The organism is Pseudacidovorax sp. RU35E, assembly GCF_900156165.1.
Lineage (GTDB): Bacteria > Pseudomonadota > Gammaproteobacteria > Burkholderiales > Burkholderiaceae_C > Xenophilus.
Map to the genome: position 1 here is coordinate 113300 of NZ_FTMY01000011.1, position 54273 is coordinate 167572.

A 54273-nucleotide genomic window follows, 5' to 3' on the forward strand; every position below is an offset into this window, starting at 1 on the left:
CGAGGACACGCGCCAGGCCCCGCGCGGCTTCGGCGAGATCGCCCGCGCCTGGTAAGGCGCACGCCCCCCTTCGCATGCTGCTCTTCCGCTGGGTCATCCTTCTGTTGCTGCTGGTGGCGGGCGTGTGCTTCGCCTTCTATGCGGCCACCGGCCAGATGCGCTACCGGCGCCTGGGCTGGATCGTCTTCAAGTGGACCTTCCTCGCGGCGCTCGGCTTCTTCGCCGTGCTGATCGCCGAGCGACTGGCCTGACCCGCGCAGGCCGCGCACGCCGTCACGCTGCGGGCGGCACGCCGTCGTAGGCGTTCTGCAGCAACCGGCGTAGCGCCACGGCTTCCAGCGGGCGAGGGTTCGGGTACTGGTTCTGCATCGCCAGCGCGCAGGCGCGGTCCAGGTCCTCTTCGCGCAAACCGATCTGCTTCAGGGCCACCGGCGCACCGTGGCGACGGGCGAGCTCGTACAGCGCCAGCGGGGCATCTTCCGCATCGAGGGCACGGGCGATGCGTGTCATGGCCGCGGGTGCGGCCGGCGCGTTGTAGGCCAGCGCATGCGGCAGCACGATGGTGTGCGTCTCGGCATGCGGCAGGTTGAAGCTGCCGCCCAGCGTGTGGCACAGCTTGTGGTGCAGGGCCATGGCGACGCTGCCCAGCACCGTGCCACAGAGCCAGGCGCCGTAGAGCGCATCGGCGCGGGCCTGCTGATCGCCGCTGTCGGCATGGATGGCCGGCAGGGCGCGGCCGAGCGCGGCCAGGCCTTCCTCGGCCATCAACTGGGTGACAGGGTTGGCGTCGTCGGCATACAGGCCCTCGGCCGCATGGGCCATGGCGTTGATGCCGCTGACCACCGACAGGCCCACGGGCAGGCCCAGGCTGAGTTGCGGGTCGTAGATCACCGTGCGCGGCAGCACGCGCGGGTCGCGGCCGGTGCGCTTCACGCCCTCGTCGGTGAGGCCGTAGATGGGCGTCATCTCCGAGCCGGCATAGGTGGTGGGCACGGCCAGGATCGGCAGGCCCGAGTCCAGCGCGATGGCCTTGCCCAGGCCGATGGTGGAACCGCCGCCCACCGCCACCGCGCAGTCGGCGCCCAGGCGCTGCGCCACGGCCCGCGCCTCTCGCGCGGCCGCTATGGGCACATGCATGACCGCGCCGTCGAACACACCCGCCGCCCGTTCACCAAGCAGGTCGGCCACCTGTTCGGCCTGGGCCCGCTGCGGCGGCGTGCACAGCACCAGCGCCTTGCGTGCGCCCAGGGCATCGACTTCCGCTGCAACCTTCGCGAGCGTGCCGTTGCCGAACAGCACGCGCTGCGCCCGGCTTTCGTAGACGAAGGGCTTCATTCGGCGACGATGTTGCGGGCCTTGATCAGGCGGCCCCAGCGGGCGCTTTCGCTGCGAACGAGCTGGTTCATCGCCTCGCGCGAGCCGGCCACCACCTCGAAGCCGCCCTCGGCCAGGCGCTTGGCCACCTCGGGCTGGCGCAGCGTCGCGGTCACGTCGGCCGCCAGGCGGTCGAGCACCGGCGCCGGCACCTTGGCGGGCGCCACCATGCCGACCCAGGAATAGACCTCGAAGCCCTTGTAGCGCTCGGCCACGGCCGGCACGTCGGGCAGGGCCGCGCTTCGCTGCGGCGAGGTCACGGCCAGGGCGCGCAGCTTGCCGCTCTGCACCTGCGGCAGCACCAGCGGCAGGCTGGCGATCATCGAATCCACATGGCCGCCCATCAGGTCGGTCATGGCTGGGCCGCCGCCCTTGAAGGGGACATGCGTGCCCTTGCCGCCGGCGGTCTCCAGGAAGAGCTCGGCCGCCAGGTGGTTGGAGCTGCCGGCGCCCACCGAGGCATAGGAGACGCCGTTGCCAGCCTTGGCGGCCGCCACATAGTCCTGCAGCGTCCGGTAGGGCGAGGCGGCCGGCACCACCAGCACCATGGGCGAACGGGCGATGTACGACACGCCGGTGAGGTCGCGCTCGGTGGAGTACGTCAGCCGGGGATAGATGTGCTGCTCGGTCGCGTAGGAGTCGAACACCATCGCCACCGTGTGGCCATCGGGCACGGCCTTGGCCACCAGCGCCATGCCGATGGTGCCGCCGGCACCGCCGCGGTTGTCGACGATCACCTGCTGGCCCAGGCGGGCGGCCAGCGGTTCCTGGATCTGGCGCGCCACCTTGTCGACCGTGCCGCCGGCCGCGAAGGGCACGACGATGGTCACGAGGCGCGAGGGATAGGCCGGCTGTGCCAGCGCCGCGCCGGCCGCGAACAGGCCGAGGCCGAGTGCGAGGCCCTGGCCGATGAGGCTGCGGCGGGAGGCGCCGCCGCGCCTTGTCTCTGCGTGGAACATGAGCGATTCCTGGTTCTTGTGGAGTGGACCGGATGCTATTCTTTGCGTGGCATCTGCAGAATCCGCTGCGTCTGCCAAACGCCTTTGCGAGGTCTGCACAGATGGAATCGATCCGCTTCGCCGAATCCCTGGCCGTCTTCGTCGACGTGGCCGAGGCCGGCAGCTTCTCGGCGGTGGCGCGCCGACGCGGCATGGTGGCCTCATCGGTGGCACGCCAGATCGATGCGCTGGAGCAGGACCTGAAGGTGCCGCTCTTCACCCGCTCCACCCGCGCGCTGGTGCCCACCGAGGCGGGCGTGCTGCTGCTGGAGCGGGCCCGAAAGATCCTGCGCGACATGACCGACGCACGCAGCGAGGTCGTCTCACTCGACCGCAGCGTGCAGGGCCTGCTGCGCGTGAGCTGCGTGCCGGCCTTCGGCCGCCGGCATGTGGTGCCGCACCTGGGCTCACTGTTCGAGCGCCACCCCGCACTGCGGGTGGAACTGGAGCTGACCGAGCGCCTGGTCGACCCGGTGCTGGAGCGCTTCGACCTCGTGATCCGCATCGGGCCGCAGCCCGACAGCAGCCTGGTGGGCCAGCGCATCGGCAGCCAGCGCTACATCATGGGCGCCTCGCCCGCCTACCTGGCGCGCCACGGGCGGCCCGAACGCTTCGAGGACCTGACCCATCACCGGCTGATCGACCGCCAGCACAGCACCAGCGCCCGGGGCTGGCGCGAGCTCGACGGCTTCGACTGGAGCCAGCCGCCACACTTCGTGCTGGAAAGCGACGACTGCGACTCGCGCCGCCACTGCGCGGCGCAGGGCCTGGGCATCGCGCTGATGCCGAACTGGGCCATCGGCGAGGACCTGGCTGCCGGCCGCATCGTCGAGCTCCAGCTCGAAGGCGCGCCGCGCCAGCCGGCCAGCGGCATCTACATGCTGCGGGCGGCGCCGCAGGCCAGCCTCAAGGTGCGGGCCTTCACGGAGCACCTGCTGGAGAGCATCGGGCGCTCTGCCAGCTGGGTGAGCGATACGGCCACGGCGCGGCAGTAGGAAGCGTTGCGACGCCGGGGCCGAGGCTGTTCTGACTCGGTCATGCCCTCCACGCAAGCGACCGGCTTGTCGGGGCAGGCGCCCGTCCCTCAGCGCGAGCGACCGCCCTTGTAGAGCCCACTGGCGCGCGGCTGCAGCGTGGTGGCCGCACCGAGCCGGGCCCGCACCCGACCCACCTGCGCATGGGTGATGGCCAGCCCCAGCGCATCGGCCGCGTCGCTGCCGGGCAGGCCGGGCAGCTCCAGCAGCCGGCGCACCATCTCCTGCACCTGCGCCTTGGCGGCACGGCCATGGCCGGCCACCGCCTGCTTCATCTGTGTGGCGGTGTACTCCGCCACCGGCAGGCCGTGGGTCACCAGGGCTGTCAGGCAGGCGCCGCGGGCCTGGCCCAGCAGCAGCGTGGACTGCGGGTTGACGTTGACGAACACGATCTCCACCGACGCCGCATCCGGCTGGTAGCGCTGGCTGAGCTCGCCGATGCCATCGAACAGCACCTTGAGCCGCGCCGGCAGCGCCGTGGTCGCCAAGTGCCGTGTGCTGATGGTGCCGCTGGCCACGTAGCGCAGCGCATGGCCGTCCACGTCGACCACGCCGAAGCCGGTGGTCTGCAGCCCTGGATCGATGCCGAGTACGCGCATCGCCGTCATGCGTTGAAGTACCAGCGGACCGAGTGAAAAAAGATGGGTGCGGCGAAACACAGCGCATCCACCCGGTCCAGCAGGCCGTTGGCGCCGGTGATGCCCACGCCCTTTCGGCCCCAGTGCGGCACGCCGCGGTCGCGCTTGAGGGCCTTCATCACCAGGTGGCCCATGGAGCCCGCCACGCAGGCCACCAGCGCGGCCACGAAGGCCTGCCAGAAATGGAAGGGCGTGATGAAGGACAGCAGCGCCCCCACGAAGCTGGCCACGCCCATGCCCACGCCCCAGCTGGCCCAGTTGAAGCTGCGGCTGACATGCGGTGCGATGGGTGCGCGGGGCCGCAGGATCTGGCGCAGCAGACCGCCACGGCCGGGCGGGGCCGGTGGGCCGGCCTGACTGTCGCTGCCGGAGGCGGCCAGGTGCCGGTAGATCAGGTGCTGCACCAGCATGCAGGTCTGCACTGTCGCAACCAGGAAGAACACCAGGAAGGCGTTCTTGCCGGCGTAGCCGGGGAACTGCAGCAACAGCAGCGCTGGCACATGCGACAGCCCGTAGACGCAGACCATGATGCCCCACTGCAGCTTGGCATTGCGCTCCAGAAAGTGGTCCGGGTCGTCCGCCAGCGCGGCGGCCGTGGGCAGCGCCAGGAAGGCATAGACCGGGATGAACACCGTGAACAGGTCGAAGCGGGCCGTGCCCACCAGCACGAACTGGATCGGCAGGACCACGAAGAAGGCCAGCAGCAGGCTGCGATGGTCACCGCGCCGTGTGGGCGAAAGGGTGATGAACTCGCGCAGCGCCAGGAAGGCGATGAGGCCGAAGAGCACCGTGGCCACCGTCTCGCCCAGTGCCCAGCCGATCCAGAAGACGATGACCATGACCCAGGTGGTGCGCAGCAGCGCACGCAGGTGGGCGAGTTCTTCTTCCCAGGCCTCGCCGTGCACGGGGTTGCGACGCTCGCGCAGGCCGACGAAGAAGAGGGCCGCGCTGACCAGGGCCAGGATGCCGAAGACCAGCACGAAGAGGGCGGCCACCTGCTGTGAGGGGCCGAGGTTGCGCAGGAAGTTTTCCATGGAGCGGTGTCCTTCCTACACGTCCCGCAGGGCGACCACGGCGTCGCGCGCACGGTCCAGGAAGGCGCGCCGCTCCTCGCCCGGCTCCACGCGCACCGGCGCGCCGAAGGTCACCGAGCACAGGATGGGCACGGGCACCACCTCACCCTTGGGCATCACGCGCTGGACGTTGTCGATCCAGGCCGGCACCAGCACCACCTCCGGGAACATCTGCGCCAGCGTGTAGAGGCCCGACTTGAACTTCTGCGGCACGCCCGTGTGGCCGCGCGTGCCTTCGGGAAAGATGATGATCGAGTCGCCGCTTCGGAGCGCATCGATCAGCGGCTGCAGCGGCGCCATCGGGTCGGGCGGCGCGGCGCCGTCCTCGGCCGGGGCGGGCGTCCCGCCACGTTCCACGTAGATGGCGTTGAAGACTTCGGTGGTGATCCAGCGCTTGACGGGCGAATTGGCCCAGTAGTCGCGGGCCGCGATGGGCCGGGTGATGCTGCGCAGTTCGCCAGGCAGGGCGGCCCAGATCATGACCAGGTCGATGTGGCTCTGGTGGTTGGCGAAGTAGATGCGCTGCTCGGCCTTGGGCGGGCAGCCCCACCAGCGCGCCTGGGCCCCGGTGAGCAGGCGCGTGACGCCCAGCAGCAGGGCGCCCGTCAGCTTGGCAAGGTACATCGGTCGATGATACGGGCGGGGGTCAGGGCAGCTCGACCGCGCCCATGCGCGCGACGATGGTGGCGGCCCGGCCGTTGAGGTAGGGCGAATAGGGCCGCTTCTCGTAGAACTTGGGGCTGGGCAGCATGACGGCCAGCCGCGCGGCCTCGCTGGCCGTCAGGCGGTCGGCGCCCTTGCCGAAGTAGTGGCGCGCCGCGGCCTCGGCACCGAAGACGCCCTCGCCCCATTCCACGCTGTTGAGGTAAATCTCGAGGATGCGGCGCTTGCCCAGAAAGAGCTCCAGCAGTTGCGTCAGCACCAGCTCCTGGCCCTTGCGCAGCAGCGTGCGCTCGCCCGAGAGCAGCAGGTTCTTGGCCAGCTGCTGGCTGATGGTGGAGCCACCGCGCAGCTGCGGCGGGCGGCTGGGCCGGCCCTGCGCCGTGGCGCGCGCGGCCCGGCGCGCGGCCAGTTCCTCGGCACGGGCGTTGCGTTGCCGGGCACGTTCGATGGCTTCCCATTCCACACCGCCATGCTCGGTGAAGGCCGCATCCTCGCTGGCGATGACGGCGCGCTTGAGCGGATCGGCAATGCGTTCGTAGGGCACCCAGCTCTGGCTCCATTGCGCGCGCGGCCCGTCCTGCCGCGCGAGGCGCCACATCTCCGAGCGCTGGAAGCTGGTGGACTGCGGATCGAGCACGAGCATGAGCGCGATGCGCAGCAGGAAGAACAGCTGCAGCGCCATGCCCGCCAACAGCAGGCAGACCAGCCAGCGTGCGAACGCACGCATCATGCGGTGCCGGCGTCGACGAGGGCGCGCAGCTCGGCCAGCACCGGCGCGGCGTCGGGCCGCACCCCACGCCACAGGGCGAAGGACTCGGCCGCCTGGCCGACCAGCATGCCCAGGCCGTCACGCCCCACCGCCCCATGCGCGCGCGCCCAGGCCAGGAAGCCCGCGGCGGCCGGGCCGTACATCATGTCCAGCGCCAGCGCGCCTTCGGCGAGCACGCGGGCTGGCACGGGCACGCCGGCGCCGGCCAGGCTGGCGGCGGTGCCGTTGACGACGATGTCGAAGCGCTCACCGTCACCCAGCACGTCGAGGCTGCAGGCCTGCAAGGCGCAGCCGGCGCGTGCCGCCACGGCGTTGTGCTGGGTGACCAGCACCTCGGCCTTGGGCAGGGTGCGGTTGGCCAGCACGAGGCGCGCCGGCCGGGCATCGAGCAGCGGCCCCAGCACGCCTGCCGCCGCGCCGCCGGCACCGATCAGCAGCACGCGCGCCCCGGCAAGGCTGCGGCCGGCATGGACCTGGATGTCCGTCACGAGACCAGCGCCGTCGGTGTTGTCGCCGAAGACGCCGCCGTCGGCATCGAAGCGCAGCGTGTTGACCGCGCCGGCCAGGCGCGCGCGGTCGCTCAGGCGGTCGCCCGCCAGGGTGGCGGCGTCGAACTTGCAGGGCACCGTGACATTGCAGCCACCAGCCCGGTGACCCGCCTCCTGGGCCTCTCGGCGGAAGTCGGCGACGGATTGCGCAAAGGCGCCGGGCGCCACTTCGCGGCGTCCATAGTCCAGCGTCTGGCCGGTGAGTTGGGCGAAGCGGGCGTGGATCCACGGCGAGCGGCTGTGCGCCACCGGGTTGCCCATCACGCAGTAGCGGTCCATGGGTTTCTGATGCGGTCGAAGAAAGAAGCGGGGTGGTGGCTCACTGCGGCGTGGCGGACACCTGGGTCTCCAGCGTCTCGTCACGGGTGAAGCGGAAGCGCGAGGGCAGCACGATCTGGTCGGCCTGGCGGCGCATGGCGTCGGTGAAGGGACCGAAGTTGCCCAGGCTGCGCACGATGGCCTGGGCGCGGCGGTCCAGGTCGGCATTGCCGGAGCTTTCCACCAGCTCGGTCGCCAGCAGGCGGCCGTCGTGGTTGACGGTGATCAGCAGCGTGAGCTGGCCGTAGAGCTTCTGGCCGCGCGCCTCGGGAAAGTTCTGCGTGCCGCGCGCCTCGATGCGCCGGCGCAGGGCGTCCACGTAGCCGGCGTAGGCCACCTCGCGCGTGGAGGGGCTGATGTAGCGGCGCTTGGGGCGGGCGTTCTCTTCGTTGACGCGGCGCTCGATCTCGGCGAGCAGGTCCAGCAACTGGCGCCGGCGCTCCTCCTGCGCGGTGCTGTCGGCCGTCTGGCCGACGCGGGTGGGATCGGGCGCAGGCAGGGCGGCCAGCTGCTTGCGCACGCGGGCCAGCAGCATCTGCTGCTGCTCCTGCAGTGCGTCGATGCGGCGCTGCGCATCCTGGTCCGAATCGCCGACGGCGCTGAAGGCCGAGGGCGGCAGCGGGCTGGTGGCGCGGCCGCGCTCGAGGTGGCCGCCGCCGGCCAGCGTGGCCTGGGCGAGGGCCGAGGGCTTGGCCGGCAGGTCGGTCTGGGGGCTGCGGGCGTTGACGAGGATGATCTCCAGCGGCGACTCCTGCAGTACGCGGTCGAAGGCCGCCGGATCGGCGAAGCGCACGCCCAGCACCGCTGCATGCACCAGCAGCGACACACCCAGTGCCATCTGCAGCGGAGTCAGGTCGGCCAGGCGCATGGCGAAAGGGCGCAGCAGGATCAGGCCGCGGGCGTGGGCGCGGCGGCCTCGGGTTCGGCGTCGTTCACGTCGACGGCGATGGTCAGGGCGCCGGTGGCGGCTTCTTCCTCGTCGGCCTCGGCATCGTCGGCCGTGGGCGCTGCCTCGGCGTCCAGGCGCTCGATGACGCTGCCGTTGACGGCCAGCGCGATTTCGTCGATGTCACCCAGGCGCAGCCGCACACGGGCGCCGCGCGGCAGGCCCTGGGCACCGATCACCGGCAGCACCAGCGGCAGCGTGTCGGCGCGGGCCAGCGCCTCGCCGCCGCCGGCGTCGCGCACCAGCGTGGCCTCCAGCTCGCGGATGCCGTGCTGCTGCAGGTACTTGAGCGTCCAGAAGCGCTCCATGCCGGACTGGTAGGCGTTGTAGGTGGTGTAGGCCGCGTCGAAGCCGGAGAGGATGGAGAACAGGCCCGCATCCTTGGGCTTGAAGGGCGCAGCCAGCGCCGCGGTCTTGCCGTGGCGCGCGGCCGCGATGATCTGCCACTGGTTGACCAGGTCGGTGTAGCGGCGCAGCGGCGAGGTGCTCCAGGCATAGCTCTTCACGCCCAGGCCGGCGTGCGGCAGGGCCTTGGTGCCCATGCGCACCTTGATGCCGGGCGCGAGGCTGGCCTGGCTGCGGTAGAGCGCGGGCACGCCCAGTTCGCCGAGCCAGCCACCCCAGCTGCTGTTGGCCAGGATCATGGCCTCGGAGACGATCAGGTCCAGCGGCGCGCCGCGGCGGCGGGTCGTGATCTGCACGGTCTCGCTGCCGTCGGGCTCGGGCCGGTCCTCATGGCCGACGAGGCGGAAGTTGTAGTCGGGGCGGTTGAAGCTCTCGGGCTTGCCGCGCACGACTTCGCGCTGCGCCTTCAGGGCCTTGGCCAGGCGGAACAGGAAGGCCAGCGGCGCATGCAGGCGCTGCGCCTCGTCGGGGCCGCCGGTGGCGGCGGGCGCCTCCAGCCAGGCCTCGTCGATCACGGCGTCTAGCTGGTCGTGGCGCAGGTTGGCGACCACCGGCACGCGCTCGATCTTCGTCTCGATGCCCTGCAGCGCCAGCGTGGCCTCGTCGAAGCGGGCATAGAGCGACACCGCCGGGCGCGGCGCGCCTTCGAGCAGGGTGTAGGTCTGCACCACCGCGTCGGGCAGCATGGTGATCTTGTGGCCCGGCATGTAGACGGTGGACATGCGCGTGCGCGCCACCTGGTCCAGCGCGTCGCCGGGCGCGAGCGCCAGGCCGGGCGCGGCGATGTGCACGCCCACGGTCACGGTGCCGCTGCCCAGGCCCTGCACGGACAGCGCATCGTCGATCTCGGTGGTCTGCGAGTCGTCGATGGAGAAGGCCTCGACGCCCTCGGCCAGCGGCAGGTCGTCGGCCACCGCGGGCGCGGTGAGCGAGGCCGGGAAGCCCGTGCCCTTGGGGAAGTTCTCGAAGAGGAAGCGCTTCCAGTGGAACTGATAGGACGAGTCGATGGCGCCGGCTGTGGTCAGCAGCTCCAGCGGCGGGCGCTGCGCGGTGCGGGCGGCCTCGACCACGGCCTTGTATTCGGGTGCGTTCTTGTCGGGCTTGAAGAGGATGCGGTAGAGCTGCTCGCGGATCGGCGCCGGGCAGCGGCCGGCCACCAGCTCGCCGGCCCATTCGGTGATCTGTGCCTGGACGGCCTTCTTCTTTTCGATGGCGGCCAGGGCCTGCTGCACGATCTCGGCCGGGGCCTTGCGGAAACGCCCCTTGCCGCTGCGGCGGAAGTAGTGCGGCGCCTCGAACAACGCGAAGAGGGCGGCGGCCTGCTGCGCCAGCGTGGGCTTGTCGCTGAAATAGTCGGCCGCGAGTTCGGCGAAGCCGAATTCCTCGTCGGACGCGAATTCCCAGGCCAGGTCCAGGTCCATCGTCGCGGCCAGCGCGCGCGCCTCGGCGATCAGCTCAGCGGGCGCCGGCTTGTCGAAACGCAGCACGATGTTCGCGCCCTTGACCTTGACGCGCTTGCCGCTTTCCAGCTCCACCTGCGCCGATGCTTCGGCCTCGGACAGCACGCGGCCGCCGAGGTACTTGCCGGCTTCTTCGAACAACACAAACATCCGGCGATTGTCACACGCGCTCTGCAGCGCGCCGGGCACGCAGGGGGCTCAGGCCGGCTGCAGGAAGGCGATCACGGCCTCCAGGTGCGCCGTCTCGAAATCGGACAGCGCATGGTCGCCACCTTCGACCACGCGCAGCAGGCTGCCGGGGTAGCGGGCCGTCATCTCGCGCCAGTCGAGCACCTCGTCGCCCTTGGCGATGACGGCCATCAGGCGTTGCGGGTCCGGCAGCGCGCCGGTCTGCAGGGCGCGCAGCTCGTCGATGTACTCGGGGCGGAAGAAGAAGTGCGCTTCGGGGTCGTGCCAGGCGGTCTGCTCGCCGATGTACTTCGCGAGATCGCGCGCGGGATCCACGGCCGGGTTGACCAGCACCGCGCGGCAGCCGGTGCGCGACGCCAGCCAGGTCGCATAAAAGCCCCCGAGCGACGAGCCGACCACCGCCATGCGCTCGGCGGGCCAGTCCGCCGTGCCCTGCGCGATCAGTTCCGCCGCGGCGCGTGGCGAAGGCGGCAACTGCGGGCACCACCAATGCACGCCCGGATGGCCCGCCGCCATCCGCGCCGCCATCGCCCGGGCCTTGGCCGATTGCGGCGATGAGCGAAAGCCATGCAGGTAGAGCAGGTGGGTGGTGGGCATTCGCCGCACTGTAGCGGTCGACGCGGATAATCGCGCGCCTCATGTCCGCCGTCTTCCAGCGCCCCTCGCTCCTGCGCCGCATCGCGCCCGTGTTCCAGGGCTTCGACATCCTGCTGGTGCTGGCGTTGCTGGTGCTGGCCTCCACCGGCATGGTGGCCATGTATTCGTCGGGCTACGACAGCGGCACCCGCTTCTCGGACCATGGGCGCAACATGCTGCTGGCGGCAGGCATCATGTTCGTGGTGGCCCAGGTGCCGCCGCAGCGGCTGATGAGTCTTGCGGTGCCCCTGTATGTGTTCGGCGTCACGCTCCTCGTGGCAGTGGCGCTGTTCGGCGTCACCAAGAAGGGCGCCACGCGCTGGCTCAATGTAGGCCTCGTGATCCAGCCCAGCGAGATCCTGAAGATCGCCATGCCCATGATGCTGGCCTGGTGGTTCCAGCGGCGCGAGGGGCAACTGCGGCCGCTGGATTTCGTCGTCTCCTTCGTGCTGCTCGCGGTGCCGGTCGGGCTGATCATGAAGCAGCCCGACCTGGGCACCTCGCTGCTGGTGCTGGCCGCCGGCCTGTCGGTGATCTTCTTCGCCGGATTGCCCTGGAAGCTGATCGTGCCGCCGGTGATCATCATCGCCATCGCGGTGACGCTGATCGTCTGGTATGAGCCGCAGCTATGCGCCGACGGCGTCGACTGGCGCGTCCTGCACGAGTACCAGCGCCAGCGGGTGTGCACGCTGCTCGATCCCTTCCGGGACCCGCTGGGCAAGGGCTTCCACATCATCCAGGGCATGATCGCCATCGGCTCCGGCGGGCTGGGCGGCAAGGGCTTCATGCAGGGAACGCAGACGCACCTGGAATTCATCCCCGAGCGCACCACCGACTTCATCTTCGCGGCCTATTCCGAGGAATTCGGCCTGGCCGGCAACCTGTTCCTGATCTGCGGCTTCACCTTCCTGATCTTCCGCGGCCTGGCCATCGCCTCGTCGGCGCCCACCCTGTTCTCGCGCTTGTTGGCAGGCGCCGTCACGATGATCTTCTTCACCTATGCCTTCGTGAACATGGGCATGGTCAGCGGCATCCTGCCGGTGGTGGGCGTGCCGCTGCCCTTCGTCAGCTATGGCGGCACGGCCATGGTCACGCTGGGGCTGGGGCTGGGCATCCTGATGTCGATCGCGCGCTCGCGGCGCCTGATGCAGACCTGATCACCCCGCGGTCGCGCAGCGCTGTCGTCTCCGGAGAGCGCCTGCAGCGTTGACGCGCCCGGACCCGCTTCGCCCCGCCGCCGCCCGTCGATGGCGGCCGCGCGCACTGCGTCGGCATTGCCCCTGATGCCCGGCCTGCCGATCCGCGAGGACGGGGGCAGCGCCCGGAGGCGCGAGCAATAATCTGCCGATGATCTCCCGCGAACCCACCCTCGAGCGCCTGGCCACGGCGCAGCAGCTTTTGCTCACGCCCTTCGGGCTCGACGAGACGCACCTGACGAAGGCGCTGGCCGAGATCCGCGCGCACAGGGTGGACGACGCGGACCTGTACTTCCAGTACACCCGCGCCGAAGGCTGGAGCCTGGAGGAAGGCATCGTCAAGACGGGCAGCTTCTCCATCGACCAGGGCGTGGGCGTGCGTGCGGTCAGCGGCGAAAAGACCGCCTTCGCCTATTCCGACGACATCTCCGAGGCCTCGCTGCTCGACGCGGCTCGTACCGTGCGCGCCATCGCCACGGCCGGCAAGTCGGGCCGGGTCAAGGCGCCCGCGCGCAAGGTGGCGCCCAGCCGCCAGCTCTACGGCGGCATCGACCCCATCGCCACGCTCGACAGCACCGCCAAAGTGGCGCTGCTCGAAAAAGTCGAGAAGCTGGCCCGCAGCCGCGACCCGCGCATCGCGCAGGTCATGGCCGGTCTGGCGAGCGAGTACGACGTGGTGCTGGTGGCCCGCGCCGATGGCACGCTGGCTGCCGATGTGCGGCCGCTGGTCCGGCTGTCGGTCACAGTCATCGCGGAGCACAACGGCCGCCGCGAGACCGGCTCCGGCGGCGGCGGTGGCCGCTTCGGCCTGGCCTACTTCGGCGACGAGCAGATCGCGGAATACGTCGACCATGCCGTCAACTCGGCCCTGACCAACCTCGAATCGCGCCCGGCCCCCGCCGGGGAGATGGTCGTGGTGCTCGGCCCTGGCTGGCCCGGCATCCTGCTGCACGAGGCCGTGGGCCATGGCCTGGAAGGCGACTTCAATCGCAAGGGCTCCAGCGCCTTCAGTGGCCGCATCGGCCAGCGCGTGGCGGCCAAGGGCGTGACGGTGCTGGACGACGGCACCATCGCCGACCGCCGCGGCTCGCTCAACGTGGACGACGAGGGCAATCCCAGCCAGCGCAACGTGCTGATCGAGGACGGCATCCTCAAGGGCTACATCCAGGATTCGCTCAACGCCCGCCTGATGGGCGTGGCGCCTACCGGCAACGGCCGGCGCGAAAGCTACGCGCACCTGCCCATGCCGCGCATGACCAACACCTACATGCTGGGCGGCGACCGCCATCCGGACGAGATCGTCGCCAGCATCGACAAGGGCCTGTACGCCACCAACTTCGGCGGGGGCCAGGTCGACATCACCAGCGGCAAGTTCGTGTTCTCGGCCAGCGAGGCCTGGTGGGTCGAGAAGGGCAAGCTGCTCTACCCCGTGAAGGGCGCCACCATCGTCGGCAATGGTCCGGACGCGCTGACGCGCGTGAGCATGATCGGCAACGACATGAAGTTGGACACCGGCGTGGGTACCTGCGGCAAGGAAGGTCAGAGCGTGCCCGTGGGCGTGGGCCAGCCCACGCTGCGCATCGACCGCCTCACCGTCGGCGGCACGGCCTGAACATAAATACAGCTTGGCAAGCCTTTTTCACGTGCTAGAGTCGCGCTCCATGTTCGCTCAACGCGCTTATTACTTTGCCTACTTTTGGTTCCCGGACTCCGGCGGACGAGAGGCGCGCGCGTAAACGCAACAACCCAACCCTCAAAAACCGCCGGTGCCAAAAGCCCGGCGGTTTTTTTTCGTCCCCCGTTTTCCGTCACACATCAACCCACAAGAAGGATCGCTCCCATGAACAGCAGCAACGCCACCGCCAATCCCTGGTATGCGCCCGTCGAGAAAACCAGCCAGACCGACGACGAACGCATCAAGGACATCAACGTGCTGCCCCCTCCGGAACACCTCATCCGCTTCTTCCCCATCCACGGCACCGCGGTGGAAAAGCTGATCACCGACACCCGCCGCAACATCCACAACATCATGGCCGGTCAGGACGACCGGCTGCTGGTGGTGATGGGGCCGTGTTCCATCCATGACCCGGCTGCGGCCCTGGACTACGCCCGCCGCCTGAAGGCCGAGCGCGAAAAGTACGCCGACTCGCTGGAGATCGTGATGCGCGTGTACTTCGAGAAGCCGCGCACCACCGTCGGCTGGAAGGGCCTGATCAACGACCCGTACCTGGACGAGAGCTACCGCATCGACGAGGGCCTGCGCATGGCGCGCCAGCTGCTCATCGACATCAACCGCCTGGGCCTGCCGGCGGGCAGCGAGTTCCTGGACGTGATCTCGCCCCAGTACATCGGCGACCTGATCGCCTGGGGCGCCATCGGCGCGCGCACCACCGAGAGCCAGGTGCACCGCGAGTTGGCCTCGGGCCTGTCGGCGCCCATCGGCTTCAAGAACGGTACCGACGGCAACATCCGCATCGCCACCGACGCCATTCAGGCGGCGGCGCGCGGCCACCACTTCCTGTCGGTGCACAAGAATGGCCAGGTGGCCATCGTGCAGACCAATGGCAACAAGGACTGCCACGTGATCCTGCGTGGCGGCAAGGCGCCCAACTACGACGCCGCCAGCGTCGAGACCGCCTGCCGCGACCTGGAGGCCGCCGGCCTCCCGCCCACGCTGATGGTGGACTGCAGCCATGCCAACAGCAGCAAGCAGCACCAGAAGCAGCTCGACGTGGCGCGCGACATCGCCGACCAGATCGCGGGCGGCAGCCGCAAGGTGTTCGGCGTGATGGTGGAGAGCCACATCCAGGCCGGCGCTCAGAAGTTCTCGCCCGGCAAGGATGTGCCGTCGGCGCTGGAATACGGCAAGAGCATCACCGACGCCTGCCTGGGATGGGACGATTCGCGCGGCCTGCTGGATGTGCTGTCGCAGGCCGTCAAGAAACGGCGCGGCTGAATCAGATGAAAGACGCCAGTGCGGGCCAGTGGTGCCGCACGGCGGCGGCCACCTCGCCCTGGGCGTCCATCAGCGTGAAGTCGGCGAAGTCGAAGCCCGGCGCGACGGCGCAGGCGGCCAGGGTGTAGTCGCCGGCGCTGTGCGTAGCCACCGGCTGCGCCGCCTGCCACTGGCCGGCGGGCACCACGTGCTGGGGGCGGCCGCCGTGGACGTCCACCGGGGCCAGGCGCACATGGGCCGGCGCCGTGCGGAAGGCGGCGTCGGCGGTCCACAGGGTGAGCGGCACGCCTTCCAGATGGACCCAGAGCTCGTCCGAGAGCACCTGGTGCCAGCGCGAATGCTGGCCGGCCTCCAGCAGGAAATAGATGCTGGTCAGTGCCGCCCGCGGTCCCCGGCGGTCGGCAGGCTGCACCGGGGTCGGTGCGCGGAACACCTCCCGGTACCAGCCGCCCTCGGGATGGGGCTGCAGCTGCAGCGTTTCGATCAGCTGCCGGGCGCGCGAGGAGGCTTGGGCCATGGTGGGTTCTCCGGCGTTCAGGCAACCTGCAACGCGGCGATCAACTTGCCATGGATGCCGCCGAAACCCCCATTGCTCATGCACACCAGATGGTCGCCGGGGCGCGCGGCAGCGATCACGGCATTGATCAGGCTGTCGACGTCGCCGAAGCAGGCGGCGCGTTCGCCCATCGGCGCGAGTGCGCCGGCCACGTCCCAGTCCAGCCCGGCCGTGTGGCAGAAGGCGAGGGCGGCATCGCGCAGGCTGTCCGGCAACTGGGCGGCCATGGTGCCGAGCTTCATGGTGTTGCTGCGCGGCTCGAAGATCGCGAGGATGCGCTCGCCTTCGCGGCCCTCGGCGTCCAGCCGCTTGCGCAGGCCGTGCAGCGTGGTCTGGATGGCGGTGGGATGGTGCGCGAAGTCGTCATAGACCCGGATGGGCTCGCCGCCCGGCCGGGTCACCTCGCCGCGCAATTCCATTCGGCGCCGCACATTGCGGAAGCGGCTGAGCGCCTCGGCGGCCGTTGCAGGCGCCACGCCCACATGCTCGGCGGCGGCCATCGCGGCCAGCGCATTGGCCTGGTTGTGCTGGCCGCTCAACGCCCACTCGATGCGGCCGACCACCTCGTCGCCGCGCAACACGACGAAGGCATGGGCCGGGCCGCGGGCGCGCCACCGTGCTTCAGGCGCTTCGCCGAAGTGGGCCACTTCGCTCCAGCAGCCCTGGGCGAGCACCCGCTCCAGACTCTGTTCGCCGGCATGCACCACCAGCCGACCCTTCGCAGGAACGGTGCGCACCAGGTGGTGGAACTGCCGCTCGATGGCCGCGAGGTTGTCGAAGATGTCGGCGTGGTCGAACTCCAGGTTGTTCAGCACCGCCGTGCGCGGCCGGTAGTGGACGAACTTGCTGCGCTTGTCGAAGAAGGCGGTGTCGTATTCGTCGGCTTCGATGACGAAGGGGGGCAAGCCGCCAGCCCGCGCCGCGGAAGCGACGGCCGCTTCTTCCACGTCCGTCGACGGGAGGGCTTCGGCGGTCCCGCGGCCCAGGCGCGCAGAGACGCCGAAGTCCAGCGGCACACCGCCCACCAGAAAACCCGGCTGTAAGCCTGCCTGGTCCAGCACCCAGGTCAGCATCGAGGTGGTCGTGGTCTTGCCGTGGGTGCCGGCCACGGCCAGCACATGACGGCCCTGCAGCACGTGCTCGGCCAGCCACTGCGGGCCGCTGGTGTAGCGCGCGCCGGCGTCCAGGATCGCTTCCATCAGCGGGAATTTGGGGCGGCCATCGGCCAGCCGCGTACGGGAGACGACGTTGCCGATCACGAACATGTCGGGCGTGAGCGCCAACTGGTCCGCGCCATAGCCTTCGATCAGTTCGATGCCGAGCTCGCGCAACTGGGTGCTCATCGGCGGGTAGACGCCCGCATCGCAGCCGGTGACGCGGTGGCCAGCTTCGCGGGCCAGGGCGGCCAGGCCACCCATGAAGGTGCCGCAGATGCCGAGGATGTGAATATGCATCGGCGGATTCTAGGAAGCGGCGCAGGGCCGTCTGCCCGGTGCGAAGAAGGCGGCGGCACAATGCGGCGATGGACTTCGCCAAGCGCGACATCGCCGCCGCCGCAGCCCGCCTCATTGTGGAGGAGGGGCTCGAATACGGCCCCGCCAAACGCCGCGCCCTTCGCGACCTCGGCCTGCCTCAGCGCACGGCGCTGCCCGGCAACGACGAGGTCGAGGAGGAGGTGCGCGACTACATCCGCATCTTCTGCGCCGACACCCAGCCGGCTGAATTGCAAGTGCTGCGACGTCTGGCACTGGAATGGATGGAGCACATGGCGGCCTTCCGTCCGCATCTCGGGGGCTCTGTCTGGCACGGCACCGCCACCCGCTTGAGCGACATCTACATCCAGTTGTTCTGCGATGACTCCAAGTCGGCGGAGATCGCCCTCATCGACCACCGCGTCGACTACGAGCCCCGCACCGTGACCGGCTTCCACGGCGAGAGTGTCGAGGCGTTGAGCGTCCATGCGCGCAGCCGCGAGCTGGGCACCGAAGTGGGGGTGCACCTGATGATCTACGACCTGGACGACCTGCGCGGTGCCTTGCGGCCCGACAGCCAGGGACGCACACCCCGCGGCGATCTGGCGTCGGTCCGGCGCCTGGTGGAGGAGGGGCAATGACGCCCAACCGTCGGCAGTGGCTCGCGTATGGCGGTGCCGCCGCGGTGGCCGCCGGCGCGGGCCTGGCACTGTGGCGGCATCGTCAACAGCCGCACGCCGGTGCGTCGGAAGCGGGGGAGGTCCCGGATGCGCTGTGGTCGCTGCGCCTTCCGCGGCCCGGCGGTGGCGAGCTGGCCCTGGCGGCGTTGCGCGGCAAGCCGACGCTGGTCAATTTCTGGGCGACCTGGTGTCCCCCCTGCGTCGAGGAGATGCCGCTGCTCGACCGTTTCCACCGCGAAAACATGGCCAACGGGTGGCAGGTGGTCGGCATCGCCGTCGATCGCGCGGAGCCGGTGGACAAGTTCCTGGCGCGGCTTCCGGTGGGTTTCCCGATCGGCATCGCAGGCGCGCAGGCCCTGTCGCTGGTCAAGGCCTTGGGCAATGACAGCGGCGGCCTGCCCTTCACACTGGTGCTCGATTCGGCTGGCGCTGTGCGTGACCGTAGAATGGGCAAGGTCGAGCCCGCTGACCTGCAGGCTTGGCAGCGCGCAGTGGTTCACGGCTAGAATCCGCGACCTTCTCGGCAGATGGCGTCAAAACGCCGACGTACGCCGACTTTCAAGCAAGTTCGATAGACGGCCCCCGCGGCCGGCGCTGGAGAATCATGGATCTGCGCAAACTCAAGACACTGATCGACCTGGTGTCTGAATCCAATATTTCCGAACTCGAGATCACCGAAGCCGAAGGCAAGGTGCGCATCGTCAAGGCGGGCGAAGCCGCCCCCGTTCAGTATGTCCAGGCCGCCATGCCCCAGGCGGCGGCACCCGGTGTCACGGCGTCGGCGCCCGCTGCGCAGCCGGCAGCTTCGGCTGCTGCACCTGCAGAAGCGGTCCCGTCTGGCCATGTGGTGAAGTCGCCGATGGTCGGCACCTTCTACCGCTCCTCCAGCCCGGGCGCTGCCGCGTTCGTCGAGGTGGGCGCCCAGGTGAAGGAAGGCGACACGCTCTGCATCATCGAGGCGATGAAGATCCTCAACGAGATCGAGGCCGACAAGTCCGGCACCGTCAAGCAGATCCTCGGCGAGAACGGCCAGGCCGTCGAATACGGCCAGCCGCTGTTCATCATCGAGTGAGACGCTGAATGTTCAAGAAGATCCTCGTTGCCAATCGGGGCGAGATCGCTTTGCGGATCCAGCGCGCCTGCAGCGAACTGGGCATCAAGGCGGTCATGGTGTATTCCGAGGCCGACCGCGAGGCCAAGTACGTCAAGCTGGCCGAAGAGGCTGTGTGCATCGGCCCAGCTCCGTCGTCGCAGAGCTACCTCAACATGCCGGCCATCATCTCGGCGGCCGAGGTGACGGACGCCGAGGCCATCCACCCCGGCTACGGCTTCCTGTCGGAGAACGCCAACTTTGCCGAACGGGTCGAGCAGAGCGGTTTCCAGTTCATCGGTCCCACGCCCGAATCGATCCGCATCATGGGCGACAAGGTGTCGGCCAAGCAGGCCATGATCAAGGCGGGCGTGCCCTGTGTGCCTGGGTCGGATGGCGAACTGTCGGACGATCCGACGGCCAACAAGCGCATCGCCCGTGCCATCGGCTACCCGGTGATCATCAAGGCCGCGGGCGGCGGCGGTGGCCGCGGGATGCGCGTGGTCCATACCGAGGCGGCACTGGTCAACGCGATCCAGATGACCAAGGCCGAGGCGGCCGCGGCCTTCAACAATCCGGCGGTGTACATGGAGAAGTTCCTCCAGAACCCCCGCCACATCGAGATCCAGATCCTCGCGGACAAGCACAAGAACGCCGTCTACCTGGGCGAGCGCGACTGCTCCATGCAGCGCCGCCACCAGAAGGTGATCGAGGAGTCGCCCGCGCCCGGCATCCCGCGCAAGCTGATCGAGAAGATCGGCGAGCGCTGCGCCGCCGCCTGCAAGAAGATCGGCTACCGCGGCGCCGGCACCTTCGAGTTCCTGTACGAGAACGGCGAGTTCTACTTCATCGAGATGAACACCCGCGTGCAGGTGGAGCATCCGGTGACCGAGCTGGTGACCGGCATCGACATCGTGAAGACGCAGATCATGGTCGCCGCTGGCGAGAAGCTGCCCTTCACCCAGCGCCAGATCCAGCTCAAAGGCCATGCCATCGAGTGCCGGATCAACGCCGAAGACCCGTACAAGTTCACGCCTTCGCCGGGCCGCATCACCATGTGGCATCCGCCGGGTGGCCCGGGTGTGCGCGTCGATTCGCACGTGTACACCAACTACTTCGTGCCGCCCAATTACGACTCGATGATCGGCAAGCTGATTGTCTACGGCGACACGCGCGAGCAGGCCATGGCCCGCATGCGCACGGCGCTGAACGAGACGGTGGTCGAGGGCATCCTGACCAACATCCCGCTGCACCGCGAGCTGATGGTGGACGCCAAGTTCATGGCCGGCGGCACCAACATCCACTATCTGGAAGAGTGGATGGCCGCCCACAAGCGCTAGTCGGCGCGCGACCCTGGGCGGGGCGACCCGCGCCGGCGATACGTTGTGAAGACTTGCGCCGCGGCCCGGCCTTCCGGTCCGCGGCGCGTTCGTTATGGGGCTGCGCGGCATGGGCGCGCGGCCCGTTGAGGAAAGGCGATTCATGTTCGAACTGCGGCTCTTGGCGCCCGAAGACCGGGTCGAGGTGGTGGGCGATGCGCTGGATGCGCTCGATGCGCTCTCCGTCTCGGTGGAGGACGCCGATGCCCACACCGAGGCCGAGCAGGCCCTGTTCGGCGAGCCGGGCATGCCGCCACCGCGTGAAGGCTGGCAGCACTCGCGCGTGGTGGCTCTCTTCGACACCCGCGCCAAGGCCGACGAGGCGGCAGCGCTGCTGCAGGCGCAGGACTTCTTCGAAGGCTGCAGCCTGGCGGGTATTGCCGACGTGCCCGAGCAGGACTGGGTGCGGCTGACCCAGTCGCAGTTCGCGCCGGTGGAGATCACCGAGAGCTTCTGGATCGTCCCGACCTGGCATGAGCCGCCCGCGCAGGCCGAGCAGGTGATCCGTCTCGATCCTGGCCTGGCCTTCGGCACCGGCACGCACCCCACCACCCGCATGTGCTTGCGCTGGATCGCCACCCAGCCTGCCAATGTGCTGGGCCAGCGCGTTCTCGACTACGGTTGTGGTTCGGGCATCCTGGCCATCGGCGCCGCGAAGTTCGGGGCCGCGGACATCGATGCCGTCGACATCGACGAAGCCGCCGTCGAATCGACGCGCCTCAATGCCGAGGCCAATGCCGTGCGGCTCTCGCCGGGGCTGCCCGAGCGGGCCCAGGGCGCCTACGACACCGTGCTCGCCAACATCCTGGCCACGCCTCTGAAGGTGCTCGCGCCGCTGCTCTGCGCCCATGTGCGATCGGGCGGCCATCTGGTGCTGGCCGGCATCCTGGCGCGACAGGCCGACGAACTGAAGGAGGCCTATGCGCCCTGGATCGCGCTCGAGGTCGCCGACACCGAAGACGGCTGGATCCTCATGACCGGCCGCCGCGCTGCATGAGTCTCGTCACCCGCTGCCCGTCCTGCGCCACGGCTTTCAAGGTGGTGCGTGACCAGCTGCGCCTGTCCGACGGATGGGTGCGCTGCGGCCGGTGCGGCGAGGTGTTCGACGCGCAGTCCGATCTTCGCGAGCAATTGCCCGACGGCGGGTGGGTGGTCCTGGCAGGTCCGTCGTCGCCAAAGGCGCTTCCCGGCACAGGCCCGGACATGGACGCGGCCGGCGAAAGCGCGCCAGCATCCTCGGATCATGAGGGGGCGAGCCCGCCCGCGCACGAGGACCCGATGGGTGGGGTGTCGTCGCCTGCCGCGCAGGGCGCATCGCCCACGGCACCGGCCTGGCCCTCGGTCGACTGGCTGGAACTGCCGCCTGGGAGCGCAGCGGCGCCGGCGCCGGCGCCGGTCGGCGAGCGCGTCGAGCCCGCGATGCCGCCACCGGACTGGCTCGATGTCGGGCATCCCGAGGCTGACGCACCGAGGACCGACCCCGAAGCGGCCGCGCCACTGAGTCGCTCCGCGGAAACGCCGGCACCGGCCCGGCCTGCGGCCGATCCGGCGCAGGTCGGCCGGGTGCTTCGCCGAGGACGTGCCTGGACGAATGCCGAGCCCACGGCATTGGCTGCTTTTCTGCGGCCAGGTCGCAGCGCGGCAGCTGCACGCCCTGGCGCGCTCGAACCCTCGCTGGACGCGACGGACCCGCTGGCGTCCGCGGGTCCGGCTCGGGTGGCCAAGGGCGATCTCGCCGCTTCGGCGCCTTCCCCGGGCGAGCCCGCGGAGGACACCGAGGCCGGCTCCGTCACGTCCCCCTCGCATCCCGCAGCGGAGTCCGACGCGCCACGGGCGGGACCGGCCGTGGCCGCCATCGAACCGTCCGACCCCGATGCATCTGCGCAAGAGAGCGAAGCGGCGAAGCCGCCGCTGGTGCCCCTGCGACCCAGCTTCATGGACACGCCCGATGCGCCTGAGCAGGGCGCTCCGAGTCGCCGTCGCTTCTGGTTGTGGTCGCTGGCCGGGGGGCTGCTGGTGCTTGCGCTGGGCGGGCAGGTGCTGCGGCACGAGCGCGACCAGTGGGCGCTCTCCCGGCCTGCGCTGTTGCCTCTGCTGACCGCCGTGTGCCGTGCCACGGACTGCACCATCGCGCCGCCGCGCCGCATCGACGACATCCGCGTGGACGGCTCCACGCTGATGCGCGACGGCGCCGAAGGCCGCTACCGGCTGGTCTTCACGCTGCGCAATGCGGCGCCCGTGGCCGTGGCCATGCCGGCGATCGAGCTGTCGCTGCTCGATGGTTCCGAACGTCCGGTACTGCGTCGCGTCGTTCAGCCTGCCGAGATGGCGCGTGCCGACACGTTGCCCGGCCGTACCGAAGAGGAAGTGATCCTCGCGCTCGAATTGCATGCGGCCGCTGGCCGGCCACTGCCCTCGGTGGCGGGCCACAGCGTGCTCGCCTTCTATCCCTGAGGCCGCCGGTCAACCGTGTCGACGGCTTCGCCTTGTCTCCCACCGCTTCTGCAGGATTGATCCCGCCATGGCTTCCGTGATCTGCGGCTCGCTCGCATTCGACACCATCATGACCTTCGAGGGCCGCTTTGCCGAGCAGATCCTGCCCGACCAGCTGCATATCCTCAATGTGTCCTTCCTCGTGCCCGGCCTGCGCCGGGACTTCGGCGGCTGCGCCGGCAACATCGCCTACAGCCTCAACGCGCTGGGCGGTCGCGCCCTGCCCATGGCGGCCGTGGGCAGCGACGGGGCCGACTACGTGCAGCGCCTGAAGGAACTGGGCGTGGGCACCGAATTCATCCTGCAGCTGGACGACAGCTACACCGCGCAGGCCATGATCATGACCGACCGCGACAACAACCAGATCACGGCCTTCCACCCGGGCGCGATGCAGCAGGCGCACCTCAACCGCATCGAGGCACGCGAGGACATCCGCCTGGGCATCATCGCGCCCGACGGCCGCGAGGCGATGCTGCAGCACGCAGCGCAATTCAAGGCTGCGGGCATTCCCTTCGTCTTCGACCCGGGCCAGGGTCTGCCCATGTTCGATGGCAAGGACCTGGCGCACTTCATCGATCAGGCCGACTGGGTGGTGGTCAATGACTACGAGGGTCGCATGCTCAGCGAGCGCACGGGCTTGAGCACGGCCGAGATCTCGCGCCGCGTGCGCGGCGTGGTGGTCACCTTGGGGGCCGAGGGCTGCGACGTGTGGATCGGTGGCGGGGCGACGCGCGTGGCGCCCGTGACGCCCGAGGCCGTGGTCGATCCCACCGGCTGCGGCGATGCCTGGCGCGGCGGACTGCTCTATGGCCTGGAACAGGGCTGGGACCTGGGGCGCTGCGCCGAGCTGGGCAACCGCCTGGGCGCGCTCAAGATCGCACAGCGCGGCCCGCAGAACTACCAGGTCGACCGCGCCGCGCTGGGCCTCTGAGCGCGCCCGCGACGCGGCAATAAAAAACCCGGCGCCTTGCGGTCGCCGGGTTCTGGCTTCGAAGGCCGCTCACGCGGCGCTTCGTTCAGCCTCAGGGCTTGCTGGCCGTGGGGAAGGGCCAGGCGGCCTGCGGGCTCAGCGTCGTCTGTGCTGCGGGGGCTGCAGCGGCAGGCGCGGGCGCAGCCGCAGGGGCAGGCGCTTTCGCAGGGGCAGGCTTCTTGGCGGCCGCTTTCTTGGCAGCGGCCTTCTTGGCGGGGGCCTTGGGGGCCGAAGCCGTCTTGGCAGCCGTCGTCTTCTTGGCGGCGGCCTTCTTGGCCGGCGCGGCCTTCTTGGCGGCGACCTTCTTCGCGGGCGCTGCCTTCTTGGCCGCAACCTTCTTCGCCGGTGCGGCGGCCTTCTTGGCGGGCGCAGCCTTCTTCGCGGCGACCTTCTTGGCCGGTGCTGCCTTCTTGGCCGCAACCTTCTTCGCCGGCGCCGCCTTCTTGGCGGGTGCTGCCTTCTTCGCAGCGACCTTCTTGGCGGGTGCTGCCTTCTTGGCGGCAACCTTCTTCGCCGGTGCGGCGGCCTTCTTGGCCGGAGCCGCCTTCTTCGCCGCGACCTTCTTGGCCGGGGCGGCCTTCTTTGCAGCGACCTTCTTGGCCGGAGCCTTCTTTGCAGTTGCCATTTCTTTCTCCTTGATCAAGTTGGAAATCAACCTTCGAATTGCACCGGCCGCCTGTGTGCCTGCGGCCAGCGATCCGTGACGTCGGGGCACACCCCGCCACCACGAATGGGAAAGCCCCGAACGCCGCACTCTGGGGTGCGTTTGGCGTTCGAGGCGGGTCTCAGATCCATTCGTCCTTCAGGGAAGAGAACTGCTCAATCCCATGAGAGCGCGCCACCCGACTGGTATTCGATCACGCGGGTCTCGAAGAAATTGCGCTCTTTCTTCAGGTCGATCATTTCGCTCATCCAGGGGAACGGGTTTTCTTCGTTCGGGAAGAGCGCTTCCAGGCCGATCTGCGTCGCACGCCGATTGGCGATGTAGCGCAGGTAGCCCTTGAACATGGAGGCATTCATGCCGAGCACGCCGCGCGGCATGGTGTCTTCGGCATAGCGGTATTCGAGCTCGACAGCCTTCTGGAACAGGGCCTTGATCTCGGCCTTGAACTCGGGCGTCCACAGATGCGGGTTCTCGAGCTTGAGCTGGTTGATCAGATCGATGCCGAAGTTGCAGTGCATCGACTCGTCGCGCAGGATGTACTGGTACTGCTCGGCGGCACCCGTCATCTTGTTCTGGCGGCCGAGCGCGAGGATCTGCGTGAAGCCGACGTAGAAGAACAGGCCTTCCATCAGGCACGCGAAAACGATCAGCGACTTGAGCAGCGTCTGGTCGTTCTCAGGCGTGCCGGTCTTGAAGTCCGGGTCCATGATCGCGCCGATGAACGGGATCAGGAACTCGTCCTTGTCGCGGATCGACTGGACTTCGTTGTAGGCGTTGAAGATCTCGGACTCATCCAGGCCCAGCGATTCGACGATGTACTGATAGGCGTGGGTATGAATCGCTTCCTCGAAGGCCTGGCGCAGCAGGAACTGGCGGCATTCGGGCGCGGTGATGTGCCGGTAGGTGCCCAGCACGATGTTGTTGGCGGCGAGCGAATCGGCCGTCACGAAGAAGCCGAGGTTGCGCTTGACGATGCGACGCTCGTCCTCGGTCAGACCGTTCGGGTCCTTCCAGAGGGCGATGTCGCGGTTCATGTTGACCTCCTGCGGCATCCAGTGATTGGCGCAGGTGGCGAGGTACTTTTCCCAGGCCCACTTGTACTTGAAGGGCACCAGCTGGTTGACGTCGGTCTGGCCGTTGATGATGCGCTTGTCGGCGGCATTCACGCGGCGAGCCGCAGCGGTTGCCGTAGCAGCTGGTTGCGCCGCCGCGGGCGCGCTGAAGCTGTGCGTGGCCAGCGCGGGCTGTGCAAAGGAAGCGGGAGAAGATGGGGATGCCATCGACCGGCCTGCGGCCATGTCCGATGCATTCGACAGTGCGCCCGAATTGGAGGGCTTGACTTCGTCGTCCCAGGTCAACATAGAAAAATCCAATGCTCAATTATCAGAGCAACGACACGCGCTTGAAAAGTTCTTCGGCTGTGTCGTCGCTCAATTTTGTTGTGCTCGGGCATCGGGTCTGTCGTCCGATGTCCCGAGATGAAGGCATGCATTACTGCTTTGCACAGGAATACATCCTCAACGCGCGATGCGCGTGGCGATCACTGGCAGGCTTCGCAGCCCGGATCGTCGATGGCGCAGAACTTGATGTCGGTGGCGGGCACCGCATTCATCTGCGCCTGTGCCGCGGCAGCTGCGGCTTCGAGCGCGCTGGGTGCGCTCGCAGCAGCGGCGGGCTGCATGGCCATGGAGGAGCTGCCACCGGAAGACACGGCATTGAGGCGGCTCGATTGCACGGTCGACTTCTCGGCGTGCGTGGCGCTGATGGTGCGCAGGTAGTAGGTGGTCTTGAGGCCGCGCGTCCAGGCCAGCGTGTAGGTGTCGTGCAGCTTCTTGCCCGAGGCGCCGGCCATGTAGATGTTCAGGCTCTGCGCCTGGTCGATCCACTTCTGGCGACGCGCGGCGGCTTCGACCAGCCACTGCGGCTCGACCTCGAAGGCCGTGGCGTACAGCGCCTTTACGTCCTGCGGCACGCGGTCGATGGGGCGCAGCGAGCCGTCGAAGTGCTTGAGATCCATGACCATCACGTCGTCCCACAGGCCCAGGCGCTTGAGGTCACGCACCAGGTAGTGGTTGATGACGGTGAACTCGCCCGACAGGTTGGACTTGACCGACAGGTTGCCGAAGCAAGGCTCGATCGAGGCGTCCACGCCGATGATGTTGGAGATGGTCGCCGTCGGTGCGATGGCCACGCAGTTGGAGTTGCGCATGCCGTCCTTGGCGATCTTGGCGCGCAGCGCGTCCCAGTCCAGGGTGCGCGAGCGGTCCACCTCGACATAGCCGCCGCGGGCCTTCTCCAGCAGGTCGAGCGAGTCGATCGGCAGGATGCCCTTGTCCCACAGCGAGCCCTTGAAGCTGTTGTAGCGGCCACGCTCGGCGGCCAGTTCGGTGGAAGCCCAGTAGGCGTAGTAGCAGATGGCTTCCATCGACTTGTCGGCGAAGTCGACGGCCTGCTCGCTGGCATAGGGAATGCGCAGCTCGTACAGCGCGTCCTGGAAGCCCATCAGGCCCAGGCCCACCGGGCGGTGGCGCATGTTCGAGTCGCGGGCCTTCTTGACGGCGTAGTAGTTGATGTCGATGACGTTGTCGAGCATGCGCATGGCGACCGAGATGGTCTTCTTGAGCTTCTCGTGGTCGACGCCACCGTCCTTCAAGTGCTGCAGCAGGTTGACCGAGCCCAGGTTGCAGACGGCCGTCTCGGTGTCGCTGGTGTTGAGCGTGATCTCGGTGCAGAGGTTGGACGAGTGCACCACGCCGGCATGCTGCTGCGGCGAGCGCACGTTGCAGGCGTCCTTGAAGGTGATCCAGGGATGGCCGGTCTCGAACAGCATCGAGAGCATCTTGCGCCACAGGTCGGTGGCGGGCACCGTCTTGGCGGGCTTGATCTCGCCGCGGCCGGCCTTCTCTTCGTAGGCGACGTAGGCGCGCTCGAAGTCGGCGCCGAACAGGTCGTGCAGGTCGGGCACGGAAGAAGGCGAGAACAGCGTCCAGTTGCCCTTCTCCATCACGCGGCGCATGAACAGGTCGGGGATCCAGTTGGCCGTGTTCATGTCGTGGGTGCGGCGGCGGTCGTCACCCGTGTTCTTGCGCAGCTCCAGGAATTCTTCGATGTCCAGGTGCCAGGTTTCCAGGTAGGTGCAGACGGCGCCCTTGCGCTTGCCGCCCTGGTTGACGGCCACGGCCGTGTCGTTGACCACCTTGAGGAAGGGCACGACGCCCTGCGATTCGCCGTTGGTGCCCTTGATGTGCGAGCCCAGGGCGCGCACGCGGGTCCAGTCGTTGCCCAGGCCGCCCGCGAACTTGGACAGCAGCGCGTTCTCCTTGATCGACTCGTAGATGCCGTCCAGGTCGTCGGGCACGGTGGTCAGGTAGCAGGAGGACAGCTGCGAGCGCAGCGTGCCGCTGTTGAACAGCGTGGGCGTGGATGACATGAAGTCGAACGAGGACAGCACCTCGTAGAACTCGATGGCGCGGGCTTCGCGATCGATCTCGCCCAGCGCCAGGCCCATGGCCACGCGCATGAAGAAGGCCTGCGGCAGCTCGATGCGCGTCTTGCGCACGTGCAGGAAGTAGCGGTCGTACAGGGTCTGCAGGCCCAGGTAATCGAACTTCAGGTCGCGGTCGGCCTTGAGGGCGGCGCCCAGCCGGGCCAGGTCGTACTGCAGCAGCTTTTCGTCGAGCAGTTCGTTCTCGACGCCCTTCTTGATGAACTGCGGGAAGTAGTCGGCGTAGGCGGCGCCCATCTCGGCCTGGGTGATCTCGCGACCCAGCACCTCCTTGACGATGGTGTGCAGCAGCAGGCGCGCGGTGGCGTAGGTGTAGTCGGGGTCCTTCTCGATCAGCGTGCGGGCCGCCAGGATCGAGGCCTTGTAGACCTCGTCGAGCGGCACGCCGTCGTACAGGTTGCGCATGGTCTCGGCCACGATGGGCTCGGCCTTCACGCCATCGCCCAGGCCCACGCAGGCCGACTGCAGCAACGACTGCAGGCCGGCCATGTCCAGCGGAACGCGCTCGCCGCGGTCCAGCACATGCAGCTGCGGCGCGGCAGCCGCAGCCGTCTGCTCGACCTGCTTGGAGCGCTCCTGCGCCCGGCGCTCGCGGTAGAGCACGTAGGCGCGGGCAACCTCCTGGTAGCCGCCGCGCATCAGGCCCAGCTCGACCTGGTCCTGCACGTCCTCGATGTGGAAGGTGCCGCCACCCGGGCGCGAGCGCACCAGCGCACGCACCACGGCCTGCGTCAGGCCTTCGACGGTCTCGCGCACGCTGGCCGAGGCCGCGCCCTGGGTCCCGTGCACCGCCAGGAAGGCCTTCATCATCGCCACGGTGATCTTCTCGGGTGCGAAGGGCACCACGGCGCCGTTGCGGCGGATGATCTGGTAGTGGGCGAGTGCGGGGGCCGTCGTGCCCGCCACGTCCCGGCCGGCGGGCATCATCGGCAGGGACTGGGCGGAGGTGGCAGGGGAGTTCAGGGCAGTCTGCATGCGGTTCCTCTTGAGGGGATTGGTGTTCGTCGATCAGGGCGCGCGAGGGGGCATGGGCCCAGGCCGCGCGCCGATGGAGGGGCACTATATCTGGTGTCCGAGGGGGCGCCAACGCACTACCTGTAGTGTTTGGTCGGTGTGCCAGGTCTCGCTTGACTTCCGGTGAAACCCGATGCTCTGGCGCCGGAGCCAAGCGGGAGTGGGCGGGCGCGCGGCCGAGGCCGCAACGATGGGCCTTGGCAGGCCATTTGGCGCGCAAACCCGCATGGTTATTGGCTCGGCAGGGGCACACGACGCAAGGCGCCGTCCAGGGATCACGCCATCGCCTCCGAGCCGGCGATTGAAAAATTTAGTGCCGCGGCGGTAACGCGATGTCCACACCCGCCAGGCATGCGGCCAACCGTTGCCAGTCGAAGCCCGGACCTGGGTCGCGCTTGCGGCCGGGTGCAATGTCCTCATGGCCCGCAACATGGGCAAGCGGATAGCGGGTCGACAGGGCCCGCGCGAGCATCGCCAGGGTGCGGTACTGGGCCTCCTCGAAGCGGTCGCCCTCCAGGCCCTCCAGCTCGACGCCGACCGAGTCGTCGTTGCAGTTGTCCCGCCCGCGCCAGTACGAGACGCCCGCATGCCAGGCCCGGTCGTCCGCGCTGACGAACTGCCAGAGTTCGCCGTCGCGGCGGATGTAGAAATGCGCCGAGACCTCCAGGCCCCGGATCTGCGCGAAGTAGGGGTGCGCGTTCCAGTCGAGCCGGTTGGTGAAGAGCCGCTGCACCTCGTCGCCGCCGTAGCGCCCCGGCGGCAGGCTGATGGAGTGCACCACCAGCAGGTCGATGCAGGCGCCCGTGGGCCGAGGGCCGAAGTTGGGCGAATCCAGCCGCCGCGCCGCCCGCAGCCAGCCGCTGTCCCAGTCGCTGGCGCCGGCGCTGTCGGTGGGCTCAGTCATCGTCGCCGTTCGGGACTGCGATGCCCAGGCGGGCGATGCGGTAGCGGATCTGGCGCAGACTCAGGCCCAGGCGCGCAGCGGCGGCGGTGCGGTTGTAGTTGGCCTCGCGCAGCGCCCGTTCGACGATGCCGCGCTCCTGGTCGTCCAGGTACTGCTGCAGATCGGCTGGCACGGGTGGCTCGCCCGCACTTGCCGACGAACCGGCGGATATCGTCGTCGGCACGGGCACGACCGTCACGTCGCCCGGCGCCGGCATGGCAAAGAGCGGCATGGCGAGGTCCTGCAGGCCGTCGGCGTCCGCGGCTTCGACATCGAGCTGCAAGGTGTCGCCTTCGCTCAGGGCGACGGCGCGGTGCAGCAGGTTCTCCAGTTCACGCACATTGCCGCGCAGCGGATGCGATTCGAGCTTGAGCAGCACCTGCATCGTCATCCTGGGCACCGGCTGGCCGCTTTCCTCGGCGATGCGCGCCAGCAGCGCGGTGCACAGGGCCGCCAGGTCTTCCCGACGCTCGCGCAACGGCGGCAGCCGCACCTCGATGACATTGAGGCGGTAGAACAGATCCTGCCGGAAACGGCCGGCCTGCACCTCGGCTTGCAGATCCTTGTGCGTGGCGCTGACGATGCGCACGTCCACCGGCTCCTCCTGCGTGCTGCCCAGCGGACGCACGCAGCGTTCCTGGATGGCGCGCAGCAGCTTGGACTGCATGGCCAGCGGCAGATCCCCGATTTCGTCGAGGAACAGCGTGCCGCCCCGGGCGGCCTGGAAGTAGCCGTCCCGGTCCTGTATGGCACCGGTGTAGGAGCCCTTGCGCGCGCCGAAGAACTCGGCCTCCAGCAATGCTTCCGGAATGGCGCTGCAGTTGACGGCCACGAAGGGACCCCCGGCGCGCTGGCTGCAGGCGTGCAGGGCGCGCGCCACCAGTTCCTTGCCGGTGCCCGATTCACCATGGACCAGCACCGGGGCCATGCCGCGCGCCACGCGCACGATGCGGGCCTTGACTGCCCGCATCGTGTCCGATTCGCCGACCAGGCGCGCCAGGGCGGCGCGGGCCGCTGGTGCGAAGCCCGCGTCGGCCGGCGCCTCCTCGGCCCGCGTCGCAGGTTCCGACTCGCGCGTCGCTGCCATTGGACGGGCTGGCGCCGCGCCCGGGCGCTCCTGCACGGCCGAGGCCACGACGCTGCGGAACTGCTTGAGGTCCACCGGCTTGGTCAGGTAGTCGAAGGCGCCGGCCTTGAGGGCCTCGACGGCGTTTTCGGCCGAGCCGTAGGCCGTCATCACCACGCAGCGTTCGCTGCGCTGGTGGCGGGCGATGCGCTGCAGCAGTTCCAGGCCCAGGCCATCGGGCAGGCGCATGTCGGTGATGACCGCGTCGAAGCGGCTGGTCTGCAGGTGCTGCCAGGCCTCCTCGACGCTGCTGGCGGCCTCGACCTGATAGCCCTCACGCAGCAATGTCAGCTCGTAGAGGGTGCGCAGGTCGGGTTCGTCGTCCACGACCAGGATCTGCGCCGGCGGCGATGCGGGAGAACTGCTCACCGAGCTATTGTGGCAAAGGGCCCGGCTGCGCTGGCGCCGGCGCGAAGCTGAGCAGGAAGGCATTGCCCGCTGGCGCGTCCGGCACCGGACGCAGGCGTTCGTAGCGGATGGTGGCGCCATGACGCTCGCACAGTTCGCGGCAGATGAACAGTCCCAGGCCGCTGGAGCGACTCTCGGACGAGAAGAAGGGCTCGAACAAATGCCGCTCGACGCCCTGATCCAGGGGCGCGCCATTGCTCCAGACGACCAGCGTGGGCCGGCCGTCGCCCGCCGCGAAGGTGAGGACACGGATGGCGTCCGCGCCCGGTCCGGCATAGCGGGCCGCGTTGTCGAGCAGGTTGACCAGGATGCGCCGCAGGTGTTCCTCGTTGAAGCGCACCGGCGCCAGGCTTTCCACCAGGCGCAGGGCCGGCAGCACCCGGCCGCTCTGGCGGCTCCATTCGTCGACCATGGCATAGACATTGGCGGCCAGCGGCAGCGCCGCGCTCTGGCCGATGTCGCCGCCCTGCTGGCGCACGCGGGCCACATCCAGCACCTCGTCGACGATGCGTCCGAGCCTGCGCGCGTTCTGCTGCACCATGGCGTTGAGCCGCTGCTGCGCCGGCTCGGCCAGGTCTTCCTCCAGCAGGGCGCTGGCCTGGGTGATGGCAGCCAGCGGATTGCGGATCTCGTGCGCCACGGCGGCGGACATGCGGCCCATGGCGGCCATCTTCTCGGTGCGGATGCGCGCCTCCAGCTGGCGCAGGTCCTGCAGGAACATCACGCAGAAGCCGCGGTCGACCGCGCCGTCCACGGCCGTGATCCGGGTGCGTACGCGCAGTTCGCGCGGGGCGGCATGGGCCTGGGCGACGGGCAGGTCGGCGCTGCCATCGATGCGTTCCTCGAAGGTGCGCTGCGCCAGGTCGGCCAGCGGCTGCCATGCCGGATGGCCCGCCAGCGAGCGCGGCAAGGCGTTCTGGTCCAGCCCGCCTCCCAGAAGCGCGTCGGCCGCCGGATTGGCGGTGTGCACACGACCGGCTTCGTCCACCACGAGCACACCCTCGGCCAGGGCCTCGATCACCAGGGCGTTGATCTGCGCCTGCAACTGCGCCGAGTCCTGGCTGCGGCTGGCGCGCGCCTCCTCCCGCGCCAGCCGCAGCGCCAGTTGATGGGCCAGGAGCGACAGCACGAAGAGGCCGGTGCCGGTCAGTGCGGCCTGCAGCAGCCGGCCCGGCCCGTCCGGGCCCGCCCCGAGCTGGAAGCGCAGCGCCTCGGCCAGCATCAGCAATGTGGCGGCCGAGGTGGTGGCCAGACCCACCACCAGTCCACCGGCCACCGCCGCCATGAGCACCGGCAGCGCCAGCAAGGGTGTGTAGTTGACCGTGGTGCCGGTCTGCAGCGCCTGGAGCAGCGCGAACACGCCGACGTCCAGGCCGATGCACAGCAGCCAGGTCATGCCCGCCCGCCTCAGCGGCAGGCGCGCCGGCGTGCGCAGCCGGTCGGCAAAGGTGAAGGCCGCATAGAACGCCGTGATCGCCAGCGTCGGCGTATGGATGGGCTGGCCCACCACGAAGGCGATGCCTTGCAGGGCCAGCAGCAGCAGCCCCACGGCAGGGCGAGCCGTCATGAAGCCGCGCCACACCCGCTGCAGCGCCTGACTGCGGTCGGTGCGGGTTTCCAGCGCGGACCAGTCCGTGTTCGACGGAAAGCCCGTGTCCGGGGTCATGCCTCCGCGGCGCTGCGGTGCAGGTCGCTGCAGTAGCTGCCGTGACGGCCAGACACGGCGTCGGAGGCCGGCAGGTGCAGGCCGCAATGGACGCAGCGCACCATCTCCTGCGGCCCCTTGACCGCCGGCCGAGCCGCGGGGCGGGGCGGCGGCGCGGCGTCCAGTTCTTCCTGGCGATTGCGCCGCCAGATCCAGATGGCCACGGCCACCACAAGGGTCACGAGCAGGAATTTCATCAGGCGACGGGCCGGTGCAGCACCACTTCGAGCACGAAGCGCGAGCCCACGTAGGCCAGCAGCAGCAGCACGGCCCCCGCGTAGAGCACGCGCTTGGCGGTGCGGCCACGCCAGCCGAAACGGCTGCGGCCGGCGAGCAGGATGGCGAAGCTCAGCCAGGCCAGCAGCGAGAACACCGTCTTGTGGTCCCACTTCCAGGCGCGCACCTGGGGCCCGTAGAGCGTCTCGCTGAACAGCATGCCCGCCAGCAGCGTGGCCGACAGCAGCACGAAGCCGGCGGTGACGAAGCGGAAGGTGAGGCGCTCCAGGGTCAGCAGCGGCAGGCCCGCATGCGGATCGGCCGCCTGCCGGATCCGCCGCTCGGCCCGGGTCATGAGCCAGGCATGCACCACGGCCGCGCCAAAAAGCCCGTAGCTGGCGATGCCCAGTGCCAGATGCAGCGGCAGCCACGGCGAGGCGTTCATGTGCAACGGCGAGCCCGGAAAGGCCGCGGCCAGCAAGGCGGCCAGCGCGCCCAGTCCGGCGAGCACGCGCCGCACCGTGAGGCCCGGAAAGAGCCGGCTCTCCACCGCATAGACCGTCATCACCAGCCAGGCCGTGATCGACAGCGCCGGTGCGAAGCCGAAGCGCGGCGTACCGTGCAGCAGGCCGGCCGCCAGCGCCGCGGCATGCATCAACCACGCGAGGGCGACGAGCGCCTGCGTGCCGCCACGGTTGAGCTTGTTGGAGAACAGGGCGGCCAGGGCGTACGCCGCAGCCGTGGCGATGCCCAGGGCCACGCTGAGTGGGGAGGGGCTCGCTAGAATCATCCGCTGAGTTTAGCCTTTGGGCCCCAGCGGACGGGGCCCGCCGGACACCCCGCCGTGCCCGTCCCGGACTCGGTCGCCGCCGCGGCGCCGTCGCTTCCTTCCCCAGCCTTCTTCCCCTCCCATCCATGGCCACCGCCCTCACCGACAAGTTCTCCCGCCTCGTCAAGCAGATGAGCGGGCAGGCGCGCATCACCGAAACCAACGTGCAGGACATGATGCGCGAGGTGCGCATGGCGCTGCTCGAGGCCGACGTGGCGCTGCCGGTGGTGCGCGACTTCGTCAACCGGGTCAAGGACAAGGCGATGGGCGAGGAGGTGATGGGCTCCCTCAAGCCCGGCCAGGCGCTGGTGGGCATCGTCAACCGCGAACTGGCGGCGACCATGGGCGAAGGCGTCTCGGACATCAACCTCAACGCCCAGCCGCCGGCCGTGGTGCTCATGGCCGGCCTTCAGGGCGCCGGCAAGACGACCACCACCGCCAAGCTGGCCAAGCACCTGATCGAGAAGCGCAAGAAGAAGGTGCTGACCGTCTCGGGAGACGTCTACCGCCCCGCGGCCATCGAGCAGCTCAAGACGGTGACCAAACAGGCGGGCGCTGAGTGGTTCCCCAGTACGCCCGACCAGAAGCCACTGGACATCGCCCGCGCAGCGCTCGACTACGCCAAGCGCCACTATTTCGACGTCCTGCTGGTCGACACCGCCGGTCGCCTGGCCATCGACGAAGTGCTGATGCAGGAGATCAAGACGTTGCACGGCGCGCTGAACCCCGTCGAGACGCTGTTCGTGGTCGACGCCATGCAGGGCCAGGACGCGGCCAACACCGCCAAGGCCTTCAAGGAGGCGCTCCCGCTGACCGGCATCATCCTGACCAAGATGGACGGCGACTCGCGCGGCGGTGCGGCGCTGTCGGTGCGGCAGATCACCGGCGTGCCCATCAAGTTCGCCGGTACCAGCGAAAAGATCGACGGGCTGGAGGTCTTCGACGCCGAGCGCCATGCCGGCCGGATCCTGGGCATGGGCGACATCGTGGCGCTGGTCGAGCAAGTCTCGGCCGGCGTCGACCTGGAGGCGGCCAAGAAGCTCGCGACCAAGGTCAAGAGCGGCCACTTCGACCTGGAAGACTTCCTCGCCCAGTTGCAGCAGATGAAGCAGATGGGTGGCCTGTCGAGCTTCATGGACAAGCTGCCGACCCAGCTGGCTGCCAAGGCCAGCGAGGCCGACCTGACGCGAGCCGAGCGCGACATCCGCCGCAAGGAAGGGATCATCCACAGCATGACGCCCACCGAGCGCCGCAAGCCCGAGCTCATCAAGGCCAGCCGCAAGAAGCGCATCGCCACGGGCGCGGGCGTGCAGGTTCAGGAGGTCAACCGCCTGCTCAACGAGTTCGAGCAGATGCAGGGCATGATGAAGAAGATGAAGGGCGGCGGCCTCATGAAGATGATGAAGCGCTTGGGCGGCATGAAGGGCATGCCCGGGATGCCGGGAATGGGCGGCCCTGGCGGGCCCAAGCTGCCGTTCTGATCCGCGCGGGGCTGGGTGCGGCCCCCGGGGCAGGCGCCGCTCAGAGGTGCAGCGGCAGCCACCAGCGGTCTGCACGCGGCACGAACATCCGCTGCGGATCGTGCGACATCACCACCCGCACCGCCTGACCGGTGATGCGCTGCTCGTCGATGAAGCCGATGAAGCGCGAGTCGTTGCTGTTGTCGCGGTTGTCACCCATCACCATCACATGGCCGGCGGGCACCACCACGGGCGCAAAGTCGCGCGAACGGTTGAATGCCGGCAATCGGGCGACGGCAATGTCCAGGCCTTGTCGGTGCTCGCGCCAGAGCTGCTCGGCCATCGGTCCGCGCTCGGTCGGGATCCAGGCCTCGGGGTTCGTCATCGTCCGGGTCACGGTGTGGCCGTTGACGACCAGCACGTTGTCCCGCATCGCCACCGTGTCGCCCGCTGTCGCCACGACGCGCTTGATCAGGTTGGTGCCATCCACCGGGGAGTCGAAGGTGATGACGTCGCCCACCTGGGGATGTTCCCAACGCACCACCTCGTGAAGGGTGAAGGGGACGCGCAGGCGGTACGCCAGCTTGTTCACGGCGACCCGATCGCCGGCCCACAGCGTGGGATTCATCGACGACGAAGGCACGTAGTTCCAGTCCGCGACCGCGGAGCGGAACACCAGCATCATGCCCAGAAAAAGAAGCAGACCCCGCTGGCCGTGCCACAGAGTGCGGATGGATTGGCGCCACATGTCTTCTCGACTCCCGAACTGAGGAAATGCCGGCTTGGAGAGGAAAGCGCCTGGGCCGGTTCCAGCGACTGCTCCGCGATGCGACAGGGCGCTGGCGCAAGGGCCGGGAGTCGCCCATAAAAAAACGCCCGCGAATTTCGCGGGCGTTTTGCTTTGACGAGGCGCCGGACTCAAGCTGCCTTCAGGGCCAGCCGGTCCGCATGGGCCCACGCGCGGCGCAGCACGGCGGGCGACCGGGACTCCTCGGGGATCAGCAGGTAGTGGCGCTCGCGCATCACGCCGCCGACATCGATGCGGCTGGTCAGCACGGCCATCGGGATGGCGAGCAGCAGCGGCAGGCCGACGGGCATGAGCCAGACCAGCGCGCTGGCATCGATCAGGGCCACACCGCAGGCCAGCACCGCCACCAGACCGCTCATCGGGGCCAGGCGGTTGAAGGCCTCGCTCCACGGCACAGACGCTGCTTCCCGCGGGGGCGACTTCCATTCCAGCTTGAGGCCGGTCAGGGCGACGATGACGAACAGCGAGTGGGCGAGCATGCGAACCGGCGCCTGGACGATGGCCATGATGCTTTCCAGCACGGCGCTCTTGAACAGGCTGGCAGCGCCGCCGAAGTTCTTCTGTTCACCGCGCATGAACACGGCGGCCACACCCAGGATGCGGGGCAGGAACAGCAGGCACAGCGTCCAGATCCACAGGCCCGCCAGTTCCATCGGCAGCACGGCCCAGTCCTGCACCAGGCGAGAGCCGGTCAGCCACAGGGCGGTGCCCAGGGTCATGAAGGCCAGCCACATCGGGGCGGACACATAGGCCATGGTGCCGGTGACGAACATGGCGCGGTGCACGGGGTGGATGCCGGGCTCGGCCATCAGGCGGGCGTTCTGCAGGTTGCCCTGGCACCAGCGGCGGTCACGCTGTAGTTCGGCCAGCAGGTCCGGCGGTTGCTGCTCGTAGCTGCCGACCAGGTCGGACACCAGCCAGACGTGATAGCCAGCGCGGCGCATCAGGGCCGCCTCGACGAAGTCGTGGCTCATGATGCCGCCGGACATGCCGCCCGTGCCCTTGATCGGGGCCAGGGCGCAGTGCTCCATGAACGGCGCGACGCGGATGATGGCGTTGTGGCCCCAGTAGTGCGATTCGCCCAGCTGCCAGAACTGCATGCCCAGGGTGAACAGGCGGCCGGTCACGCGGCTGGCGAACTGTTGGGCGCGGGCATGCAGCGTCACATGGCCGATGGCCTGAGTGGCGGTCTGGATGATGCCGGCGGTGGGATTGGCTTCCATCAGCTTGACCATGCTGGTCAGGCAGTCGCCGCTCATCACGGAGTCGGCGTCGAGCACGACCATGTAGCGGTAGTCCTTGCCCCAGCGGCGGCAGAAGTCGGCCACATTGCCAGCCTTGCGGTGCGTGCGGCGGGTGCGCAGGCGGTAATACACCTCGACCTGCGGCTTGTTGGGGCTGTCGGCGAAGGACTGGGCCAGGGCGGCGCGCAGTTCTTCCCAGGCAGCACGTTCGGCCTTGGCGATCTCGGGGTTGTAGCTGTCGGACAGCACGAATACGTCGAACTGCTTGGCATGGCCGGTGTTGGCGACCGATTCGCAGGTGGCACGCAGGCCGGCAAACACCGTGGCCACGTCCTCGTTGCAGATCGGCATGATGATGGCGGTGCGGGCCTCCGGGTTCATCGGATGATCCACCACCTGCTTGGCCGACAGGGCGTACTTGTCGCCACGCACGGACACATAGAAGCCCATCAGCGCAGTCACGAAACCAGTCACCACCCAGCCGGACAGCAGACCGTAGAGGGCAATCTGGCCGTACTCGAGCAGTGCGCTGTCGTAATCGGGCTGAACCTGGGCGAACAGGATGGAGGCCAGCACGGTGCTGAACACGGCCAACATCGTGAAGGTCATGCGACGGCGCTTGGCCGCGCGCTCCCAGGGTTGGACGGGGCCTGCCGGCTGGGCGGCTGCAGCGGCGTGGCCGGCGCCCATCTTGAGCAGCAGGGCGGTGCCCACACTGTTCCAGAACCCGCGCCAGGGGCGGGGCGTCATGGAGCCACGATTGACCGGGGGCGCCGTGACGGCGTTGGGGTGCCGTTCCTCGCGGGTCGCAGGGCGGCGCGGCTGGAACTGCTCGGGCGTCAGGACCTTCAGGTGCGAAAACTCGTTCGGTTTCATGGCGAGGCCTTACCAGTGCTGGAAATTCGAAATCGGGGTCTCACCGATGGCGGGGAGGCGCTTGAAGACGCAGTCCGCGCTGGCGCTGGCGGACAAGGCCGGCGCATAGGCCTGGCTCCGTGCCGAGCGGGCGCGCGCCGTCTGCGCGGTCTTGCGACGCAGGGCATCACGCTGCGGGCGCAGGATGACAGGAGGGGTGGTGAGGTGAGTCATGCAGGCTATGGGGCAATCCCCATGCCAACACGACTTTGTTCTTTCAAATCAACAGTTTGAAAGAGTTTTCTCGATGGATTTTTTGGGATTTCCAGCTTTGCCTGCTGAAAACCCTCCTATTTGTCGCCGCTGCCCGACAACTCAGCGGGTCCCCGCCAAGGAATCCAATAAAATCAAAGACTTAGCCCTGTCGCTCGTCGGCGACAGGCTCCGAGGCACCCGCGACACCCTCGTTTTTGAAGTGGCCAGGCGTGAGTTCGTGCTTCTGCAAAAGGCGGTAGAACTCGGTGCGGTTGCGGTCGGCCAGGCGTGCGGCATCCGCGACGTTGCCGTCGGTCAGCTTGAGCAGACCCACCAGGTAGTCCCGCTCGAAACGCTGCTTGGCTTCGGCATAGGTCTGAACCTCGACGGTCGGCACGCGCAGTGCCCGTTGCACCAGGGCCAGCGGGATCAGCGGTGAGCTCGACAGCGCACACACCTGTTCCACCACGTTGTAGAGCTGGCGGATGTTGCCGGGCCACGGGGCGGTGGTCAGGGCCTTGAGCGCCTCGGGCGCGAAACCCGACAGCCGCTTGCCATACTTGCCGGCGAGCTTCTGCAGGAAGTGGTTGGCCAGTAGCGGGATGTCCTCCCGCCGCGCCGACAGCGGCGGCAGTGTGAGTGTGACCACATTCAGGCGGTAGTACAGGTCCTCGCGGAACTGCGCTGCCGCCATGGCGGCTTCGAGGTCGCGGTGCGTGGCCGAGATGATGCGCACGTCCACCGCGATGGCCTGGGTGGCGCCCACGGGGCGCACCGCGCGCTCCTGCAGCACGCGCAGCAGCTTGACCTGCAGGGCGGGCGGCATGTCGCCGATTTCGTCCAGCATCAACGTGCCGCCGTCGGCCTGCTGGAACAGGCCCTTGTGGTTGGCATGGGCGTCGGTGAAGGCGCCCTTGACATGGCCGAACAGCTCGGACTCCAGCAGCGCCTCGGGAATCGCCCCGCAGTTGACGGCCACGAAGGGCTTGCGCGCGCGGTCGCTGGCCTTGTGGATGGCGCGGGCCAGCACCTCCTTGCCGGTGCCGGAGTCGCCACGCAGCAACACGCTGGCGTCAGACTTGGCGACCATCCGTGCTTCGGCCAGCACCTCGGCCATGCGGCTGGAGCGGCTGACGATCTCGGCGCGCCAGCTCTCGTCGCCGCCGGCGGCCGGCGTCGCGGCGGGCGCGCCCAGGGCCATGGCCTGCCCGATCTTGTCGAGCAGTTCGCGGGCGTCGTAGGGCTTGGTGAGGTAGGTGAAGACGCCGCGGGACGTCGCCTCCACCGCATCGGGGATGGTGCCGTGGGCGGTGAGGAGGATGACCGGCAGCGTCGGATGGCGCTTGCGGATCTCGTCGAACAGCTGCAGCCCGTCGCGTCCGGGCAGGCGAACGTCGCTGAGCACCAGGCGCGGGTGCTCGATCTCCAGTTGCGTCAGCGCCGATTCGGCGGAGGTGACCGCCGTGACCTGATAGCCCGCCGCTGCCAGGCGCAACGACAGCAGCCGCAGCATGTCGGCATCGTCATCCACCACCAGGATGCGGGCACCGGGGGCGGCGGCTTTGGGGGTGTCGCTCATGGCTGGGCCTGGGTTGGGTGGGAGGATGCGGGGAAGTGCGCTTTCAGGGGGACTGCCGGGCCGCGCCGCTCGGCCGGCCGAAGCTGCGTTCGATGGCGCGCAATGCCTCGATGCGGTCGTTGAGATGGTCGATGCGGCGTTGGGCTTCCTTGAGCTGCTGCACCTGGCGGTCGCGGTCGTCCTCGACGCGGCGCTGCTCGAGGTAGCGGGACGCCAGCACCCGGGCCAGCGGCTGCAGCGGCTGGGCCTCGGCCTGCGTGCTGCCGGCAACGCGCTGCATCAACGCCGTGGCGCGTGCCAGGTCGGCGGAATTGCGGGTCTGGGCCAGCGCCAGCGCCAACTGCATTTGCAGTGGCGCCGAATCGCCAGGATCACCGATGCGGGCGATCTCCGCGGCGGCCTCGCCGGACTGCAGGCTGCGGGCGCGGTCGGCGTAGGCGAGCATGCGCGACAGCGCCTCGCTGGCGGCGTTGCCGTAACCGTTGGCCGTGCCGGCCGGCTGCATCTGCGTCGCGGGCGCGATCGGCTGCACTTCGACGGGCTGGACGGCGGGGCGGGTGGCGGGCGCGGGCGGAGTGGCCACGGGGGCGGGCGCCGGAGCAGGCGCGCGCGGCGCGGGCGCAGGGGTGGCGCAGCCCGCCAGCACCCCGGCCGCGGCCAGGGCCACGGCAAGGATGGGGCTGCGGACGGACAAGGTCGTCATGGGCGTGGGGTCGGGAGAGGTCAGCCGCGCGGCAGATCGATGCGGAATCGTGCGCCGGGGCCGGTGGGCAGCAGCGCAATGCGGCCACCATGGGCTGCAATGTACTCCTGCACGATGGACAGACCGATGCCTGTGCCTTTGACCGTGTGCTCCGGCTGGCGTTCGCCGCGGAAGAAGGGCTCGAACACGCGGTCGCGGTCGTCGGGCGCGATGCCGGGGCCGGCGTCGCTGATTTCGATGGTCGCGGTGTCGCCGGTGCTGGAGATGGCCAGCGCGATCGTGCCGCCGCGGGCCGAGAAGCGGATGGCGTTGGACAGCAGGTTGGCCACCGCCGTGCCCAGCTTGGCCGGATCGGCCATCACCGTGACGGGCTCGCCCTCCACACGCACCGTGAGGCCGTGCGACTGCCACTGCAGGCGCTGCGCCTCGATCTGCTCCTGCACCAGCCTGACCAGGTTGCAGCGCTCGCGTTTGAGCTGGCGGGCCTCGAAGGCGGCGGCGTTGAAGCGCAGCAGCGCCTCGATCTGGCTTTGGAGCGACACGGCGTTCTGTTGCAGGATCTGCGCCACCTCGCGCTGGGCCGGATTGAGCTCACCGGTCACGCCGTCCTCCAGCAGCGACACGCCTTCACGCAGCGCCGCCAGCGGCGTCTTGAGCTCGTGCGACACATGGCGCAGGAAGCGCGCCTTGTCGGCATCGAGCTCCATCAGCCGCAGACGCAGCCAGTCGAGCTGCTGCGACACACGCCGGACGTCGGCGGGGCCCAGGATGTCGATGGGCTCGTCCAGCCGGTTCTCGCCCAGTCGCACGATGGCGCGCTCCAGCCGTTTGAAAGGCCGTGCGAGCCAGATGCCGAAGGCCAACGCGAGCGCCGCCGCCAGTCCGCTGGCCGCCACCACCTGCAGGGTCAGCCGGCGGCGCGCGGCCTCCAGCCTGTCGGCCAGGGCGTTGTTCTGGGTCTCGATCAGCATCTGTGCCTGCTGGGCGAGCTGGGTGTTGAGCGCGTCCAATTCGCGGAACTGCAGCGCCATCGATCCTTCACGGGCGAGCGCCGTTTCCGGGGCGCCGTTCATCAGCCCTTCGATGGTCGCCATCTGGGCGCGCCACAGTTCGGCCGACTGTGGCAGCAGGCCGTTGTCGACCAGGCGCTGCACCACGTTCTGGGCATCCTTCTGCGCGTCGCCGAAGCGTCGGCGCAGCACGGCGTCGTTGAGCACCAGCGACTGGCGGCCCGAGCGCTCCATCGCGGCGCTGCGCTCGGCCAGCGACTGGGCGGCGCCCGAGAGCAGCAGCGCCCGGCGCGCCGCCTCGCGGCTTTGCGTGATGAGCTGGTCGTACTGGAAGACGGCGCGCAGCGCGACGCCCACCACCAGTGCCGTGACCACCAGGAAGGCGGCCAGCAGCAACTGCTGGAAGGAGCCGCGGGCGCGTGGCCGGCCGGCCGACATCAGGCAGCCTGCACGGCACGCATGGCGCCGGCTCCGCCATGCTCGTGCGTCGCCACCTCTCCGCGCAGGGTGTGCGAGAGAGCCTGGGTGATCTTCACGTCCACCATCTGGCCCACGAGGCGGGCGGGCGCCTCGAAGTTGACGACGCGGAAGCAGTCGGTGCGCCCCATCAGCTCGGCCGGGTTCTTCTTGGAGGGGCCTTCCACCAGCAGCCGCTGCGTGGTGCCGACCAGCGCATCGGACAGCCGGCGCACGTTGTCCTCGATGGTCTTCTGCAGGTGCTGCAGGCGCGCGAGCTTGACCTCGTGCGGCGTGTCGTCGTGCAGCGCGGCGGCAGGCGTGCCGGGCCGCGGACTGAAGATGAAGCTGAAGCTGGCGTCGAAGCCCACGTCCTCGATCAGCTTCATCATCTTCGCGAAGTCGTCCTCGGTCTCGCCCGGGAAGCCGACGATGAAGTCGCTGGACAGCGCAAGCTGCGGCCGGATGGCGCGCAGCTTGCGGATCGTGCTCTTGTATTCCATGGCGGTGTAGCCGCGCTTCATGGCCATCAGGATGCGGTCGCTGCCGTGCTGCACCGGCAGGTGCAGGTGGCTCACCAGCTGCGGCACCTTGGCATAGGTCTCGATCAGCCGCGGCGTGAACTCGTTCGGGTGGCTCGTGGTGTAGCGGATGCGCTCGATGCCCGGGATCTCGGCGATGTACTCGATGAGGGTGGCGAAGTCGGCGATCTCGGCGGTGTCGCCCATCCTGCCGCGATAGGCATTGACGTTCTGGCCCAGCAGCGTGACTTCGCGCACGCCCTGGTCGGCCAGGCCGGCCACCTCGACCAGCACGTCGTCGAGCGGGCGGTTGACCTCTTCGCCGCGGGTGTAGGGCACCACGCAGTAGCTGCAGTACTTGGAGCAGCCTTCCATGATCGACACGTAGGCCGTGGCGCCCTCGACGCGCGCGGGCGGCAGGTGGTCGAACTTCTCGATCTCGGGGAAGGAGATGTCCACCTGCGGCCGGCGCTCGGCCTCGCGACGGGCCAGCAGCTCGGGCAGGCGGTGCAGCGTCTGCGGCCCGAATACCACGTCCACGTAGGGCGCGCGGGCGATGATGGCCTCGCCCTCCTGACTGGCGACGCAGCCGCCGACGCCGATCTTCACGCCCTTGGCCTTGAGGTGCTGCACGCGGCCAAGATCGGAGAACACCTTCTCCTGCGCCTTCTCGCGCACCGAGCAGGTGTTGAAGAGGATGAGGTCGGCCTCGTCCACGTTCTGGGTGGGCTCGTAGCCCTGGGCGGCGGCGAGGACGTCGGCCATCTTGTCCGAGTCGTACTCGTTCATCTGGCAGCCGAAGGTCTTGATGAAGACTTTGCGGGACATGGCGGGGCTTTCTGTGCAAGGCGGCCGGCCGGCATGACCGGCGGCGGGAGGCTGAAGAGAAGATGCGATGGCGAGCCGTGGCGGTGGCGGTCGTCCGTGCCTTGGAGGCGCGGCGGCCGCGGTCCGTCAGCCGCCTTCGTTGTCGGCGCGGCTGACGAAGGGCCAGATGTTGAGCAGCGGCTTGCCGGTGGCCGAGGCTCGCTCGGTGGAGGCTTCCTCGGGCGTGAGGACCCAGATCTGCTGCACCTGCCCGGCGGCATCACGCAGGTAGTTCACCGCCAGGTCCTGGCCGAGCAGCGTGCTGCCGGTCACCACCATGTTCTGGGCATTGCGGATGCGCGTGCCGGGCGCCAGCACTTCCGGCCGGCCATCGAGGTCGGCCCGGGGGAAGTCGAGCATGCGCAGCCGGCCACGCAGGGTGCCGGCCGGAAAGTTGCGACCGCTGACGGTCGCTTCGTTCTGGGTCTGGGCCTGCGCGGGCCGGGCGACGAGGAGAACCGTGGCGCCGAGGCACAGCAGGGCGGCGGCGGCGAAAAGGGACAAGGGGAGTCGTGGGCTGCAGCGGTTCATGGGGTTCATCCAGAGGCTGGCGAGCGCGGATTCTAGGCGGCGGGGTCTGTCCGAGCGGGGCGCTCGGGCCGTTGTTGCAAACTTCTTGGGGGCGGCCTGCGCCGCCGTCGCTCAGGTGCTGGTCTCGTCCCGCGCCAGGTCGCGGTTCAGGTGGCCGGTGTCGGCCCAGCCGACGAGCGAGAAGCCCTCGGGCGTCCACAGCAGGCGGTTGATGGCGGCATTGCGCAGCTCCCAGGTGCGTGGCGCCTGCAGGTCCTGGCCGGTGGCGGCCCGGTACAGCACGTCCATCACGCCGCCGTGGGCCACGAGCACGATCAGCTCGCCCGGGTGGCGCGCGGCCAGTTCCGCGGCCACGGCCACGATGCGGTCGCGGAAGACCAGCAGGTTCTCGCCGCCCTCGGGTGCGAAGTCGGGCACGCGCTTGCGCCACTTGAGCGCCTGTTCGGGCAGTTCGGCCTCGATCTCGGCGAAGGTGCGGCCTTCGAAGATGCCGAAGCCGCGCTCGCGCAGCCGGGGTTCGGCGACGAGGGCGGGCGCGTCGGGATGCGCTTGGGCGATGGCGCTGGCCGTCTGCCAGGCGCGGGCCAGGTCGCTGGCGTAGATGGCGGCGACAGGCTCCTCGGCCAGGGCGCGGCCCGCCTGCTGCGCCTGCCACTGGCCTTCGTCGTTGAGCGGGATGTCGAGCTGGCCCTGGATGCGGGTGTCGACGTTCCAGAGCGTCTCGCCGTGGCGCACGGCGATCAGGCGGGTGATGTCCATCGGGCGAGTGTCACCGAGAACGCGGCCGCGGGCGGGGCGCCTGTCCGCCCCCGCGCGGTGCTCAGGGGCGCGCGGGCGCTGGCGTCGGAGCAGTCGGCGCGGCCGTTGCCGGCTGCGGTTGCGGGGCCACGTGCGTGGACGCGGGCGGCTTCGTCTCGACGGTCACATCCACCCGACGCACGGCCTGCGGCGGGTTGGGAAAGCCCTGCAGCGCCGCATGGAACATCACCGGCAGGATGCGGCGCGTGTCCGGGTAGGGGCCGTCGTTGCGGGCATGGGTTTCGTAGACCACCTGCCGGTCGGGCAGCGAGCGCATCACGATGGAGACCTCGCGGCCGTACCAGGTCTGGTTGGGCGGCATGGCGCCCGGGCCCCACCAGCCGCCACCGTACCAGCCGGGGCGGCCGTAGCCCAGACCCACGCCCCAGCGCGGACCCCAGCCTGGGCCCCAACCCGGACCATCGAACCACGGGTCGGCCCAGGGCGACAACTCAAGCTGCGAGCGGGCGCTCACCTGCACGGTGTAGCGCGGACTGGCGTCGTCGCGCCGCAATCCTGCTGCGGCCAGCGAGGGCTCGGCCAGGGTTTCCAGGTCGCTCTGGGCTGCGTCGTTCGCCTGCTGCGAGGGCAGGCGTTCGAAGCGGTAGGTGGCGCCCGGCGGAATGGGTGCCTTGGCATAGCTCTGGACGTTGTTGTCCACCACGTACGAGGTGGCGCAGCCCGCCAGGCCGACGGCCACGGCCGTCATGGCCGCCAGTTCGAGGAGTCGCAATGCGCGTCGCATGTCGTTGTCATCCCTGGGGCCGTTGGCCGACCCCTGTGTCGTTGTCGCATCGGCTGGACGCGCGGCCGCGCGTCGTGGCTGGAAGTCGGCGGGAAGCGCGCGTCAGCCGAGGCTGAACACCTGCACCGCCGAGGGCATCGCGGGCACGGGCGGCAACTCGGGCGGATCGAAGGCCCGGTCGCCGTCCTCGCTGGCCACGCCGGTCGGCTTCAGACCCTTGAAGTCGTGCAGGGTTCCGTCCAGCAGGTGCGAGGGGGCCACGCTCTGCAGGCTGTGCAGCATGTTCTCCAGCCGGCCCGGGTGCTTGCGCTCCCAGTCGCGCAGCATGTCGCCGACGACCTGGCGCTGCAGATTCTCCTGGCTGCCGCACAGGTTGCACGGAATGATGGGGAAGCCGCGGTGCTGGGCCCAGCGCACCAGATCCTTCTCGGCCACGTAGGCCAGCGGGCGGATCACCACATGCCGGCCGTCGTCGCTCACCAGCTTGGGCGGCATGGCCTTGAGCTTGGCGGCGAAGAACATGTTGAGGAAGAAGGTGGCCAGGATGTCGTCGCGGTGGTGGCCCAGCGCGATCTTGGTGGCGCCCAGCTCGTCGGCCACGCGGTACAGGATGCCCCGGCGCAGCCGCGAGCACAGGCCGCAGGTGGTCTTGCCCTCGGGCACCACACGCTTGACGATGCTGTAGGTGTCCTGTTCCTCGATGTGGAAGGGCACGCCCACCTGCTTCAGGTAGGCGGGCAGCACGTCCTCCGGAAAGCCGGGCTGCTTCTGATCCAGGTTGACGGCGATCAGCTCGAAGTTCACCGGCGCCCGGGCCTTGAGCTTGAGCAGGATGTCCAACATGCCGTAGCTGTCCTTGCCGCCCGAGAGGCATACCATGACCTTGTCGCCCTCTTCGATCATGTTGTAGTCGGTGATGGCGCGGCCGACCTCGCGGCACAGGCGCTTTTCGAGCTTGTGCGTCTCGCGCTCGATCTTCGCGGCGGCCTGGTGGCTGGCGGCGGCGGGTGCGGGGGCTTCGGGTTCGGTCCAGACGGCGTTCATGGCAGGGAAAAGAAGGTTGGGCGGCTCAGGCGTCTTGCAGCGCCAGCCACTGTTCGGGGGTGTAGGCGCGCACCGGGCTGCCGGCAAAGTCGCGCAGATTGCGGGTGACGATGGCAATGGCGCCGCAGGCCTGCGCAGCATGGGCCAGTACAGCGTCCTCGAAGTCGGTCATGGCGCTGTCCAGTGCCTGCTCCAGCACGCCGCGGTTGACCGGCGCGACGTCGAACAGGGTGAGCAGTTGGCCCACCACGCCGCGCGAGCCGTCGCGGCCGAGCTGTCGGCACGCCAGGTAGTCGATGGTGGTCACGGTGGTGGCGCACAGCAGCGCATGCAGCCCGGCTTTCTCGATCCGGTCGAAGACGCGCAGTGCCGGCTGGGCGAATTCGCCGCGCAGCAGCAATGCGTCCACGACCACGTTGGTGTCCACCAGCACGGTCATGGCGCGCGGTCTTCCAGGTACTTTCGCGCCAGGTAGTCGCCATAGTCCCGTTCGTCAGGGGCGGCATCCGTGCCGGCGCCATTGCCGGCGACCAACGCACCCCTCAGGCTGGCGGTGATCGGAGCGTAAGAGGTGTGGGCTGCATCGGTCGGCGCTTCTGGCCGTGCGCCCAGGGCGGCAAAGTAGTCGGCCACCAATTGCGACACCGAGCGCCCACGCGCCGCGGCATAGGACTTGGCGTTTTCGATCAGCCGCTCATCGAGACGGAGCGTGAGTTTGGTTTGCATGGCGTGAGACGTACAGGGGCGAAAAATTGTACGTCCATGCCAAGACCCTCACCACTGGCCGGTCTCGACGCGGATCGCTACCTCGCAGTCGTCGAAGATTTCGAGCTTGGCGATCTTCACGCGCACGCCCAGCACGCCGGGCAGCTGCATCAGTCGGCCTGCGACCTGGCCGATCAGGCTTTCCAGCAGGTTCACATGGTGCGCGGTGCACTCGTCGATGATGATCTTGCGCACCTTGCGGTAGTCGAGCACGTGGAAGATGTCGTCGTCCTGCGGCGCCAGCGGCTGCTGGCCCAGATTGAGTTCGGCATCGACCCGGATCGGCTGCGGCGCGGTCTTCTCGCTGTCGAGGATGCCCAGGTTGGCATCGAAGCGCAGGCCCGTGAGCGTCAGGCGCTGCTGGCCGAGGAGGGGAGCGGTCATGGCGGTGCTCGTCACATCAAGGAGAAGTCGCGGTCGAAGCGCATCAGGTGCTGGCCGCCATCGACCAGCAGCGTGGTGCCGGTCATCGAGTTGTTCTCGAGCGCGAAGCGCACCGTGGCCGCCACGTCCTGGGGCGTCGATGAGCGGCCCAGCGGCGACAGGCGGTGCAATTGCTGGAAGCGCTCGTCGCTCAGCATGTGGCTGGTGAGCGTGAGGCCGGGCGCCACGCCGACGACGCGCACGCGTGGTGCCAGGGCCAGCGCCAGCAGCGGCGTGGCGGCTTCCAGCGCGGCCTTCGACAGCGTGTAGCTCAGGAAGTCGGGGTTCGGATTCCACAGCTTCTGGTCCAGCAGGTGGACCACGGCGCCGTGGCCGTCGCGCTCGTCCAGGTGCTGGCGCAGGGCCTGTGCCAGCACGATGGCGGCGCCGGTGTTGCTGCGCAGATGGGCCTCCATCGCGGCATAGCCGAAGCTGGTGGCATCGTCGTGTTCGAAGCGCGAAGCGCTGTGCACCACGGCGTCGAGCCGGCCGAACTCGGCCACCACCTGGGGCACCATGGCGCGCACGGCGGCTTCATCTTCCAGCTCGGCGCTGATGATGGCGGCGCGACCCGAGAGGCGCGCGCAGTCGGCGGCGGTGGCCTGGGCCTCCTCGCGCGAGCTGCGGTAGTGCACCGCCACCTGCCAGCCGCCCGCCGCCAGGGCCAGGGCGATCTCGCGGCCGAGCCGGCGGCCGGCGCCGGTCACCAGCACGGTACGCGGTTCACTGGCAGGGGGAAGGGCACTCATGGATGGGGGGCGATGAAAGTGGAGCGAGCGTCCTGGTGGGCGCGGCAGGACGGCAAGTCCACCGGCGCCGGACCGCCCGCGCGTTGCAGGGAGAATGGGTGCCGTGAGCACCCCGACGACCCCGCCCAGTGTACCGACCGCCTCTTCCACCGCTTCCGCCTGTGCAACGCTGGTGAGGCGCGCGATCGAGCGGGACGGCGGCTGGCTGCCCTTCGACCGCTTCATGGCGCTGGCTCTCTACGCGCCTGGCCTCGGCTACTACGCGCACGGCAGCCGCAAGTTCGGTCACCTGCCGCAGTCCGGCAGCGACTTCGTGACGGCGCCCGAGCTGTCGCCGCTGTTCGGCCAGAGCCTGGCCGTCGCGGTCGCCGACGCCTTCGACCACACCGGCACCGACGAGGTCTGGGAATTCGGCGCCGGCAGCGGCGCGCTGGCCGCGCAGCTGCTGGAAAGCCTGGGCGAGCGCGTGGCGCGCTACACCATCGTCGACCTCTCCGGCGCCCTGCGTGCCCGCCAGCAGGAGCGTCTCGCGCCCTGGGCCGGCCGCGTGCGCTGGGTCGATGCGCTGCCCGATGCCATCGAAGGCGTGGTGGTCGGCAACGAGGTGCTGGACGCCATGCCGGTCCAGCTGCTGGTGCGGCGCGCCGGCCAGTGGCTGGAGCGCGGCGTGACCGTGCAACCCGACGGCACCTTCGGCTGGGATGACCGCCCGACCGCGTTGCGCCCGCCCGTCGAGCCCGAGGGCCCACAGGACTACCTGACCGAGGTGCATCCCCAGGCCCGCGCCTTCATCGCCACGCTGGCCGAGCGCCTCAAGCGCGGCGCCGCCTACTTCCTGGACTACGGCTTTCCCGAGTCCGAGTACTACCACCCCCAGCGCCACATGGGCACGCTGATGTGCCACCAGGCCCACCGCTCCGACGACAACCCGCTGGTGGCCGTGGGCGACAAGGACATCACCGCCCACGTCGACTTCACCGGCGTGGCCCTGGCCGGCCAGGACGCCGGCCTGGAGGTGCTGGGCTACACCAGCCAGGCGCGCTTCCTGCTCGACTGCGGCCTGCCCGAGCGCATGATGGCCGCGCCGCTGGCAGAGCGCGCGCTGGCCGCCCGCCTGATCCACGAGCACGAGATGGGCGAGCTGTTCAAGGTGATCGCCTTTGTCGCCGGCGAATCGTGGGATGCCGTCGGCTTCCGCCAGGGCGACCGCAGCCACACGCTCTAAGAGGCTGAGAGTCTTTTGTCCATGCCCGCCTTGCACGCCAAAACACCCCGGCTCGTCGTTGCAAATGCTCGCCATAGCCCGAGCTATGGCTGCGCTTTGCGCCTCGATCCGGGGCGTTTTGACGCGCCTTTCGGGCACGGCCAAAAAACGCTCAGCCTCTGACTCCTTTCCATTTCCATCGACCGCACTGCGCCTTCCCGCCTGCCATGAACGACCTGCTCCGTACCGCCCACGCCCTGGCCGATGCCGCCGCTGCCCAGTCCATGGCGCATTTCCGCCAGCCGCTGGACATCATCACCAAGGCCGACGAAAGCCCGGTCACGCTGGCCGACCGCGCCGCCGAGCAGGCCATGCGCGACATCCTGGCGCAGGCCCTGCCGCAGGACGGCATCTATGGCGAAGAGCACGGCCAGCAGAACCTGGACGCGGCGCGCGTGTGGGTGCTCGACCCGATCGACGGCACGCGCAGCTTCATCACCGGCTCGCCGCTGTGGGGCACGCTGATCGGCGCCCTCGAAGGCGGCCGCGTGGTGCTCGGCGTGGTCGACATGCCGGTGCTTGGCGAGCGCTGGGTGGGCCAGGACGGCGTGGCCTTGCGCAACGGCCAGCCGGTGCGCGTGCGCCACTGCACGCAGCTGGCCGACGCGCGCATCTTCACCACCTCGCCCGACATCTTCTCGGCCGCGGACTGGGCCGCCTTCGACCGCCTGAGCCGCCAGTGCGCCATGCGCCGATTCGGCGGCGACTGCTACAGCTATGCGCAGTTGGCCGGCGGCACCATCGACCTGGTGGTCGAGGCTGGCCTGCAGCCCTACGACTACCTGGGCCCCGCCGGCCTGGTGGAAGCCGCGGGCGGCGTGATCACCGACTGGGCGGGTCAGCCGCTGGGCCTGCATTCCGACGGCCGCGTCGTAGCCGCCGCCACGCCTGAGCTGCACCGACAGGCCCTCGCGGCCCTGGCCGGCTGAGCGAGCCGCAACCCGTCGCTCATGCTGCGCTGGCTGCTCGTCACCATGCTGGCCCTGCTGCTGCTGCAGGGCCTCACGGGCTGGCTGCGCAAGCTGGGCTTCGGCCGGCTGCCGGGCGATTTCGAATTCAAGCTCTTCGGCCGCGTGTGGCAGTTGCCCATCGCGAGCACCGTGGTCCTGAGCATGATCGCGGCCGGCGTGGCCCGCTTGCTCTGAGCGTCCTCTTCTCTTTCAACGATCCAAGGAAACCCCGCGCATGAAAGCCTGCGTCGACATCGGCGGCACCAAGGTGGCAGTGAGCCTGGCCCAAGCTGGCAGTACCGACCTGATCGCCCGGCAGAACGCGCCGACGGCCAAGACCGGCGACAACGAGGCCGTGGCGCGGCAGGTGATGCAGCTGATCGAGGCGGCCTGTGCCGAAGCCGGTGTGCCGGTGTCCAAGGTGGACCAGGTGGGCGTCTCGTCGGCCGGCCCCTTCGTGCTGCGGGACGGCGCCATCGCCCTGGCCACGCCCAACATCTGCGGCGGCCTGGCCGGCCCCGACCGCGGCCTGCCCAACGACTGGACCTTCGCCCCCATCGAGGCGCCGCTGGCCGCGCGCTTCGCCCGCGTGCGGGTGGAGAACGACGCCGTCGCCGCGCTGGAGGCCGAGCGCCGCTGGGGTGCGCTGCAGGGCCAGGACCACTGCGCCTACGTCACCTGGAGCACCGGCGTCGGCGTGGGCCTGTGCGTGGACGGCCGCACGCTGCGCGGCAAGAACGGCAACGCCGGCCATGCCGGCCACCTCTTCGTCAGCGACGACGACAACGACGCCCTGTGCGGCTGCGGCAACCGCGGCGACGTCGAATCGCTGGTGGCCGGCAATGCCATTGCCCGGCGCTTCGGCGTGGAGGCGGCCGAGCTCTTCGGCGCCGCGCAGCAGGGCGATGCCAAGGCGCTCGCCACCGTGGACGGCCTGTGCCGGGTGATGGGCCGGCTGCTCTACAACCTCACGGCCGCGCTGGACCTGTCGCGCATCAGCCTGGGCGGCAGCGTGTTCTGGCACAACCGCGACTTCCTGCTGCCGCGGCTGCAGTCGCAGCTGGACGGCCGGCTGCCGGCGCTGACCGACGGCGTGCAGCTCGTGGCCGCCGGCCTGGGCGACAAGGTCGGCGACTACGCGGCGCTGGCGCTGGTCGACTGAACGGCCGAACCGGCTGCACCGGGGCCGCGGGTCGTTGCCCGCGGTGCCAACCCGCTCCTCAACCGGCCGCGCCGTCGTCGGGTGGCGAAAACAGCGCCAGTACCTGCGCCTCGGTCAACACCGGCGTCTGGTTGGCCAGCGCGTAGAAGTCCGGCTTCTTGTCGATGTAGATCTGCTGCGTGATCTCGAAGTCCTCCGTCTCGAACAGCCCGGCCGGCACGAAGAACTCGCCCGTGGGCAGCAGCTTGTAGTACAGGTGCGAGCCGCACCGGGTGCAGAAGGCGCGCTCGGCCCAGTCCGACGAGGCGTAGACGCCGATCTGGTCGGCGCTTTCGAAGCGCACGCCGGTGCCGCAGTGCACCGCCAGCATCGGCCCGCCGCCGCCCCAGCGGCGGCAGTAGCCGCAATGGCAGGCGCCGATCTCGCGGGCGTCCGGGGCATCGACGCGCACGGCGCCGCAGAGGCATTGGCCTTTCATGGTCGTCCTTTCTGTGTGGGACGGCCCGGCGGATGCCGGCCGCCGCATGCCACTTTAGCGGTCGACGGCATCGGCCGGACCGATGCCCACAGCCTGCGTCGGTCGACTGTCAGGCGGCGCGCCGCGTGCGCGGTGTGGCGACGGCGTGCGCCAGCTCCCCCAGCCGCTTCAGGCCCGCGGCCAGCGCCGGCGACCAGGGCAGGCCACAGTTGATGCGCACATGCCCGTCGCAGCGCGCGCTGTTGGAGAACAGCGTGCCCGGCGCCACGAGGATGTGCTCGGCCAGCGCCGCGTCGAACAGGGCCTGGGCCTGCGTGCCGGGGGGCAGCTCCACCCACAGCTGCAGCCCGCCGGGCGGCAGGTTGATGCGCGTGCCGGCCGGAAAGTGCCCGGCGATGGCATCGGCCGTGCGCTCGCGCTGCAGCCGCAGCGTCTCGCGCAGGCGGCGCAGATGGCGGTCGTAGGCGCTGGTGGCCATGAACTCGCCCACGGCCCATTGCGACAGCTCCTCGTTCATCCGCGTCTGGGCGAACTTGAGCATCTCCACCCGCGCATGCCAGCGGCCGGCGTGGATCCAGCCCAGCCGCAGCCCGGGCGCCAGCACCTTGTGCATCGAGGCGCAATGGATCACGCCGCCGTCGGTGTCGAAGGACTGGACGGCGCGCGGCACGGCGTCCGCGTCCAGCAGCTCGCTGTAGGTGTCGTCCTCGATCAGCGCGGTGCCGTGCGCGCGGCACAGCTGAACCAGCCGCTGCTTGTGGGTGTCGGGCATGACGCTGCCCAGCGGGTTCTGCAGGTGCGGCACCACCACCACGGCCCGGATGCGCTCGTAGGTGCGCAGGGCCAACTCCAGCGCCTCCAGCGAGAGGCCGGTCTGCGGGCTGGTGGGAATCTCCAGTGCCCGCATGCCCAGGCTTTCGAGCGCCTGCAGCAGGCCGTAGAAGGTGGGCGATTCGACGGCCACCGTGTCGCCCGGCTGGGCAACGGCCCGCAGCGCCAGGTTGAGCGCCTCGATGCAGCCGTTGGTGGGCAGCACGTCCTCGGGCGCCAAGTGCATGCCGGCGCGCAGCGCACGCCGTGCCACCGCCTCGCGGAACGGGGTGCGGCTGCGCGAGGGCGAGGCCTGCGTCAGCAGCTGCGGCCGCTGGCGCAGGCTGCGCATCATGGCCGTGCGCAGGGCATCGGCCGGGTAGAGCTCGGGCGAGGCGCGGGCGGAAGACAGGTCCAGATGCACCTCGCCCCAGCGGCGGCGGGTGACGAAGTCCGACACGGTCTGGTGGATGCCGACGAACTGCGCCGGATCGGGTGGCCGGTCGGCCGCCGGCTCGTCCATGGGCACCATGGCCAGGCGGC

55 protein-coding genes (2 of these 55 only partly in view) are annotated in these 54273 nt (G+C 69.4%); 18 read left to right on the forward strand and 37 right to left on the reverse strand.

What is annotated here, in order from left to right; all coding sequences use genetic code 11:
- Together lpxC and BXA03_RS27045 are read left to right on the forward strand one after the other, a co-directional pair.
- Positions 1 to 55, forward strand: partial view of a UDP-3-O-acyl-N-acetylglucosamine deacetylase gene (gene lpxC / locus BXA03_RS19575; protein ID WP_076510963.1) — the 3' end only. Its footprint begins 869 nt before the window's first position; 55 of the gene's 924 nt are visible here — the last part of the coding sequence; its start codon lies off the left edge, out of view; it ends in the stop codon at positions 53 to 55.
- Between the two features lie 19 nt (positions 56 to 74).
- Entirely contained in the window at positions 75 to 251 is a 177-nt protein-coding gene (locus BXA03_RS27045) for a hypothetical protein (RefSeq protein ID WP_017759907.1), read from the forward strand.
- A 22-nt stretch (positions 252 to 273) separates the two neighbouring features.
- Here the strand turns inward: BXA03_RS27045 and BXA03_RS19580 are convergent, their stop codons facing one another.
- Positions 274 to 1335, reverse strand: a complete 1062-nt coding sequence (locus BXA03_RS19580) for a maleylacetate reductase (RefSeq protein WP_076510871.1) — start codon at positions 1333 to 1335, stop codon at positions 274 to 276.
- Positions 1332 to 2333 (reverse strand): tripartite tricarboxylate transporter substrate binding protein, encoded by a 1002-nt coding sequence (locus tag BXA03_RS19585; protein ID WP_076510872.1) that lies wholly within the window; start codon positions 2331 to 2333, stop codon positions 1332 to 1334. Before BXA03_RS19585 ends, BXA03_RS19580 begins: the two co-directional genes overlap by 4 nt.
- 101 nt (positions 2334 to 2434) lie before the next feature.
- Here BXA03_RS19585 and BXA03_RS19590 point away from each other — a divergent pair, with 101 nt between their 5' ends.
- Positions 2435 to 3367 (forward strand): LysR family transcriptional regulator, encoded by a 933-nt coding sequence (locus BXA03_RS19590; RefSeq protein ID WP_076510873.1) that lies wholly within the window; start codon positions 2435 to 2437, stop codon positions 3365 to 3367.
- 89 nt (positions 3368 to 3456) lie between these two features.
- On the opposite strand, the gene ruvC is transcribed toward BXA03_RS19590, so the two are convergent.
- Genes ruvC through BXA03_RS19630 form a run of 8 tightly spaced genes read right to left on the reverse strand, consistent with a single transcriptional unit; the run spans position 3457 to position 11012 of the window.
- A complete protein-coding gene (gene ruvC, locus BXA03_RS19595; RefSeq protein ID WP_076510874.1) occupies positions 3457 to 4005 on the reverse strand; it encodes a crossover junction endodeoxyribonuclease RuvC in 549 nt (182 codons plus the stop codon).
- 5 nt (positions 4006 to 4010) lie between these two features.
- On the reverse strand, positions 4011 to 5078 hold the full coding sequence (locus tag BXA03_RS19600) for a phosphatidate cytidylyltransferase (protein WP_076510875.1): 1068 nt from the start codon (positions 5076 to 5078) through the stop codon (positions 4011 to 4013).
- 15 nt (positions 5079 to 5093) lie between these two features.
- On the reverse strand, positions 5094 to 5741 hold the full coding sequence (locus tag BXA03_RS19605) for a lysophospholipid acyltransferase family protein (protein ID WP_076510876.1): 648 nt from the start codon (positions 5739 to 5741) through the stop codon (positions 5094 to 5096).
- 22 nt (positions 5742 to 5763) lie between these two features.
- Positions 5764 to 6507, reverse strand: coding sequence for a transglycosylase domain-containing protein (locus tag BXA03_RS19610; RefSeq protein WP_076510877.1), 744 nt, complete (start codon positions 6505 to 6507; stop codon positions 5764 to 5766).
- Positions 6507 to 7376, reverse strand: a complete 870-nt coding sequence (gene aroE / locus BXA03_RS19615) for a shikimate dehydrogenase (RefSeq protein WP_076510878.1) — start codon at positions 7374 to 7376, stop codon at positions 6507 to 6509. Before aroE ends, BXA03_RS19610 begins: the two co-directional genes overlap by 1 nt.
- Positions 7377 to 7416: 40 nt before the next feature.
- Positions 7417 to 8283: an energy transducer TonB gene (locus BXA03_RS19620; RefSeq protein ID WP_076510879.1), complete on the reverse strand. Its 867-nt coding sequence runs from the start codon at positions 8281 to 8283 to the stop codon at positions 7417 to 7419.
- Positions 8284 to 8303: 20 nt separating this feature from the next.
- Positions 8304 to 10376: a ribonuclease catalytic domain-containing protein gene (locus BXA03_RS19625; RefSeq protein WP_076510880.1), complete on the reverse strand. Its 2073-nt coding sequence runs from the start codon at positions 10374 to 10376 to the stop codon at positions 8304 to 8306.
- 48 nt (positions 10377 to 10424) lie between these two features.
- On the reverse strand, positions 10425 to 11012 hold the full coding sequence (locus tag BXA03_RS19630; protein WP_076510881.1) for a YqiA/YcfP family alpha/beta fold hydrolase: 588 nt from the start codon (positions 11010 to 11012) through the stop codon (positions 10425 to 10427).
- A gap of 41 nt (positions 11013 to 11053) precedes the next feature.
- Between BXA03_RS19630 and rodA the strand changes: the two genes are divergently transcribed.
- The 3 genes from rodA (at position 11054) to BXA03_RS19645 (ending at position 15203) form a co-directional block, all read left to right on the forward strand.
- Positions 11054 to 12208 carry a rod shape-determining protein RodA gene (rodA, locus tag BXA03_RS19635; RefSeq protein WP_076510882.1) on the forward strand — a complete coding sequence of 385 codons (1155 nt, stop codon included), beginning with the start codon at positions 11054 to 11056 and terminating at the stop codon, positions 12206 to 12208.
- A 190-nt stretch (positions 12209 to 12398) separates the two neighbouring features.
- The gene (tldD, locus tag BXA03_RS19640) at positions 12399 to 13859 is read left to right on the forward strand and encodes a metalloprotease TldD (RefSeq protein ID WP_076510883.1); all 1461 of its coding nucleotides are present in this window, start codon (positions 12399 to 12401) and stop codon (positions 13857 to 13859) included.
- A 228-nt stretch (positions 13860 to 14087) separates the two neighbouring features.
- Positions 14088 to 15203 carry a 3-deoxy-7-phosphoheptulonate synthase gene (locus tag BXA03_RS19645; protein WP_076510884.1) on the forward strand — a complete coding sequence of 372 codons (1116 nt, stop codon included), beginning with the start codon at positions 14088 to 14090 and terminating at the stop codon, positions 15201 to 15203.
- A gap of 1 nt (position 15204) precedes the next feature.
- Here the strand turns inward: BXA03_RS19645 and BXA03_RS19650 are convergent, their stop codons facing one another.
- Positions 15205 to 15720, reverse strand: a complete 516-nt coding sequence (locus tag BXA03_RS19650) for a cupin domain-containing protein (RefSeq protein WP_076510885.1) — start codon at positions 15718 to 15720, stop codon at positions 15205 to 15207.
- A gap of 17 nt (positions 15721 to 15737) precedes the next feature.
- Positions 15738 to 17213, reverse strand: coding sequence for a UDP-N-acetylmuramate:L-alanyl-gamma-D-glutamyl-meso-diaminopimelate ligase (mpl, locus tag BXA03_RS19655; protein WP_076510886.1), 1476 nt, complete (start codon positions 17211 to 17213; stop codon positions 15738 to 15740).
- A 68-nt stretch (positions 17214 to 17281) separates the two neighbouring features.
- Between mpl and BXA03_RS19660 the strand changes: the two genes are divergently transcribed.
- The 7 genes from BXA03_RS19660 to BXA03_RS19690 all read left to right on the forward strand — a co-directional run bounded on the left by BXA03_RS19660 (position 17282) and on the right by BXA03_RS19690 (position 23804).
- The gene (locus BXA03_RS19660) at positions 17282 to 17872 is read left to right on the forward strand and encodes a hypothetical protein (RefSeq protein WP_076510887.1); all 591 of its coding nucleotides are present in this window, start codon (positions 17282 to 17284) and stop codon (positions 17870 to 17872) included.
- Complete coding sequence (locus tag BXA03_RS19665) at positions 17869 to 18417, forward strand: TlpA family protein disulfide reductase (RefSeq protein ID WP_076510888.1); 549 nt, start codon at positions 17869 to 17871, stop codon at positions 18415 to 18417. The genes BXA03_RS19660 and BXA03_RS19665 overlap by 4 nt, the downstream gene beginning before the upstream one ends.
- A 98-nt stretch (positions 18418 to 18515) precedes the next feature.
- Positions 18516 to 18983, forward strand: coding sequence for an acetyl-CoA carboxylase biotin carboxyl carrier protein (gene accB / locus BXA03_RS19670; protein ID WP_076510889.1), 468 nt, complete (start codon positions 18516 to 18518; stop codon positions 18981 to 18983).
- A gap of 8 nt (positions 18984 to 18991) precedes the next feature.
- The gene (gene accC, locus BXA03_RS19675) at positions 18992 to 20341 is read left to right on the forward strand and encodes an acetyl-CoA carboxylase biotin carboxylase subunit (RefSeq protein ID WP_076510890.1); all 1350 of its coding nucleotides are present in this window, start codon (positions 18992 to 18994) and stop codon (positions 20339 to 20341) included.
- 142 nt (positions 20342 to 20483) lie between these two features.
- The gene (gene prmA, locus BXA03_RS19680; RefSeq protein ID WP_076510891.1) at positions 20484 to 21377 is read left to right on the forward strand and encodes a 50S ribosomal protein L11 methyltransferase; all 894 of its coding nucleotides are present in this window, start codon (positions 20484 to 20486) and stop codon (positions 21375 to 21377) included.
- The gene (locus BXA03_RS19685) at positions 21374 to 22834 is read left to right on the forward strand and encodes a DUF3426 domain-containing protein (RefSeq protein ID WP_076510892.1); all 1461 of its coding nucleotides are present in this window, start codon (positions 21374 to 21376) and stop codon (positions 22832 to 22834) included. The genes prmA and BXA03_RS19685 overlap by 4 nt, the downstream gene beginning before the upstream one ends.
- A gap of 67 nt (positions 22835 to 22901) precedes the next feature.
- The gene (locus tag BXA03_RS19690; RefSeq protein ID WP_076510893.1) at positions 22902 to 23804 is read left to right on the forward strand and encodes a carbohydrate kinase family protein; all 903 of its coding nucleotides are present in this window, start codon (positions 22902 to 22904) and stop codon (positions 23802 to 23804) included.
- 91 nt (positions 23805 to 23895) lie between these two features.
- Here the strand turns inward: BXA03_RS19690 and BXA03_RS19695 are convergent, their stop codons facing one another.
- The 8 genes from BXA03_RS19695 to BXA03_RS19730 all read right to left on the reverse strand — a co-directional run bounded on the left by BXA03_RS19695 (position 23896) and on the right by BXA03_RS19730 (position 34214).
- Complete coding sequence (locus tag BXA03_RS19695) at positions 23896 to 24468, reverse strand: histone H1-like repetitive region-containing protein (RefSeq protein WP_076510894.1); 573 nt, start codon at positions 24466 to 24468, stop codon at positions 23896 to 23898.
- Between the two features lie 194 nt (positions 24469 to 24662).
- Positions 24663 to 25868, reverse strand: coding sequence for a ribonucleotide-diphosphate reductase subunit beta (locus BXA03_RS19700; protein WP_076510895.1), 1206 nt, complete (start codon positions 25866 to 25868; stop codon positions 24663 to 24665).
- Between the two features lie 179 nt (positions 25869 to 26047).
- On the reverse strand, positions 26048 to 28987 hold the full coding sequence (locus BXA03_RS19705) for a ribonucleoside-diphosphate reductase subunit alpha (RefSeq protein WP_076510896.1): 2940 nt from the start codon (positions 28985 to 28987) through the stop codon (positions 26048 to 26050).
- 349 nt (positions 28988 to 29336) lie between these two features.
- A complete protein-coding gene (gene ampD, locus BXA03_RS19710) occupies positions 29337 to 29930 on the reverse strand; it encodes a 1,6-anhydro-N-acetylmuramyl-L-alanine amidase AmpD (RefSeq protein WP_076510897.1) in 594 nt (197 codons plus the stop codon).
- On the reverse strand, positions 29923 to 31464 hold the full coding sequence (locus BXA03_RS19715) for a sigma-54-dependent transcriptional regulator (protein ID WP_076510898.1): 1542 nt from the start codon (positions 31462 to 31464) through the stop codon (positions 29923 to 29925). The genes ampD and BXA03_RS19715 overlap by 8 nt, the downstream gene beginning before the upstream one ends.
- 4 nt (positions 31465 to 31468) lie before the next feature.
- Complete coding sequence (locus tag BXA03_RS19720; RefSeq protein WP_076510899.1) at positions 31469 to 33169, reverse strand: sensor histidine kinase; 1701 nt, start codon at positions 33167 to 33169, stop codon at positions 31469 to 31471.
- Positions 33166 to 33405 carry a PP0621 family protein gene (locus BXA03_RS19725; RefSeq protein ID WP_076510900.1) on the reverse strand — a complete coding sequence of 80 codons (240 nt, stop codon included), beginning with the start codon at positions 33403 to 33405 and terminating at the stop codon, positions 33166 to 33168. Before BXA03_RS19725 ends, BXA03_RS19720 begins: the two co-directional genes overlap by 4 nt.
- Positions 33405 to 34214, reverse strand: coding sequence for a cytochrome C assembly family protein (locus BXA03_RS19730; protein WP_076510901.1), 810 nt, complete (start codon positions 34212 to 34214; stop codon positions 33405 to 33407). The genes BXA03_RS19725 and BXA03_RS19730 overlap by 1 nt, the downstream gene beginning before the upstream one ends.
- A 125-nt stretch (positions 34215 to 34339) precedes the next feature.
- On the opposite strand from BXA03_RS19730, the gene ffh reads away from it, so the two are divergent.
- Positions 34340 to 35734: a signal recognition particle protein gene (gene ffh, locus BXA03_RS19735; RefSeq protein ID WP_076510902.1), complete on the forward strand. Its 1395-nt coding sequence runs from the start codon at positions 34340 to 34342 to the stop codon at positions 35732 to 35734.
- 40 nt (positions 35735 to 35774) lie between these two features.
- On the opposite strand, the gene lepB is transcribed toward ffh, so the two are convergent.
- The 15 genes from lepB to BXA03_RS19810 all read right to left on the reverse strand — a co-directional run bounded on the left by lepB (position 35775) and on the right by BXA03_RS19810 (position 49066).
- Positions 35775 to 36461 carry a signal peptidase I gene (gene lepB / locus BXA03_RS19740; protein ID WP_076510903.1) on the reverse strand — a complete coding sequence of 229 codons (687 nt, stop codon included), beginning with the start codon at positions 36459 to 36461 and terminating at the stop codon, positions 35775 to 35777.
- Between the two features lie 170 nt (positions 36462 to 36631).
- Positions 36632 to 38641, reverse strand: a complete 2010-nt coding sequence (mdoH, locus tag BXA03_RS19745) for a glucans biosynthesis glucosyltransferase MdoH (RefSeq protein ID WP_083716190.1) — start codon at positions 38639 to 38641, stop codon at positions 36632 to 36634.
- 9 nt (positions 38642 to 38650) lie between these two features.
- Entirely contained in the window at positions 38651 to 38854 is a 204-nt protein-coding gene (locus BXA03_RS19750) for a hypothetical protein (RefSeq protein ID WP_076510904.1), read from the reverse strand.
- 181 nt (positions 38855 to 39035) lie between these two features.
- Positions 39036 to 40454 carry a sigma 54-interacting transcriptional regulator gene (locus tag BXA03_RS19755; protein ID WP_076510905.1) on the reverse strand — a complete coding sequence of 473 codons (1419 nt, stop codon included), beginning with the start codon at positions 40452 to 40454 and terminating at the stop codon, positions 39036 to 39038.
- 43 nt (positions 40455 to 40497) lie between these two features.
- Positions 40498 to 41157 carry a hypothetical protein gene (locus BXA03_RS19760; RefSeq protein ID WP_076510906.1) on the reverse strand — a complete coding sequence of 220 codons (660 nt, stop codon included), beginning with the start codon at positions 41155 to 41157 and terminating at the stop codon, positions 40498 to 40500.
- A gap of 20 nt (positions 41158 to 41177) precedes the next feature.
- On the reverse strand, positions 41178 to 42605 hold the full coding sequence (locus tag BXA03_RS19765; RefSeq protein WP_076510907.1) for a sensor histidine kinase: 1428 nt from the start codon (positions 42603 to 42605) through the stop codon (positions 41178 to 41180).
- On the reverse strand, positions 42605 to 43972 hold the full coding sequence (gene miaB / locus BXA03_RS19770; protein ID WP_076510908.1) for a tRNA (N6-isopentenyl adenosine(37)-C2)-methylthiotransferase MiaB: 1368 nt from the start codon (positions 43970 to 43972) through the stop codon (positions 42605 to 42607). Before miaB ends, BXA03_RS19765 begins: the two co-directional genes overlap by 1 nt.
- Before the next feature lie 126 nt (positions 43973 to 44098).
- Positions 44099 to 44542: a hypothetical protein gene (locus BXA03_RS19775; protein WP_076510909.1), complete on the reverse strand. Its 444-nt coding sequence runs from the start codon at positions 44540 to 44542 to the stop codon at positions 44099 to 44101.
- A gap of 111 nt (positions 44543 to 44653) precedes the next feature.
- The gene (locus BXA03_RS19780) at positions 44654 to 45301 is read right to left on the reverse strand and encodes a histidine phosphatase family protein (RefSeq protein ID WP_076510910.1); all 648 of its coding nucleotides are present in this window, start codon (positions 45299 to 45301) and stop codon (positions 44654 to 44656) included.
- A gap of 61 nt (positions 45302 to 45362) precedes the next feature.
- Positions 45363 to 46085, reverse strand: a complete 723-nt coding sequence (locus BXA03_RS19785) for a DUF4136 domain-containing protein (RefSeq protein WP_076510911.1) — start codon at positions 46083 to 46085, stop codon at positions 45363 to 45365.
- Between the two features lie 102 nt (positions 46086 to 46187).
- Positions 46188 to 47129 carry a tRNA 2-thiocytidine(32) synthetase TtcA gene (gene ttcA / locus BXA03_RS19790; protein WP_076510912.1) on the reverse strand — a complete coding sequence of 314 codons (942 nt, stop codon included), beginning with the start codon at positions 47127 to 47129 and terminating at the stop codon, positions 46188 to 46190.
- Positions 47130 to 47154: 25 nt separating this feature from the next.
- Positions 47155 to 47568 (reverse strand): type II toxin-antitoxin system VapC family toxin, encoded by a 414-nt coding sequence (locus BXA03_RS19795; protein WP_076510913.1) that lies wholly within the window; start codon positions 47566 to 47568, stop codon positions 47155 to 47157.
- Complete coding sequence (locus BXA03_RS19800) at positions 47565 to 47855, reverse strand: DUF6364 family protein (protein WP_076510914.1); 291 nt, start codon at positions 47853 to 47855, stop codon at positions 47565 to 47567. Before BXA03_RS19800 ends, BXA03_RS19795 begins: the two co-directional genes overlap by 4 nt.
- A 48-nt stretch (positions 47856 to 47903) precedes the next feature.
- The gene (locus BXA03_RS19805; RefSeq protein ID WP_076510915.1) at positions 47904 to 48278 is read right to left on the reverse strand and encodes a dihydroneopterin aldolase; all 375 of its coding nucleotides are present in this window, start codon (positions 48276 to 48278) and stop codon (positions 47904 to 47906) included.
- Positions 48279 to 48289: 11 nt separating this feature from the next.
- A complete protein-coding gene (locus BXA03_RS19810; RefSeq protein WP_076510916.1) occupies positions 48290 to 49066 on the reverse strand; it encodes an SDR family oxidoreductase in 777 nt (258 codons plus the stop codon).
- A 94-nt stretch (positions 49067 to 49160) separates the two neighbouring features.
- Here BXA03_RS19810 and BXA03_RS19815 point away from each other — a divergent pair, with 94 nt between their 5' ends.
- The 4 genes from BXA03_RS19815 to BXA03_RS19830 all read left to right on the forward strand — a co-directional run bounded on the left by BXA03_RS19815 (position 49161) and on the right by BXA03_RS19830 (position 52442).
- Complete coding sequence (locus tag BXA03_RS19815; protein ID WP_076510917.1) at positions 49161 to 50291, forward strand: class I SAM-dependent methyltransferase; 1131 nt, start codon at positions 49161 to 49163, stop codon at positions 50289 to 50291.
- Between the two features lie 206 nt (positions 50292 to 50497).
- Complete coding sequence (hisN, locus tag BXA03_RS19820) at positions 50498 to 51259, forward strand: histidinol-phosphatase (protein ID WP_076510918.1); 762 nt, start codon at positions 50498 to 50500, stop codon at positions 51257 to 51259.
- 21 nt (positions 51260 to 51280) lie between these two features.
- A complete protein-coding gene (locus BXA03_RS19825; protein WP_076510919.1) occupies positions 51281 to 51475 on the forward strand; it encodes a DUF2905 domain-containing protein in 195 nt (64 codons plus the stop codon).
- Positions 51476 to 51515: 40 nt separating this feature from the next.
- Positions 51516 to 52442, forward strand: a complete 927-nt coding sequence (locus BXA03_RS19830; protein ID WP_076510920.1) for an ROK family protein — start codon at positions 51516 to 51518, stop codon at positions 52440 to 52442.
- A gap of 58 nt (positions 52443 to 52500) precedes the next feature.
- Here BXA03_RS19830 and BXA03_RS19835 read toward each other — a convergent pair whose 3' ends face one another.
- Together BXA03_RS19835 and BXA03_RS19840 are read right to left on the reverse strand one after the other, a co-directional pair.
- A complete protein-coding gene (locus BXA03_RS19835) occupies positions 52501 to 52920 on the reverse strand; it encodes a GFA family protein (protein WP_076510921.1) in 420 nt (139 codons plus the stop codon).
- Positions 52921 to 53029: 109 nt separating this feature from the next.
- Positions 53030 to 54273, reverse strand: the 3' portion of a protein-coding gene (locus BXA03_RS19840; protein WP_076510964.1) for an aminotransferase-like domain-containing protein. 217 nt of this gene lie beyond the right edge of the window; the window shows 1244 of its 1461 coding nt (coding positions 218-1461); the start codon falls outside the window, past its right edge; the stop codon is at positions 53030 to 53032.

Bases quoted from the DNA above. Each gene is read 5' to 3' on its own strand.
- BXA03_RS19795 (WP_076510913.1), bottom strand. From the start codon at position 47,568: ATGACCGTGCTGGTGGACACCAACGTGGTCGTGGACGCATTGCTGCTG.
- BXA03_RS19660 (WP_076510887.1), top strand. From the start codon at position 17,282: ATGGACTTCGCCAAGCGCGACATCGCCGCCGCCGCAGCCCGCCTCATT.
- mpl (WP_076510886.1), bottom strand. From the start codon at position 17,213: ATGCATATTCACATCCTCGGCATCTGCGGCACCTTCATGGGTGGCCTG.
- BXA03_RS19605 (WP_076510876.1), bottom strand. From the start codon at position 5,741: ATGTACCTTGCCAAGCTGACGGGCGCCCTGCTGCTGGGCGTCACGCGC.
- BXA03_RS19720 (WP_076510899.1), bottom strand. From the start codon at position 33,169: ATGACCCCGGACACGGGCTTTCCGTCGAACACGGACTGGTCCGCGCTG.
- BXA03_RS19590 (WP_076510873.1), top strand. From the start codon at position 2,435: ATGGAATCGATCCGCTTCGCCGAATCCCTGGCCGTCTTCGTCGACGTG.
- BXA03_RS19620 (WP_076510879.1), bottom strand. From the start codon at position 8,283: ATGCGCCTGGCCGACCTGACTCCGCTGCAGATGGCACTGGGTGTGTCG.
- BXA03_RS19785 (WP_076510911.1), bottom strand. From the start codon at position 46,085: ATGCGACGCGCATTGCGACTCCTCGAACTGGCGGCCATGACGGCCGTG.
- BXA03_RS19825 (WP_076510919.1), top strand. From the start codon at position 51,281: ATGCTGCGCTGGCTGCTCGTCACCATGCTGGCCCTGCTGCTGCTGCAG.
- BXA03_RS19755 (WP_076510905.1), bottom strand. From the start codon at position 40,454: ATGAGCGACACCCCCAAAGCCGCCGCCCCCGGTGCCCGCATCCTGGTG.
- BXA03_RS19830 (WP_076510920.1), top strand. From the start codon at position 51,516: ATGAAAGCCTGCGTCGACATCGGCGGCACCAAGGTGGCAGTGAGCCTG.
- BXA03_RS19610 (WP_076510877.1), bottom strand. From the start codon at position 6,507: ATGCGTGCGTTCGCACGCTGGCTGGTCTGCCTGCTGTTGGCGGGCATG.
- ttcA (WP_076510912.1), bottom strand. From the start codon at position 47,129: ATGAACGCCGTCTGGACCGAACCCGAAGCCCCCGCACCCGCCGCCGCC.
- lepB (WP_076510903.1), bottom strand. From the start codon at position 36,461: ATGTGGCGCCAATCCATCCGCACTCTGTGGCACGGCCAGCGGGGTCTG.
- BXA03_RS19650 (WP_076510885.1), bottom strand. From the start codon at position 15,720: ATGGCCCAAGCCTCCTCGCGCGCCCGGCAGCTGATCGAAACGCTGCAG.
- ampD (WP_076510897.1), bottom strand. From the start codon at position 29,930: ATGACTGAGCCCACCGACAGCGCCGGCGCCAGCGACTGGGACAGCGGC.
- BXA03_RS19665 (WP_076510888.1), top strand. From the start codon at position 17,869: ATGACGCCCAACCGTCGGCAGTGGCTCGCGTATGGCGGTGCCGCCGCG.
- ffh (WP_076510902.1), top strand. From the start codon at position 34,340: ATGGCCACCGCCCTCACCGACAAGTTCTCCCGCCTCGTCAAGCAGATG.
- rodA (WP_076510882.1), top strand. From the start codon at position 11,054: ATGTCCGCCGTCTTCCAGCGCCCCTCGCTCCTGCGCCGCATCGCGCCC.
- BXA03_RS19700 (WP_076510895.1), bottom strand. From the start codon at position 25,868: ATGTTGACCTGGGACGACGAAGTCAAGCCCTCCAATTCGGGCGCACTG.
- BXA03_RS19585 (WP_076510872.1), bottom strand. From the start codon at position 2,333: ATGTTCCACGCAGAGACAAGGCGCGGCGGCGCCTCCCGCCGCAGCCTC.
- BXA03_RS19645 (WP_076510884.1), top strand. From the start codon at position 14,088: ATGAACAGCAGCAACGCCACCGCCAATCCCTGGTATGCGCCCGTCGAG.
- BXA03_RS19765 (WP_076510907.1), bottom strand. From the start codon at position 42,605: ATGTCGGCCGGCCGGCCACGCGCCCGCGGCTCCTTCCAGCAGTTGCTG.
- mdoH (WP_083716190.1), bottom strand. From the start codon at position 38,641: ATGAAACCGAACGAGTTTTCGCACCTGAAGGTCCTGACGCCCGAGCAG.
- BXA03_RS19580 (WP_076510871.1), bottom strand. From the start codon at position 1,335: ATGAAGCCCTTCGTCTACGAAAGCCGGGCGCAGCGCGTGCTGTTCGGC.
- BXA03_RS19685 (WP_076510892.1), top strand. From the start codon at position 21,374: ATGAGTCTCGTCACCCGCTGCCCGTCCTGCGCCACGGCTTTCAAGGTG.
- hisN (WP_076510918.1), top strand. From the start codon at position 50,498: ATGAACGACCTGCTCCGTACCGCCCACGCCCTGGCCGATGCCGCCGCT.
- ruvC (WP_076510874.1), bottom strand. From the start codon at position 4,005: ATGCGCGTACTCGGCATCGATCCAGGGCTGCAGACCACCGGCTTCGGC.
- BXA03_RS19750 (WP_076510904.1), bottom strand. From the start codon at position 38,854: ATGACTCACCTCACCACCCCTCCTGTCATCCTGCGCCCGCAGCGTGAT.
- BXA03_RS19690 (WP_076510893.1), top strand. From the start codon at position 22,902: ATGGCTTCCGTGATCTGCGGCTCGCTCGCATTCGACACCATCATGACC.
- BXA03_RS19760 (WP_076510906.1), bottom strand. From the start codon at position 41,157: ATGACGACCTTGTCCGTCCGCAGCCCCATCCTTGCCGTGGCCCTGGCC.
- BXA03_RS19625 (WP_076510880.1), bottom strand. From the start codon at position 10,376: ATGTTTGTGTTGTTCGAAGAAGCCGGCAAGTACCTCGGCGGCCGCGTG.
- BXA03_RS19630 (WP_076510881.1), bottom strand. From the start codon at position 11,012: ATGCCCACCACCCACCTGCTCTACCTGCATGGCTTTCGCTCATCGCCG.
- miaB (WP_076510908.1), bottom strand. From the start codon at position 43,972: ATGTCCCGCAAAGTCTTCATCAAGACCTTCGGCTGCCAGATGAACGAG.
- BXA03_RS19695 (WP_076510894.1), bottom strand. From the start codon at position 24,468: ATGGCAACTGCAAAGAAGGCTCCGGCCAAGAAGGTCGCTGCAAAGAAG.
- BXA03_RS19800 (WP_076510914.1), bottom strand. From the start codon at position 47,855: ATGCAAACCAAACTCACGCTCCGTCTCGATGAGCGGCTGATCGAAAAC.
- tldD (WP_076510883.1), top strand. From the start codon at position 12,399: ATGATCTCCCGCGAACCCACCCTCGAGCGCCTGGCCACGGCGCAGCAG.
- BXA03_RS19775 (WP_076510909.1), bottom strand. From the start codon at position 44,542: ATGAACCGCTGCAGCCCACGACTCCCCTTGTCCCTTTTCGCCGCCGCC.
- accB (WP_076510889.1), top strand. From the start codon at position 18,516: ATGGATCTGCGCAAACTCAAGACACTGATCGACCTGGTGTCTGAATCC.
- BXA03_RS19725 (WP_076510900.1), bottom strand. From the start codon at position 33,405: ATGAAATTCCTGCTCGTGACCCTTGTGGTGGCCGTGGCCATCTGGATC.
- aroE (WP_076510878.1), bottom strand. From the start codon at position 7,376: ATGGACCGCTACTGCGTGATGGGCAACCCGGTGGCGCACAGCCGCTCG.
- BXA03_RS27045 (WP_017759907.1), top strand. From the start codon at position 75: ATGCTGCTCTTCCGCTGGGTCATCCTTCTGTTGCTGCTGGTGGCGGGC.
- prmA (WP_076510891.1), top strand. From the start codon at position 20,484: ATGTTCGAACTGCGGCTCTTGGCGCCCGAAGACCGGGTCGAGGTGGTG.
- BXA03_RS19835 (WP_076510921.1), bottom strand. From the start codon at position 52,920: ATGAAAGGCCAATGCCTCTGCGGCGCCGTGCGCGTCGATGCCCCGGAC.
- BXA03_RS19815 (WP_076510917.1), top strand. From the start codon at position 49,161: ATGGGTGCCGTGAGCACCCCGACGACCCCGCCCAGTGTACCGACCGCC.
- BXA03_RS19805 (WP_076510915.1), bottom strand. From the start codon at position 48,278: ATGACCGCTCCCCTCCTCGGCCAGCAGCGCCTGACGCTCACGGGCCTG.
- accC (WP_076510890.1), top strand. From the start codon at position 18,992: ATGTTCAAGAAGATCCTCGTTGCCAATCGGGGCGAGATCGCTTTGCGG.
- BXA03_RS19730 (WP_076510901.1), bottom strand. From the start codon at position 34,214: ATGATTCTAGCGAGCCCCTCCCCACTCAGCGTGGCCCTGGGCATCGCC.
- BXA03_RS19780 (WP_076510910.1), bottom strand. From the start codon at position 45,301: ATGGACATCACCCGCCTGATCGCCGTGCGCCACGGCGAGACGCTCTGG.
- BXA03_RS19600 (WP_076510875.1), bottom strand. From the start codon at position 5,078: ATGGAAAACTTCCTGCGCAACCTCGGCCCCTCACAGCAGGTGGCCGCC.
- BXA03_RS19705 (WP_076510896.1), bottom strand. From the start codon at position 28,987: ATGCAGACTGCCCTGAACTCCCCTGCCACCTCCGCCCAGTCCCTGCCG.
- BXA03_RS19810 (WP_076510916.1), bottom strand. From the start codon at position 49,066: ATGAGTGCCCTTCCCCCTGCCAGTGAACCGCGTACCGTGCTGGTGACC.